We start from the raw sequence: 57,671 nt of genomic DNA on the forward strand, positions 1-57,671 counted from the left end.
TCTTTACTGGTATGTGCAATTTCAGCAAAACTTAATAACTGCTCATTAAATAAGTATTGATCGTTATTAACTTTTGTTCCTGCAACAGAACCCGCGATATTTTTAATTGTGAAAGTTTCTTCACCTTCTTTAGTCACAACAACTTGGTCACCTTTAACTTTGGTTGTGAAGTTTGTTGCATCTTTATCTGATGAGAATTCAACCGTTAGAGGCGTCGTTTTAACGGTGTCACCATTTTCAGTAAAATCGATAGGATTTAGTTTCGCTTCACCTGAAACTCCACCATCGAATGCTAAAGAAGTATGGATATCAAAAATAGATTTCTCTTTAGTCAGTTTGAATAATTCTTTCGTTGTATCATTGTTGACTAACGTATTATTCATTGCTGCTAATTTGGGTGCTAAATTAAACTTAGCCAGATCAGAAAGAGGGAATGGACCATGATCAATATCGGTAGTGAAGATAACTTCTTCTACTTTTTTCTCTTGGTCTGCATCACTAGCATCTTTTGAAATCACGACAGCAAAGTCTGCATTAGAGGTAAAAACCCCTTTCTTATAGTCACGAATTTCAAGTTTAACATCAGCGCCAAATTGTGCATTTTTAGCAAGTTGCGCTAATTGGACATTAGCTAGTTTCGTTTCTTCCTGTAAGCGACTTTCAATTTTGCTGCCCATGTACCACGACGCACCAGTCCAAACAACACCCAGTGCGACGATAACACCAACAGCGACAAGCGATTTCTTCATAATTCTAGTCCATCCTCTGTGTACATCCGGCGATGTACGTTATAAAGGCTGTTTTGTAACCCTTAAACAACCCGATAAATTGGTGATAAATTTTACTAAATTTAAATATAGATAATCCACATATGTACATCGCCATCTATATTAACCGTAAATATAGATTTAGTGGAATAAAATCGCAATCAGAACTTACTTAGTTACTCGCTAACATAATGAGTTTAAAGCAAAATGAATATGATTTATAAGGTAAATAAAATAAGCATTAAAAACATCTTTTTTTACTCTTTTTTCAATTTAGACAATATTTAATTGTGATGTAATTCTATTTATGATGAATAATAAAGGCTCATAATAAGTATGGATATAAATATGAAAGCTTAAATAATAATGTTGGCAATGAAATAAGGTCGCCAACCGTATTTTTCTAAAAAAATCAACAGATTTCATTCTGTTATAAATTTCATAAGCTCGCTTTAGCTCTCATATTTATTATTCTGTTTATGGCATGATACTGGTATCCGAGTTATTTACTAGAAAGTGATTCGGAATTAATCAATTATTCTGTGTACTTAAGGAGATTGAAATGGCAGCCACTCGCATTGAAAAAGACTCAATGGGGCAAATCGAAGTACCTGCTGACCAGTTATGGGGAGCTCAAACGCAGCGTTCTCTTGAACACTTCCGTATTTCAGTTGAAAAAATGCCTGTTGCACTTATCCATGCGCTTGCTATCACGAAGAAAGCAGCCGCTGGTGTTAACATGGATTTAGGTTTATTACCAAAAGAGCGCGCTGATGCAATTATCGCCGCAGCAGATGAAGTGCTTGCAGGTAAACACCCAACTGAATTCCCATTAGCAATCTGGCAGACCGGTTCTGGCACTCAATCAAACATGAATATGAATGAAGTGTTAGCTAACCGTGGTAGTGAGATACTTGGTGGTATCCGTGGCATGGAACGCAAAATCCATCCGAATGATGATGTTAACAAAAGTCAAAGTTCAAATGATGTGTTCCCAACTGCCATGCATGTCGCTGCTGTTATTGCATTACGTCAGGATTTACTGCCAGAATTAAAATCACTGCTGAAAGTATTCAAAGAGAAAGCAGAAGCTTTCCATGATATCGTTAAAATTGGTCGTACTCACCTGCAAGATGCGACACCACTGACATTAGGTCAAGAGATCTCTGGTTGGGCTGCTATGCTTGAGCACAGCATCAAACATATCAATGATTCCGTTCCTCATGTTTGTGAATTAGCGCTCGGTGGTACAGCAGTGGGTACGGGGTTAAATACCCATCCAGAATATGCTGTTCGCGTTGCTAAGCGTATCGCTGAATTATCTGGCCAGCCTTTTGTAACGGCTCCTAATAAATTTGAAGCATTAGCAACTTGTGATGCATTAGTTCATTCACACGGTGCATTGAAAGGTTTAGCTGCATCATTAATGAAGATTGCTAACGACGTGCGTTGGTTAGCTTCTGGCCCTCGTTGTGGTATTGGCGAAATCGCTATCCCTGAAAACGAACCAGGTAGTTCAATCATGCCAGGTAAAGTTAACCCAACACAATGTGAAGCATTAACAATGTTATGTGCTCAAGTTATGGGTAATGACGTTGCTATTAATATTGGTGGCGCATCAGGTAACTTTGAACTGAACGTTTATCGCCCAATGATCATTGATAACTTCTTACAATCAGTCCGTTTATTGGCTGATGGTATGCGTAGTTTCAATGAGCACTGTGCAATTGGTATTGAGCCAAACCGTGAACGTATTAATAAACTACTGCATGAATCATTGATGCTAGTTACTGCGTTAAATACTCATATCGGTTACGATAAAGCCGCTGAAATTGCTAAGAAAGCGCATAAAGAAGGCTTAACGCTAAAAGAATCTGCATTGAAACTGAACTATCTGACATCGGAAGAATTCGATAGCTGGGTACGTCCAGAAGATATGGTTGGTAGCATGAAAAAATAAGTGTTAGATACACTTATTTAACCGATATTAAATCCCGCTATAATGGCGGGATTTTTACATCTTATAGGAAAAATAATGACTGAAGAAATTACGTTTACTGCGACAGAAGTTAATTGCTATGTCGAAGATGATGTCACCATTATCGGAATAGGGGATGATGCTGTTTCTCCTGATCATTTCATTATTCTTTCAAGATTTGATGAAGAAGATGAAGATATAGATAACTCAATTGGTTTAATGACCCATTTATCTGATATTGAAGCCATTAATACGCTCGAAAAAATTACCCTTGATCGAAAAAATATTATCCTTGCATTAAAAAACAATGTGGTGATAACAATCCATTTAGATATTGAAGACAATCATTTTGTTCAGCTTAATGATTATCTTCAGCAAATCCTTCAAGGAAGCTCAATTAAACTTATTGAAAAATAAGATATTCTCTATTTTTCAATATACAAATGCATTCTTGGAATAATTAATTGCAGCTTTTTAGCTTTAGGGCGATGGCGAATTTGAATGTTATCGGCATCATAATCAGGAAGTTCGCCTATAACGGGTTTAAAGTTGCTCTCTTTATCAATATAGAAAGCTAATAAAGGCAAAGGACACGCATATTGCACTTGTTTTTGAAGTTCTGAATACCAAACCCGCGCAATAGGTTGCACTTTGACAGGACGCTTTATTTTTAATTTTGTATTTTCAGGTAATTGAGAAAGAGTGATGATCTCTTTATCCAGACGTTCAGCCCATTGTTCACTGGTATAAGGGGGGACTGCACGATTGGCTTCGCGACTTTTCTCTAATTGAGTCAAAACATCGTTACGCGTTAAATTCTTAATAATATTCTTATTCGCCCAACCAAAACGCACTGTATCTGGATCAGACAATAGGGTGAGGGTACGATAAGCATTGAGCGTAATTAAGCCTTTTAGTTGATTATGGACGAAATCAAAACGCTCTTCCTTCGATATACCAGACTCTTTAGTAACAATATCGGAAAGCTGTTTTTTTAATAAATTAATTTGCTCAACTTGTTTTTTTACAGACTTAAATGTTTGATTATCTGTACTAAAGCAAAGCACTCCGGGTAAACGAATAGCGCGCTTACTACTAATGTGCGGTGCATTGTCATAAATAAAAAGATTCGCCATTAGCTTTAAAGTGAGATCTCTAGCTTCCTCATTATAGCAAGGTGACACCGTAACGCGAACAACCTCATCATGTTCCTCTTCTTTACTCACTTCAGGTAATTCAAATACTGCTGATGGTAATAAAGTTAAATTTTTCAACACATCAGTTAGTTTTTTAATTTCAATTTCTAATTGCTGAAAACAGAGATTGAATTGCTCAATTAAATCATATCGATTCATCTTAACATCCTTATTTAGTTACAACATACAACTAGCCTTTGTTTAAAACAATACATTAGCTTCAGTGAAAAGTACATCGCCTAACAGCGATAAATTCCAAAAACACGATACACTGTTTATTTATACAGTATATCGTGAAAAGGGCATATTTGGATGATATTTTTCCTAAAAAGGGATTATTTGATGGTTTTTAAATCAAAGTTAGTTTGTTTTTCATTCGACTGTATTAACGTTCCATCAATAACATTGCAATCTGGTTTTGTTGGTGGGCACCGTTCTGTAAATGCATTTGTAATAGATGTAAAAAAGAGAAATAGCAGGGTAATAGATAGTTTTATAATAGCCATAATCGTAATCCCTTCTTAAAGAATAAGTTTATACCTTAAGAAGGGAGTGCAAAATCGACAACATTAAACCGCGTTAACCTGCTTTTGCACTTTGTTAATTATCAATAAATTACTGGGCAACTTTGTTTAAGTGTAATGCTATTAATAAGGCTGTTAACATTAAAAGGGCAATAAATAACCCTACACCAAGCCAGCCAAAACTCACCCAGAATAATCCGCCCACTGTGCCTGCAAGGCTAGATCCCGCATAGTAAGTAAAAAGATAAAGTGAAGAGGCTTGGGCTCTTCCTCGTTTAGCGCGACGACCAACCCAACTACTTGCGACTGCATGTGCAGCAAAGAAACCTGTCGTTAAGATAAGCATCCCAATAAAGATAACGGGCAGTGATTCAATCAAAGTAATCAATATGCCAATTAACATCATTGAAATTCCAGCAATAAAGACTTTACCTAAACCGTATTTAGTGGTTAATAAGCCAGCTTTGGATGCGCTATAAGTACCACTTAAATAGACGATAGAAATCAGACCCACAGTAGTTTGACTTAATGAATAGGGTGCGTCTAATAAACGATAGCCGATATAGTTAAATAAAGTAACAAAACCACCCATTAATAAACCACCTTCAATAAATAACAAAGGCAGCCCTTTATCTCTAAAATGCAATTTAGTCGCTATAAGAAGATTGCGAGGTTTTAATACTGTCGGCCTAAAGTGCTGTGAAGCTGGTAATATCTTCCAGAAAGTAATTGCAGCAAAAAGGGCAAAAATACCGAGAATAACAACGGATAAACGCCAAGAATAATAATCACTTAGTACCCCTGTAATAACGCGCCCGCTCATTCCTCCAATAGAGTTTCCGCTAATATATAAACCCATTGATAATGCGAGATAAGCAGGGTGAATTTCTTCACTTAAATACGTCATTGCTACTGCTGCAACGCCACTTAATGAAAGTCCAACTAAAGCTCGCGTAATTAAAATACCTGTCCAGCTATTCATTGTCGCACTTAATAATGTAAAAAATGCGGCGCAAAACAGTGCGATAACCATGACATTCTTACGACCAAAGGCGTCTGAAAGTGGGCCAGTGATTAATAATCCACATGCCATTAAAGCGGTTGAAAGTGAGAGAGCTAAACTACTGGTTGCTGGGCTGACGGAAAATTCGTTAGATAACACCGGTAATATGGGTTGCACAAAATAGAGTAAGGCGAATGTCGCTAAACCGACCATAAAAAATGACACTGTCACTTTTATATACAGTGCATCATCACGTTGAATATAGTGTTTAGGGTTAGATTGGTGTTGAGCAGGCTTTTCTATACTTGGTGTATTGTCTGAAATATCAGTGCCTAAGCTCATACTTTTACTGTCTATTTCGTGAGTATCCATATTGATTAAACTTCCATTACTTAAATTTGATTTATGTCAATGTTAGAAATATTTGATTTTTTTGTCTAATATATTAATCATTAGAAATAAGACTTTTAAAGTATCAATGGCGACATGAGAGAAATATGAATATTGAACTTAGACATTTACGTTACTTTATTGCTGTTGCAGAAGAGCTTCACTTTGGTAAAGCAGCAGAAAGATTGAATATTTCTCAACCTCCTTTAAGCCAACAAATACAAGCACTTGAAGGTGAAATAGGCGCTAGACTTTTAGAGCGAACAAACCGTTCTGTTTCGTTAACACCCGCAGGACAAATGTTTTTAAAAGAGTCGTATCAAATTATGGCGCAGGTCAACGCAGCCGCAACGCGCGCCGCTAGAATGGAAAAAGGTGAATTAGGTGAAATTTCAATTGGTTTTACCTCAACAACGCCTTTTATGCATTTAGTCACCTTGAGTTTGCGACAGTTTAGAGAAAACTATCCAGAAGTCGGTATTCATATGCATCAAATGAATACAAAACAACAGATATCGCCGTTACTAACGGGGCGTATTGATCTAGGGATCATGCGAAACACAACATTACCCGAAAATTTGCACCACCAGCTATTGTTTCGTGAGCCTTTTATATTAGCGGTTTATGAAGGGCATCCACTGCTTGCTTACAAAGAAACGGGGGTCAATATTCAAGATATTGGGCAATATCCTTTTGTTTTCTTTGAGAGAGATGTTGGTACGGCACTTTATGATGAGATTATTCAGTTACTTAGTCTGTCAGGAATTACGCCAACTATTGCACAAGAAGCGGGTGAAGCCATGACAATTTTAGGGCTAGTTGCAGCAGGACTTGGTATTTCTATTGTGACAAAATCATTTACGCGAATGAAAGTTGATGGAGTGCACTATCTACACTTTGCAAATTCTCAAGCGTTCTCTGAAGTTTGGTTAGTTTCACATAATAAACGAACTATTCCTGCTGCGGCGAATCGATTAACGCAATTGCTGTTAAAAAATATCTTAGATCACCAAAAATCTTGATTTATCTGTGTTTTTGATCACGCTTTTTATGTAAGTATTGTACAATTATTACAAATTGACGACATAATCGGTAATGAATTATTTGGAGCCTCGAATTAATTATGGCTCTTTAATTAAGGATGCATTCAATGGGGAACCAACCTAGCCACATCGATCACGTAAAACAATTTAATCTTGGCACAGTCTTTCGCTTGATTGATGAACATGGTCCCATTTCTCGTATTTCATTGTCGAAAAAGGCAGAGCTTGCGCCAGCAAGTATTACTAAGATCACGCGAGAATTAGTTGAAGCGCATCTTATTCATGAAACGGAATTCCCAGATGTGGGATTTCGAGGCAGGCCTGCTGTCGGATTAAAATTAGAAAGCCAAGGCTGGCAATTTCTCTGTATTCGCGTCAATAAAGGCAGTTTACTTTTTAGTTTAAGAGAATTAGATAGCAAACTGGTTACTGAAGATACATTCGATTTCCCCAAAGAATACAGCGATGATTTTCTTAATCATTTTTTAGCTGCAATTGATAAATTCTTCGAGCGTTATCAATCTCATGTTGAAAGATTGACGGCAATTAGCATTACAATGAATGCTATTGTTGATCCTATTAGTGGTGTTATTTATAGCTCACCTTATTATGATATTAAAGACATTCCACTTGCCGATAAAATCCATGAAAAAACAGGTGTTTCTGTATTTTTACAACATAGCGTAACTGCATGGACAATGGCCGAATCTTTATATGGTGCGGCAAAAAACAATTCAGACGTTCTGCAAATTGTTATCGATGACATTGTTGGTGCTGGCGTAATAAACAATGGAAAAACATTACATTCTAACAGCCATAGCGCCGTCGAAATTGGACATACTAAAGTTATCGATTCTCAAAATAGCTGTTATTGCGGGGCAAAAGGGTGTTTAGAAACAGAAATTGCTATTCCTCAATTAATTAAGAAAGCCCAATTATTAGCTCAAGAAGATCCCACTTCGTTGCTAAACAAATATCCTATAACTGTGGAGACATTGTGTGATGCGATATTAGTTGGCGATAAACCCGCGCTTGAAATTGTAAATTTAGTCGCTCAGCGATTAGGTTTTATTTTGGCTGTTATGATCAATATCTTTAATCCGCAAAAAATATTAATTGGTTCGCCGCTATGTCGCGCTAAATCAGTGCTCTTTCCTTTGATGCTGAATCATATTCAAGATCACGTCATGCCTCGTTATGCAAAGTCACTCATTATTGAAGAAACAGAGTTAAGAAATAAAGGCACATTGCCAGCTGCATCTTTAGTGAAAGAAGCGCTGTACAACGGTTCTTTGTTAATTGAATTGATGCAAGGCTAAATTAAGCTAAATAAAACGTAACAAAACTGTTTTGTATGCGTAAATGCGTCAATTGATCATTAACGAATTCTCTATTTTTGAGCAATTAACTAAAAAATTGAGCTACCTCAAGCCACCAGAAACAGTGTTACCCTAAACTCTAATCTCTGTCATTTTTTATGAACCTGATTTATCTGTCATAACGGAAGTAAATTATATGTTAACACGCTTTTTTGTTACGGGGACAGATACCAACGTGGGTAAAACTGTTGTAACCCGAGCACTTCTTCAGTCATTAAATCGTGGCGGGTCAACGGCAGTAGGTTATAAGCCTATTGCAACAGAATTACATGAAACGGCTGATGGTGAACGTAATCGTGACGCTATGATTATTCATAATTCATCACCAGTTGAAGTTCGCTACGACGAAATTAATCCTATTTTGCTTGATAATTGTTATGTTAGCGAAAATGAAATCGATTTTAATAAAATTTCAAATGAGCTCGACAATTTAAGTAAAAAAGCAGAGTGTGTTGTTATCGAAGGTAATGGTGGTTGGCGTTATCTGCTTGATGATAATACTTTTTATTCTGATTGGGTGGTGAAAGAACAAATCCCAGTTGTTTTGGTTGTTGGTATTCAACCAGGCTGTGTCAATCACTCAATATTAACAGCGCAATCTATTATCAATGATGGTTTGAAATTAGTAGGTTGGGTTGCGAACAGAATAAATCCAGGATTACCTTATTACGCGAAAATTGTGGAAAGGCTGTCTCAGCATATTCCTGCACCGCTGATTGGTGAAATCCCGTATTTGTTACGTCCTGAAGAACGTGATCTCTCTTGTTACCTCGATTTAAGTCAGTTGGAAATCGCTGTACCTGCTTAAGAGAGAATATAAATAAGTAACGAAGTGGATTGCTATCTGTTTTTAAACGATACCAAACTTGTTACTTTTAAATGCCTGATGAGTAAATTCATTGGGTGTTTTTGTTTTTTCTGATTTAGTCGCAAACATACTAATGATAAAAATAGCACATAAAATTAAGACTAAATAAGATAGAGCGGATCAGATAAATCAGAAGAGTAGTCATTGATTAACAGTGGAAAGGAAAAGGGCGCTAACATTGCGCCCTTTTTTAACACAAGATTTTATCAACTTATAGATTAATGACGAGTATAGATGATTTTCTTGCTGTCATTTTCGCAAGTTCCAACAACTTTACCTTCTGTTTGTGCAACTTGGTCGTTTTCAACGACAGTTAAAGTAAAGTTAGCGGCTGGCACACCATTATTAACGATTTTTTGTTGAATAGACTCAACGACTTCATCACAACCCGCATTTGCGGCTAAAGGTGCAAATGCAACCAGTGTGGCCATTACTGCAAATACATATTTTTTCATTTCAATCACTCCTTGTTTTACAAAGCAAAACATCACTGTTTTACACGATTTTCTTATGGGTTAACAGGGCGACCCGTATTACTGTCTAAACAACGACGAGTTTCAGGCTCCCAATAAGCGTAGACGTTTGCACTTTTCAGACAAGCATCCCGCTCATCAATGGCTTTATCTACTTTATTAAATTCAATTTTTTCTCGCTGATTGACTTGGGTACGTAGCTCACGCTTTTGATCCCAATCCTCTTTCATTTGTCGAGCTTGTTCTTTATCTAAGACATTATCATAGCCATCACCATTAATGGTTACATTAGTGGAAGCGGCAACAGAAGAAAAAGAAGACACTGATAAACCAAGAAATAAGGAGAACACCATTGTTCTGATAACTTGTTTCTTAGTGAGTGTGTTGATCATGGTTGCTATCCTCTAAAGTTATGTCGCTATTACTGTCAATGACTATTATATCTTAATAATTATAGCTGATGCTTTAATAAAATATGAGTTTTCAGTGCGTTTAGCTCTGACGATGAACACTTAAGCCAGCAAATGATTGGCTAACAGGCATCATTTCTAGGGTATTGATATTCACATGAGCAGGTAATGTTGCTGTCCAATATACCGCTTCTGCCACATCTTCAGGTGTTAACGCATTTGCATTAGCATAAGTTTGCTCAACTTTATTACTATCACCTTTAAAACGAACTAATGAGAACTCTGTACCACCAACAAGTCCTGGTTCAATATCGGTCACACGAACTTTTTTACCTTGGAGATCAGCACGTAATCCTAAACTAAATTGTTTAACAAATGCTTTAGTGGCGCCATAAACATTACCGCCCATATAAGGCCAAGAAGCTGCTGTTGAGCTGATATTAATAACATGACCTTTGTTTCTTTCTACCATAAAAGGAAGAATAGCGCGGGTGACATGAACCAGACCTTTATTATTTGTCTCGATCATCGTATCCCAGTCATCAAGGTTGGCTTTATCGGCGGTATTTAAACCTAGGGCTAATCCTGCATTATTGACTAACACATCAATTTCGCGCCATTTTTCAGGTAATTGAGTGTAAATCTCACTGACTGCTTTTTTATCTGTCACATCTAACTGTAATGGATAAAATTGTTCACCTAGCTCTTTATGCAAGTTATTCAGTTTATCCAAACGACGGGCTGTACCAATAACTTTGTGTCCGTGGCTGATAAAATGACGAGCAATGGCTTCACCAAAACCAGCAGAAGCACCCGTGATAAAAATAATCATTTAATTACCCTCGATAGTTATAATAATTGAAAGTAAAAGGCTATCACTAGAAAGAGTCAAGTTTAAAAGTAGGGTTTGTGATAAATCAGGCTAAAAACAAGATCCTTTTCTTATATGAAAGATTTTTATCTTTAATAATAAGTAAGATTTTTGTTTTCAACTGTAAGATAAGAGGGATTAGATATAGCAATTAACAATGCTGAGACTGGGCTTATTGAGCAACAAACCCAGCCTAGCTGAATAAGACAATATCAGTTATTTTTTACCAACTTGATGACCAATAACGCCACCTAAGACGCCACCACCAATAGTACCCAATGCGCTACCATCAGTTAAAATAGCACCACCGATAGCACCTGCACCGGCTCCAATTGCTGTATTACGGTCGCGTTTTGTCATGCTAGAACAACCCGCAAGTGAAAAAAGCAGAACAGAAGCGACACACAGTGTTCCAACCTTTTTTAACGTGATATTCATTTTTATAAACTCCGAAATAAAGGGCAATATAAAGATATCGTTATCGTATTTATACGAGCATCAGAATATTCGGGAACATAAGGGGAGAAAACTCTTAAAGTGAGTCATAATTCATAACTTATATTTTAAATGCGCTTTATCAAAATAATTTTTATTATCTATATTATTATTCTATGTTCAGAAGAAAAGCATCAATGCACTATGTCATTTATATGAGTTAAGATAACAGCATGATATTAATGAATAAATTTAAGATACTGTCTTCACAATTTGCATCGGGCTATTTTGGTGTAGTACTGGGGATGATAGGTACGGGTATGGCATGGCGCTATGCGGCTAAAGAGCATAACTATCCAGCTTATATTGGTGAAATATTTATTAGTGTGGGTTGTTTAGTTTGGCTAACACTGACGTTATTTCTATTGGGCAAATGGTTATTTCATCGACACGCTATTCTTGATGAAGTTAAACATCCCGTTGCCAGTGGATTTACCAGTTTATTTCCCGCAACAACAGTTTTAGTATCGATAGGTTTAAGTCCTTATTCACCGTTATTTTCTCTTGTATTATTTAGCCTCGGTGCGATTGCTCAGTTAGCGTATTCCAGTTGGCTGATTGGTTATCAATGGAAGGGTGAATATCCTAAAATGGCAACCACACCTGCATTATATTTACCGACAGTGGCGAATAACTTTATCTGTGCTATGGCATGTGGTGCATTTGGATTTAATGATTTGGGTATTCTATTTTTTGGCGCTGGCGTATTTTCTTGGTTAAGTTTAGAACCTGCTATTTTAAACAGAATACGTAGTGAAGGGTTAATGGATGAGAAGTCACGGCTCTCATTTGGTATTCAATTAGCTCCTGCTTTAGTTGCCTGTAGTGCATATTTGGCTATCAATGATAATCATATCGACTTCTTCGCTAAAATGTTATTAGGCTATGGCCTATTACAACTTTTATTTATGGTGAGATTAATCCCTTGGTTTGTTAAACAGTCATTTTCATTACCATTTTGGAGTTTTTCCTTTGGTGTCTCTGCGTTAGCAAAAGCATCATTAAATATGAGTATGGCATCTAATAGCCGTTTTATGCAGTTATTATCAACGGCACTATTTATCTTTGCTAATTTAATTATCTTACTACTGATTTGGCATTCATTATTATGGGTTTTTAGAGGGCTAAAAAAATTATGTTGTCCATCTAAAGTATTTTAATAACCATAGAAAAAGAGAGCCTAAACAAGATCCTTTAGGCTCTTTTTATTTTAAGTCGAAAGATAGTTCAATAAAATATTAAAATACTTTAATAGGTAGAATTAAATTCTAATTGGTTTTCTACTTAAAATAGCCACGGTATTACCGATAAACATGGCTGAGTAATATAAAGGAACATAAATCAAACCTAAAGCAACCATCATAATACCAATCGATAACATTAATGCGACAGTGCTATCTGGTGATGTTAACTCTAAAAATCCTTTATCTAATCCAGTTAGAAATACCTTTTCTTGTAACCTTGCATATAACCATGATGCACCAACAAGAACGGCACCGAACCAAAAACTTAGCCAACATAATGCCGAAGTAAAAGACATCATATTATTTTTCATGATTTATTTTCCTTGTCAAATATAAAGCACACAATGAGTTATGATATTTTTTATAAAGATAAGCTCTTAGATTATATCGATAAATAAAAATAGATAAATACATATATGGGTAAGATGGCTAAATTAATATATAAAGAGTGCAAAGTTATTAATTGATTATTTGCTTATGATTTTTTATTACATACATCCACACATAAAGAAATATCGCGAATAATAATCACCTTTTAGGATAATTAGAGATGATTATTAAATAAGGCATCTAAACGTTGATCATCCTGTTTTGAAAAGCGAAGAAGTTCCCAATTATTCACTAACAGCGATGAAAAGAAAACTCATTAACTTTGTTTTCTATGCTTTTTAATTTGATAGACAAAATATCCTATTGCTAACGGTATGACTAATGGAATTAACACCATTATATATAATACACCGCCGCCTTTGGCTCCTCCGCCATTAATATACTCATCGAAAATGTGCTTTGAAAAATAATGAAGAAATATGTCGTCGCTGCATTTTTTAGCGAATGGAAGTAAGGGGATACAGATACAGCTATATGCCGTCTTTAAGTGCCATTTCAGCCATATAAGGAAAAATTAAAGTATTAGTGCATTCTCACCCCATTGGTTATTAAGTCAAGAGAAGTATCTCATCAATAAGGTGAATCGATTCGCTTAACTTTGTTTCATTTGATATAAGTCAACAGGGTATGCTTCCTGTGTGGAAAGGTGATTGCAAAAGTAATCATTAAAACACATATGATTTGACAGATATATTTTGCAAGTGTAATTTAGCTAATCTAAAGAGAGGAGCAAATATGGAACCATTGCAATTATTTAAGGTATTAAGTGATCAAACAAGGCTAGATATTGTGTTGCTACTTAAAGCATCTGGCGAGTTGTGTGTTTGTGACATCTATACAGCCCTAAACTTATCCCAGCCGAAGACTTCTCGCCACTTAGCTATGTTGCGGGAAAGTGGGATATTGCTTGATTCTAAACATGGAAAATGGGTTCATTATCGTTTATCTCCCACATTATTACCGTGGGTGAAAAATATTATTGAAATCACCTACGCGACAGAGAAAAATAAAATAGCAGATTTGCTTAGAACTATTGAAAAGAAAGGAGCGGTTAGTTGCTGCTCTGAATAAAATTTTTTAATTTTATATATATGAAAAAACAGATATGAAAAACTAGAAGATAAGTCTTCTGAAAGAGGTTTTTATGTTTATTGCAGTATTAATATTTGTCCTAACAATCACTTTTGTTATTTGGCAACCTAAAGGTTTAGGTATCGGCTGGAGTGCAACCGCGGGTGCACTAGTTGCACTACTGTTAGGTGTCATTCATCTTCAAGATATTCCTGTAGTTTGGAATATCGTCTGGAATGCAACTGCCACATTTGTTGCTGTTATTATTATCAGTCTGATTTTGGATGAAAGTGGCTTTTTTGAATGGGCAGCACTTCATGTTGCAAAATGGGGCGGTGGTAAGGGTCGTCTTTTATTTAGCTATATTATCCTGCTAGGTGCATCCGTTGCTGCACTGTTTGCCAACGATGGCGCTGCACTTATTTTAACACCCATTGTGATTGCAATGTTGCTCGCTCTTGGATTTAGTAAAGGCACAACATTGGCTTTTGTTATGGCGGCAGGATTTATTGCAGATACCGCAAGTTTGCCTTTAATTGTTTCAAATTTAGTCAATATCGTCTCTGCTGATTTCTTTAATATCGGATTTACGGAATATGCCTCAGTGATGGTTCCGGTTGATATTGCCGCTATTATCGCGACATTAATTATGTTGCATTGGTTTTTCCGCAAAGATATTCCTCAGCAATATGACACCTCTAAATTAGCGATGCCTGCGACAGCGATTAAAGATGTGAAAACATTTAGAGCAGGTTGGTTGGTATTGCTTCTTTTATTGCTTGGTTTTTTCATACTGGAACCGTTGGGTATTCCGATTAGTGCCATTGCAGCTGTTGGTGCCGTAATTTTGTGGTTTGTCGCGGCACAAGGAAAGGCGATTAATACTCGAAAAGTTTTACGAGAAGCACCTTGGCAAATCGTGATTTTCTCCCTTGGTATGTACCTTGTTGTTTATGGATTACGCAATGAGGGTTTGACTCATTATCTATCAGAAGTACTCAACACATTGGCAGAAAAAGGAATATGGGAAGCGACATTAGGAACAGGGTTTATTACCGCATTTTTATCTTCAATTATGAACAATATGCCAACTGTTCTTGTAGGTGCTTTATCTATTGAAGGTAGCAATGCGACGGGTTTAATTAAAGAAGCGATGATTTATGCCAATGTCATTGGTGCAGATCTCGGTCCAAAAATTACACCAATAGGAAGTTTAGCAACTTTATTGTGGCTACATGTATTATCACAAAAAAATATGACCATTACATGGGGCTATTATTTCAAAACGGGCATTATTATGACTATCCCAGTGCTGACAGTAACATTAATTGCTTTAGTACTTAGACTTACGTTAATAAATTGATGGTGACATTATGAGCAATATTACAATCTATCATAATCCAAATTGTGGTACTTCTCGCAATACGCTTGAAATGATCCGAAATAGTGGAATAGAGCCTGAAATTATCCATTATCTAGACACACCACCATCTAAACAGATTTTAGAAAAAATCATTGCTGATATGAATATTTCAGTTCGAGCATTATTACGAAAGAATGTTGAACCTTATGATAAATTAGGTCTTGGTCATATTGATGCTACTGATGAGCAACTTATTGATTATATGCTGCAATATCCAATATTAATCAATAGACCTATTGTTGTGACACCATTAGGAACTCGGTTATGCCGCCCTTCAGAAGTCGTTTTGGATATTCTTCCAAAAGCACAGAAAGGTGCCTTTTCAAAAGAAGATGGACAAAATGTTGTCGATGAAAAAGGGAATAGGCTGATATAAAAGAGTCTATTAACTATTTTTACGGTATTTTACAGTAATAGAAGCCTCGTTAAGACGAGGTTTTCTTATGGCAATTAAGAAGCCAACACCATCTGATTTGAGAAAGAAGGAGGGCGGAAATGACAAAATAAAACACCCGCAAGCAGGTGTTTTATCATATTCAGCAAATATCGCTTATTCTTCGAAGTACCAATATCCTTGATTGATAAATTCGGTTAATTCCGCAACAAAGGCTGGGTTCTTCAATGCTTCACCAAGTCGATCTGCTCCAACTTCTGTAAACTGGCATAATGCATCTGCTCCCTTCGTTTCTTTGGTGGCCCAAGCTTCTGTATTCACAAAGAAATTTTCTCCGATGCGTAGAACGCGCAGTCCGCTTAATCGGATCAGTTTTTCACCGTCATTCAACGCATTCAGTACTTCTTCTGGCTGATAAGGTGGTTCTGAAGGTGCAATATCTAGTTCATGACGCGGTGTAGTTGCAAAACGGCCTAACCACTGTTCAAAATCACCGGGCTTGTTGATCATCTCAATCATCATGGCGCGCAGGCGTTCAACTTCATGAGCTTCCATTATTCCTGCATTGTCGCGTACTGTCAGGTTTGGATCGCCATAATTGATCCCACCCAGATCTTGTTCTAGTGCATAGTCTGCAAAGCTACTCAGCAAATCACGGCCATTTGGTCCACGAAAGCCGACAGAATAATTCATGGTATCTTCAAAGGTGAAGCCATCGTGAGGGAATCCAGGCGGGATATATAAAATATCTCCTGGTGCCATTTCCACATCAATAATTGGCTCAAACGGATCAACATGCAGTAATGCGGGATGAGGGCAGAACTGGCGCATTGGCAGGGCATCACCCACACGCCAGCGACGACGTCCCATCCCTTGAATGATAAAAACATGATAGTTATCAATATGTGGTCCGACACCACCTCCCGGCACTGAATAGGAGATCATCAGGTCGTCAAGACGCCATTCAGGCAACACTCGAAATGGTTTCACCAGTTCAGCTGCTGGCATATGCCAATGGTTGACAGCTTGAACTAGCAGTGACCATCCTTCTTCGCCTAATTCGCTGAAGTCTTCAAACGGACCGTGACTTGCTTCCCATTTGTTGCCAGTGAGGCTAACAAGGCGGCTGTCGATTTCTGGTTCCATTGCAAGACCAGCCAGTTCATCTGGTGTGATAGGATCAACAAAATCAGGAAATGCGTTTTTCAGTACAACAGGTTTTTTTTGCCAGTATTTTTCTAAAAATTCAGGCCAGTTAAGATTCAGTTTGTTAACCATGTGACCACATCTGTATCAATGAGTAAGTTGGTAATTATAGAAGTAATGCATTGTGATATTTTTGTTTGGCGTCAAATGGTAGTTAATAACTGTCAGGGGAATGTTTGTAGCTTTGAAGAAAAAACAAAACTATATTCAAGCTTTAGAAAAAGCATTGGTAAATAAGTGTTAAGTTAAGAATCAACCAACATCATCAACCAGCCAAAAACAGAGATTTCAATGCCTATCCGTATTTGGACACCAAAGTTCGCATAATGTATATTATGTTAAATTGAATTCAATGTATAAACTCAGACTTTGTGAACCTTATTAATACCCCCACATAATGGCCAATTTCGTATCAAACCTTCTCCTTACCTTTTTACATTAAAATACTGAGCAAATATTTTATAGCCTTTTTCGCTGATGGTGACTTCCCTGTATCCTTGATGTTTTATTAACCACCCTTGTAATAGAAAGAACACCTTAAAAATAAAAGTGTTCTTTCTTATGATTATGATGCGTGAATTGCTATTTTGCGTAAAAGCCGTTTAGCTTATCCATTAGTTTTTCACGAACGTTATTGGAAATAAAACTGGCATTAAGAGCATCGATATTACATTGCTGAAAGTCTTTTTCGCTCCAACCAAAAACATCATGCAATAACTGATACTCTTTATTTAATGAAGTATTGGCAACCGTTCGCGCATCGGTATTAATATTTAATTTAACACCCTGCTTTTTTAGCTGATTAACTGGGTGTTGGTCTATTTGCTCATATATATTGCAGATAATATTACAAGCTTGGACAAACTTCTAATAATATATTCTGAGATCTAAGCCTGTTAATTACTTCACTATCTTCAATACTTCTTACACCATGACCAATTCGAGTAACTTGCAATTTATCCAATGTTTCAGTAACGCTTTCAGCGCCTTTCGCTTCCCCTGCATGAGCAATTAAATTACCTCCTGCTTTTTTAACATAATCAAAAGCAGCAATATGATTATCTAAAGGGAAACGTGCTTCGTCAGCGGCTAAATCAAGGGCAACCACGCCTTTATGAAGGTATTCCACAACCAATTTAGCGGTTTCCTGACTCTCTAATACACCAAAATGACGTAGTGTGCATAAAATTAATCCAGCTTTAATATCATATTTTTGAGATGCTTCATTCATTGCAGAAATAACAACTTCAACGACTTCTTTATCTGTTAAGCCTTGTTTTGTGTGTAATAACGGGGCAAAACGTATCTCAGCGTAAATAACATTGTCTGCTTTCAACTGATAAAACAGATCGTCAACAGCCAGTGTAATTGCAGATTTTGTCTGCAAAATATCAATTTGTGGTGTGACTTTACTTAAAAAATCGCCCAAATCAAAACAAGGTTTATGAGCAACAAATTGCTGATTAAACTCGTCAATGCTTATTGTTGGATCTAGCTGTTTAATATAAAAATAGCTTAAACAGGTATCTAAATGCACATGAAGCTCAACTTTAGGTAATAAACTAGGATTAAATGTCATCAATATAGGCTCTAAATATTAGGAATATCATGATAGTAATAAGCTCTACCAGCCTAAAAAAGGACATATGTCATTTTTTGAAAAGTATGCTATTTTCGATAATAAATTGGATCTTCATTACGAAAGGAAAATAAAAGTGAAAATAGTTAATGATGAACAAAAACGTAACGCTTTTATTTTAATGCATCAACTCGATACTTATTTATCTAATGCGTTGTTATCTTCTATGCGATTAATGGAAGTGAAAAAAGGAGAATACTTAATAACGCAAAATAGCCAAGCAACACATTTATACTGCTTAGTGGAAGGAAAATTACAGATTGAACGCTACGAAATAAATGGTGAGCATGTGGTTTTTTCTTTTGAACAAGCTTTCTGTGTTATTGGCGATTTAGAGCTTTTCTCAGCCAAAGATGAAATGGTGTTTAGTACTGTACAAGCCTTAGTACCTTCTTATTTATTAGCGTTACCACTTTCTATTGTCAGACAAAAAGCATTACAAGATGCAAATTTTTTGACCTTTATTTGCCAACAATTAAGCCAAAAACTTTATCAATCATCGTTAAAACACTCTCAATCCCCCTATTCTTCAGAATTTAAATTACGCCGATATTTATTTTTTAAAACTCAGCAAGAAGGACTCTCTTTTCAATTAGAAAAAAGAGATCCATTAGCGGCAATGCTTGGGATCTCAACCAGACAATTAAACCGCGCTTTAGCACATTTAGTGAGTATTAAAGCGATTACATTAAAGAACAAATCGATAACGGTATTAAATTGTGAATGCTTATCCTACATTGATAATTCAAATGAATAGGTTTTAAATAATAGATATTCAATTAAATATCAACTAATTACCTCATCTCTATCTTGTTCATTTTTTTTGATCCCTTAAAGCAAATGTTTTAAATGGTAATGAAATAAACTTGAGCTACAATTTAATAAACCTGCTGGAATAAACATAAAAAAACTTACTTTCATATCTTTAATTCATTTTAAAAAGAAATAGTTATCTGTATTGCTAATAAAGCGCGGTACGCTCACACCTTTTATTTAATAAAGGGTTAATTCCTTTTAAATAGGAAATCAAAAATCATGAATAAAACTTTCGCGACTGAAATATTTATCAATGGTGAGATCCATACTCTTGATAGAGAAAATCCTATCGCTCAAGCGATAGCCGTCTATCAAGGTAAATTTCTTTTTATTGGCTCAAATGATGAAGCGATGCAGTTTCAAAATGCAGAAACAAAAATCATTGATCTAAAAAAACACATTATTATTCCTGGGCTTAATGACTCGCATCTTCACCTTATTCGCGGTGGATTAAATTATAACCTTGAATTACGGTGGGAAGGCGTACCTTCGCTTTCTATTGCTCTTGAGATGTTAAAGGCACAAGCACAAGTGACACCGTCACCGCAATGGGTGCGTGTTGTTGGTGGTTGGAGCGAATTTCAATTTGCAGAGCGCCGTATGCCAACGCTAGATGAAATAAATGCGGTTTCTCCTGATACGCCAGTTTTTGTATTACACCTCTATGACAGTGCATTGCTAAACAAAGCCGCTTTACGTGCGATTGGTTATACCAAAGAGACACCCAATCCACCGGGAGGCGAAATTCAGCGTGATGAACATGGCAACCCTACTGGATTGTTGATAGCAAAACCCAACGCTATGTTGCTCTATTCTGCATTAGCAAAAGGCCCTAAATTACCCCTTGAATATCAAGTGAATTCAACTCGTCAATTTATGAGAGAACTCAACCGCCTTGGTGTAACTAGCGCTATTGATGCGGGTGGTGGTTTTCAAAATTATCCTGAAGATTATCAAGTCGTTGATGAGCTTGCCAAGAATAATCAATTAACTATTCGTATTGCTTATAATTTATTTACCCAAAGACCAAAACAAGAATTTGAAGATTTCCAACAATGGACATCAATGGTATCACCTGGTGATGGCAGTGATTTTTATCGTCATAACGGTGCGGGTGAAATGTTAGTTTTTTCTGCGGCTGATTTTGAGGACTTCTTACAGCCAAGACCTGATCTTCCTGAAAATATGGAAGCTGAATTAGAAAAAGTGATCCGTCATTTAGTCGAACATCGCTGGCCATTTCGTTTACATGCCACTTATAACGAATCTATTAGTCGTATGTTAGATGTCTTTGAAAAAGTAAATAAAGACATTCCTTTCGATGGATTACATTGGTTTTTTGATCATGCTGAAACCATCAGTGAGAAAAATATTGAACGCGTTAAAGCGCTTGGCGGTGGATTAGCAATTCAACATCGTATGGCATTCCAAGGCGAATATTTTGCACAACGTTATGGTACAAAAGCACTGAAACAAACACCGCCTATCGCCAAAATGCTAAATGCAGAAGTGCCTGTGGGATTAGGTACAGATGCAACCCGTGTAGCTAGTTACAATCCGTGGACAGCGCTTTATTGGTTAGTTTCTGGGCGTACTGTGGGTGGTCTGCAAATGTATGACGGCGATAATCGTTTAGAAAGAGATACAGCGCTTATGTTATGGACGATGGGGAGTTCATGGTTCTCCAATGAACAAGGTAAAAAAGGTCAAATTAAAGCAGGTCAACTTGCCGATTTTATCGCCCTTTCTGCTGATTATTTTCGAGTGCCAGAAAACGAGATCAAAGCAATTGAATCACTTTTAACGGTAGTGGATGGAAAAATTGTATATGCAAATGGTGATTTTTCATCATTAACACCACCGTCTATTCCCGTATTACCAGATTGGTCGCCTGTGATCAAAGTGCCAGGTCATTATTCTTATTTACAACAAGAGACAAAAACAGCGGTATTAAATCAGTTACATCAATGCTGTGGTGCCTGCCATGTTCATGGGCATCAACATGATATCGCTCGCCAATCATCCATTCCTATTTCAGATGATAATACATTTTGGGGCGCTTTAGGCTGTTCTTGTTTTGCATTCTAATTTTTATGATAACGATGGTCGGTAATTTATTTACCGGCCATTTCAAACAAAGAGAGATAAGACGATGGCAACGCAACGCGCCTCTGCATGGTCGCCCTTACGTAATCGCATTTTTTTCGTATTATGGATGGCAACGCTATTTTCTAATATTGGTACTTGGATGAATGATGTGGGTGCTGGTTGGTTGATGACAAACCTAAGCCCTGATCCCGTTATGATTGCTGCTATTCAAGCCATGACGACATTACCTGTTTTCTTATTAGCACTTCCAGCTGGAGCCATTGCTGATATTTTCGATAAACGAAAACTGCTTATTTTCGTCAATATCTTAATGCTCTGTGCTGCCACTCTATTGGCTGTTTTGGTTTATTTCAATGTTATCAGTATTGGCTGGTTATTATTAATTACCTTTGTTTTGGGTTCTGGTGCGGCGTTTTTAGGCCCTGCATGGCAAGCTATTGTGCCAAGTATTGTCGAGCCTCATGAATTAAAATCAGGTATTGCCTTAAACAGTATGGGAATTAATATCAGCCGTGCAATAGGCCCCGCACTTGCAGGTATTTTGATTTCTCAAGTCGGTCTTTATCTTCCATTTTTACTTAATGCCTTGAGCTTTATCGCCATTATCCTTGCTGTCTGGTGGTGGGAAGGTGAGAAAAAAGAAGAAGAGAAACTCCCTGCTGAATCTGTTGTGGCAGCAATGATCTCTGGTTTACGTTATGCGCGTTATAGCCCCGCGTTGATAAAAACGATTATAAGAGCCACCAGCTTTTTTATTTTTGCAAGTGCCTATTGGGCAATGTTACCGCTAGTGGCTCGTGTCTCATTGCAAGGTGATGCGACATTATACGGTTTATTAACGACTAGCATTGGTATTGGTGCTGTCGTTGGCGCATTTAGCTTATCAACATTACGTGAAAAATTTAGCACCAGCACACTCATTGCTTTTGGCACCATAGGTACAGCTTTGGTGTTATTTATTTTTGCCAGTGCAACTTCAAAATATCTCGCTATTTTCGCCAGTATGCTTGCAGGATTTAGTTGGATAATCACCCTTTCCACATTAATGGTCTCCGCACAAACAGCATTACCTAATTGGGTTCGTGCGAGAGGTCTTGCACTCTATTTAACTGTGTTTTCAGGCTCTATGGCGTTAGGATCTCTCGTTTGGGGACAAATCGCTTCACATACTTCAGTGACGATCGCGTTACTGTGTGCAATGGTTGGGATTATTTTAGTTTGGTTATGTGTTTTGCGTGTCAAATTAGAACACGACAACATCAACTTACAGCATTCAGAACACTTTATTCTTGATGATGGACTTATTGAGATCACAACAGATAAAGGCCCTGTGTTAATTACCGTCAATTATCAAATTGAAGCAATTCACCGTGAGCAATTTCTCAGTTTAATGAATCGACTAAAAACGGTTCGTTTAAGAGATGGCGGTTATTCATGGGGATTGTTTGTTTCATCTGATGCGATTACGGAAAATAACGCTCAAACTTATATGGAAACTTTTATGGTGGCTTCTTGGGCTGAGCATCTTCGTCAACATGATCGCGCGACAATGGATGATAAACAGTTGCAACAACAATTAGATAAAATAATTAGCGCTAAAAAAGTGACACACTCTTTTTCTGCTTTTTCACGTAAGAAGTAATTAATTAGCCAAGCCATTAAAACTTACTGAATTAACTTAATGGCTTGGCTTAATAAACGTTTTATTGATAAACAATCTCAAGATCTAACGTGGCATTTGCTGTTCCAGGAAAAACGTCCTTCTCCATTTGTTTGTAATAACCTCTAAAATTCAATGTTACTTCACCCTCATTTTTTGCAGCACTAATCACGGTATTACGTTTATTTAATTCTAATGTAGTCCAATTACTGCCATTAACGCTGTACTGTGTTTCAACGCCCACACCTTTGGCATTATCAGATGATGTATTTAATGCAAGTACGGTGCTATTTCCTGAAAATGCAGTGCCTTTAGGCGTTAAAATAACGGGTAAACCTTCAGGACAGTCTAAGGTTAAATTCCAATTAATAATAAATAGAAATGGTATTAGTCATTATGGTTAAGGATTTAATGGGTGTGTTGTAATCAACACGTTATGCTGGATCTGGATAACAATGCATCACCTTTATTTTATTCAGCCTAGTTTATTGCCACTCTCTCCGCTTTCTTGTACTCTGCACCGCTTCTTACCTTTGAAATAACTAAAACGTATTTGAGAAAATCATGACAGGACATATTTCTAAAGATCCGCTACATGGCATCACTCTTGAAATGCAAGTAAATGCACTAGTAGCAAAATATGGTTGGGCTAAATTAGGGCAACTCATCAAAATTAACTGCTTTAGAAGTGATCCTAGCGTGAAATCGAGTTTAAAATTTTTGCGCAGAACACCTTGGGCACGAGCAGAAGTGGAAGCGCTATATCTTGATTCTCTTGAAGCAGATATTGATGATGTGATTGAAGTTATCGATCACCTAGACTGTGATCCGTGGGCGAATAGTAGGAAGAGATAGGTGTTTTTATTTCCCTTTTGCCATGATTATCTCACTCATCCCTAAACTCTTTTGGCGTCATACCAAATTCTTTTTTAAAGATAGAGTAAAAATATTGCAGTGATGGATAGCCACACATCACAGATATTTCTTGTATCGCAAGTGTTGTGGTGGCTAATAAATTTTGAGCCCGTTTGAGCTTTTCTTCATAAATAACCGTGTGAATTGTCTTGCCAATTTCCTTTTTAAAGCGTTGTTCTAAATTAGAACGCGACATATTAACCGCATCTAAAACTTGCTCCGTTTTTATCCCCTTGCAAGCATTGTAATAAATATAATGCATAGCCTGTACAACGGTAGGATCGTTAAATGAATGGAAATCTGTTGAACGACGCTCAACAATTTTAACAGGGGGGACTAATATTCTTTGCTGTTTATCTGTTGAGTGCCCTTCTAATGTTTGATGTAAAAGCTTTGCTGCTAAATATCCCATTTGCCGTGAGCCTTGTACAACAGATGAAAGTGCAATGCGCGATAAATAACGAGTCATATCTTCGTCATCAATACCGATAATGCTTATTTCTTCAGGCACATTAATATTTAAATTATCGCAGACTTGCAGTAAATGACGCGCTCTTGCATCGGTGACTGCAATAATCCCTGTTTGTGGGGGTAATGTTTGTATCCAATCGGATAAACGGTTTTGCGCATGTTGCCAATTTTCTTGGGTAATATCCATGCCGTTATAAACAATGCCCGGATATTTTTCACTGGTGACTAATTGACGAAATGCATGCTCTCGTTCATTAGACCAATGAGGGTGATCTTTGGCTGGTAAACCATAAAAAGCAAAGTGTTTAAGCCCTTTTTGCTTTAAATGTAAAAAGGCTTGCTGGACTAATTCATAATTATCTGTGGCGATATAAGGTACAGATGGATAATTTTCTTCTTGATGATAAGAACCACCCACACCAATAACCGCTAATGGTAATTGGCTTAAATGTTTTGTAATAATGGGATCATCAAAATCAGCAATAATACCATCACAAACCCAACGGTTTATATTATCAAGCCGAGTACGAAAATCCTCTTCAATAAATACATCCCAATGACACTGTGATGCTTGAAGATATTCTCCAACACCCTCAACCACTTGTCGGTCATACACTTTATTAGCGTTGAATAACAGCACAATACGAAAGTATTTATCTTTTTTCATTTTACTCTACCTAATTACCCAGCCAGGCATTAAACCACAGCTTTAATTTTGCTAGAACTTGCTTTCATCGCTATGTGACTACTATCACACAAGCCAAATTTCGTAATAGCAAAGTAAAAAATAGGAATAACCAATGTTAATAACAACGAGTATTTTGTTTTTAAACCCGATTGCCGAGGAGATTTCTCATGTATCAGAATAACTTTAATAAATTAATTTCTAGGCAAAATACCTATAGTGCAAAATGGTGTAATAGTAACACCAATGTTATCCCGTTATCTGTTGCAGATATGGATATTCCTGCGCCTGATTTTATTATTAATGAACTCACTCAATTTAATCTTAAAGGCATTTATGGCTATACCGACCTGAGCCATGATTGGAATAATGTTGCTGCCAATTGGTTTAAAACGCAATATCAGTGGGTTGTTGCCCCTGAGACGATTGTGTTTTGTCCTCGTATTATTCAAGCGGTTTCGCTTTATATTCAAAACTTCACACAAATTGGCGATAAAGTCACAACGCTGTCACCCGCTTATCATCCTATTAGCAATGCCGTTTGTGTCAATCAACGTGAACTATTAGAAAGTCCGTTGATTTATCGTGACGGCTATTATGAAATTGATTTTGATGACTTGGAAAGTAAGTTTAAACAGTCTGTCTGCTTTATTTTGCTATCGCCACATAACCCAACAGGAACGGTATGGCAAAAAAGTGACTTATTAAAAATAGCGGAACTTGCGCAAAAATATCAGGTTTTTATTATTTCTGACGATGTGCATGCAGATTTTATTTTTGATGACGCAACTTATCACCCTATTTCATCAGTAAATACATATGTAGAACAACACTCCTTTATTTGTACTTCTCCCGCTAAAACATTCAATTTAGCTGGCCTTGAAATTGCCAATATTGTTATTGCCAATCCTGAATATCGTGAAAAATTCAAGCAATGCTTAATTGCTGCGGGTATTCATAATCCTGGCTATTTTTCAGTGCCCGCTTTTTTACAAGCCTATACCTTACAAGGCCAACAGTGGGTTGGTGAATTAAAAATGTACCTTGCTGATAACCGTCGTTGGGTAAAAGAACAATGTGAACGTTACTTTCCTAATTGGGTTATCACACAAAGTCATGGCACCTACATGCTATGGATCAACTACCAAAAGATGCAGTTATCTGAAGAACAACTAAAACATTGGTTTGTTTCATTAGCTGAAGTGGAAATGAGTTGGGGGCGTGGTTTTGGTGCGGTTGGGGATGGTTTTTTCCGCATTAATATCGCGACACCTCGTTCAATATTAGAAACCGTTTTCACTCGGCTTATTCGTACCTTATCTCATGCCAGTTCGGAATAAATTACAATGAAAACGCAAACGATAAACAGCCCGAGAACACCTACATTACTCGAATCACTCTTTCCTATATTCACCATGGTGGTGCTATTAGGCGGAGGCTACGCCGCTTTTGATTTACCACCAGAGCCTTTAATGGTGCTATCTACCGTTGTAGCTGCGCTATTAGTAAAACGATTAGGATATCGCTATGACGAGATCTTAACGGCAATCTCACAAAAAATTGCTAAAACCATGCCAGCATTGCTGATTTTAATCAGTGTGGGCTTATTAATAGGCACATGGATGATTGGTGGCACCATTCCACTGATGATCTATTACGGATTAAAAATGATCAGCCCAGAAATGCTGTACGTTACGGCATTATTGGTCACATCATTAGTATCAGTCTGTACGGGAACTTCATGGGGCTCTGCGGGAACCATCGGCGTTGCTTTTATGGGCGTAGCTGTAGGTATGGATGCTAACCTTGCCGCAACCGCAGGTGCGGTAGTTGCCGGCGCCTATTTTGGTGACAAACTTTCACCATTATCAGGTGATACTAACCTTGCAGCTATGGCAGCTAGAATCGACCTTTATCAGCATATCTGGCACTTACTTTACACCACACTGCCTTCTCTGATTTTAACGGCGATTGTGATGACTGTTTATGGCATGAATGGTGATTTAGCTGGTCAAGGTGTGCCAGAAAAAGTGACATTAATTACAAATGGTCTTGAGAATGTTTATAACTTCAATCTAATCCTTCTCATTCCAGTCTTAGTGATTTTATATGGTTCAGTAACGAAAAAACCGACTATCCCAGTGATGTTAGCTTCTGCCGCTATTGCGATGTTTAACGCTTATCTTATTCAAGGTTTTGGTTTACATGACATCGTAAAAAGTGCCGTTGATGGCTTTAATGTCTCGATGATCCAAGGTAAAGAAGTCCCTGAATTATTAGGTAATTTATTAAATCGTGGTGGCATGAACTCAATGATGAGCACCTTGCTTATCTGTTTCTGCGCCCTCTCTTTTGCCGGTACTTTATCGTTAAGTGGCGCATTAGAAGTGATTGTCCATGCATTGTTAAAAATGGTTCACTCAACAGGTTCAATGATCTTAGCCACAATTGCTTGTGGGCTAACCATGATTGGCGTGACCTGTAATGGACAAATCTCAATCCTTATTCCTATCGAAATGTTACGCGGTGCCTATATCGAACGAGGATTACACCCTAAAAACCTCGCTCGTACTGTCGAAGACTCCGCCACTATCTTTGAACCTATTTTACCGTGGACAGCCGCAGGGGCTTATATGGCAGGTACGTTAGGTGTTGCAACCTTAAGTTACTTACCTTGGGCCGTATTGTGCTGGAGTGGCATCTTCTTTGCCATGCTGTGGGGTTTCACGGGCTTTGGCATTACCAAATTAACACCAGAAGAGCAGGAAGAAATGACTGCTGAGCTTGAATCACATTCAGAATTACAACTTGATACTAAATAAGGACGGTTCCATGTCTTACTTTGATAAAATTGAACAAATTCAATATGAAGGCACAACAAGCGATAACCCATTAGCGTTTCGTTACTATAATCCTGATGAGATTATTTTAGGTAAGCGAATGGAAGATCACCTAAGATTTGCGGCTTGTTATTGGCATAACTTCTGCTGGAATGGTTCTGATATGTTCGGTATCGGTACTTTTGATAGACCGTGGCAAACACCGGGTGAAGCCTTAGAGCAAGCAAAACGCAAAGCTGATGTTGCCTTTGAATTCTTTCATAAACTCAATGTTCCTTTCTACTGTTTTCATGACGTCGATGTTATTTCTGAAGGTAATAATATCAATGAATATATCTCTAATATGGCGGCAATCACCGATGTATTAGCGAGAAAACAAGAAGAAACCAACGTTAAGTTATTATGGGGAACGGCAAACTGCTTCACTAATCCTCGTTATGGTGCAGGTGCGGCAACTAACCCAGATCCTGACGTTTTTGCATGGGCAGCGACACAAGTCTGTGAAGCGATGAAAGCGACAAAAACACTGGGTGGCGAAAACTATGTATTATGGGGCGGACGCGAAGGCTACGAAACGCTATTAAACACGGATTTACGCCAAGAAAGAGAGCAAATTGGCCGTTTTATGCAGATGGTCGTTGAACACAAACATAAAATTGGTTTCCAAGGCACATTATTGATTGAACCCAAACCACAAGAGCCGACAAAACATCAGTATGATTACGATACTGCGACTGTTTATGGTTTCTTAAAACAGTTTGGCCTTGAAAAAGAAGTCAAAGTAAATATTGAAGCAAACCACGCTACATTGGCGGGACATAGCTTCCACCATGAAATTGCCACTGCCATTGCGCTAGGGATTTTAGGCTCAGTTGATGCTAACCGTGGCGATCCACAATTAGGTTGGGATACAGACCAATTCCCAAATAGCGTAGAAGAAAATGCACTCGTGATGTATGAAATTCTTAAATCAGGTGGCTTCACAACGGGTGGTTTAAACTTTGATGCTAAAGTTCGTCGTCAAAGTAATGATAAATATGACCTTTTCTATGGGCATATTTCAGGAATGGACACGATGGCAATGGCGTTACGCATTGCGGCAAGAATGATCCAAGATGGTGGACTTGATAAATTCACTGCACAGCGCTATTCAGGTTGGAGTGCTGAATTTGGTCAAAATATCTTACAAGGTCAATTAAGCCTTGAAGATGTGGCGAAATATGCACAAAGCAATACCTTAGCACCACAGTTACAAAGTGGACGCCAAGAAATGCTCGAAAGCTTAGTGAATCGCTATATTTTTGGTTAATAGCATCAATGTAATAACACAGCGGGTTTTCCGCTGTGTTTATTAATTAGATACAGGTCATGAGGTAACTTCATGTATTTAGGGCTAGATTTAGGCACATCAAGCGTTAAAGCGATTATAATGAATGAACAAGGTGACGTTGTCACTAGCCATTCAGTTCCTTTAACAATTTCACGCCCTCACCCTCAATGGTCAGAACAAGATCCACTACAATGGTGGCAAGCAACAGAAGAAGCCATTCTTCAGCTTGGATGTCATTTTCCAATGGATCAAATTGAGGCGATTGGATTAAGCGGACAGATGCATGGCGCCGTTTTGCTTGATGATCAGCAAGCGGTTTTACGTCCTGCAATATTATGGAATGATGGACGCAGTTTTAAACAGTGCCAAATGCTTGAGGCGCAATATCCTCAGTTTAAAAAAATTACGGGTAACTTAGTTATGCCCGGCTTTACTGCGCCAAAACTACAATGGGTTGCTGAATATGAACCTGAAATCTTTCAACGCATTGCACATGTTTTATTACCTAAAGATTTTTTACGTTGGAAGATGAGCGGTAATTTCGCCAGTGATATGTCAGATTCAGCTGGTACGCTTTGGTTAGATATGCAAAAGCGAGATTGGAGTGATGAGCTTTTAAAGGCAACAGGATTAACGCGTCGTCAAATGCCCACGTTGTTTGAAGGTAATCAAATAACGGGCTATCTATTGGCTGATATCGCTAAAAAATGGCAGATGAAACAAGTACCTATTATTGCTGGTGGCGGCGATAATGCAGCAGGTGCAATTGGCGTGGGTGTTTATCAACCAGGTCAGGCAATGCTTTCTTTAGGTACGTCGGGTGTTTATTTTGTGGTGAGTGAACAGTTTCTCCAAAATAGTGATAATGCCGTACACAGTTTTTGTCATGCATTACCTAATACTTGGCATTTAATGTCGGTGATGCTGAGTGCTGCATCATGTCTTGATTGGGTGTGTCAACTAACAGGTATTGAGAGTGTGAGTGCGATGTTTGAAGAAATTGAACACGCTACTTTTGCTGATAGCCCTCTACTTTTTTTACCTTATCTTTCAGGTGAACGGACACCTTATAACAACCCTAATGCGAAAGGTATCTTTTGGGGATTAACCCATGAGCATCAACGAGCTGATTTATGCCAAGCGGTTCTAGAAGGAGTGAGTTTTGCGTTACGGCAAGGTATTGAAGTTGCTGAAAATGCAGGTCAATCAGCTGATAATATTACATTAATTGGTGGTGGAGCCAGAAGTGGATATTGGCGGCAACTGCTTGCTGATATTACAGGAAAAACACTTGATTATCGCCAAGGCGGTGATGTTGGCCCTGCTCTTGGTGCAGCAAGATTGGCTCAATTAGCGGTAAATCCAGCACATTCATCACAAGTTATTCTTTCTCAACCTAAGCTTAAAAAACGTCATACACCAAATTTAGAAAAACATAAAATATACGATAAAAAATATCATGCATTTAAAAAGTTATATTCATTAATAGAGACGATGGAAATATAACAATATTGCGTCAATATCAGGGTATTTAGAGCAATTAATTGAAAGTAAAACCTTTAAGGTAACTCCTTGCTAGTAATCGAATTTACTAGCAAGGCAAAAAATTAACGATATCCCCGACTGTGGTTTTTGGCTGACCAACTGTAGGTTTCATCACTCGGGGCTAGTTTTTGTTTTTTCTTGAGGGCTTGTGCTTTTTTGGTGGCTTTTTCAACTTCGAGGGAGATTTCGGTAATAATGGAGTCTTTGACTTTGTTCATTTCAGCATTCGTTAATTCACGCCCTAATTTCTTTCTCTCTTGACCTATTCGGGTTCTTACTCGCATTTGTTGGGCATCTGTCATTTCTTGGAGTGTCAGTTTCTTCATTCTATTACCCTACTTATGTTGAGTGAGGAGTCTTTAATATAGCATTATCCCGTTATTGCATCATCACTATATTCTTAAATTTAGATCGCTATTTTATTGAAGATCCATTACGCCTTAAAAAAGCGCGTAATGGATGAAGTTTAATAACCAATAACTTAAATAATTAAATTAATTTCAAAAAGGTCACTTTGAATTCATCAATATCTTGTTGTGTTGTTGCCCAAGAAGTACAAAGACGTAAACAACTCAAATTAGGGTCTTCAAGTAAAACACGATGAAAAACAAACTGCTGTGTTAATTTTTCTGCAATCGTGTTTGGCAAAATAACAAAAATTTGGTTGGATTCTGGTGGCGCTAAAAATTCAAAACCTTGTGCAGTAAAGAACTCAGTTAATTGTGATGCCATTTCATTAAGGTGTTTACCTAATTTGAAATAGAGATCCTCTTTAAATAAAGCTTCAAATTGCGCGCCTAATAACCAGCCTTTCGCTTGTAATCCACCCTTTTGTTTTAAGCTAAAACGAAAATCAGATTTTAGTGCTGGGTGACAAATCACTAGCGTTTCAGCTGACATTGCACCAATTTTAGTGCCACCAATATAAAAAGCATCGGTTAAGCTAGCGATATCTTCGATAGTCAGATCGCTTTGTGCAGACATTAATCCTGCTGCCAAACGAGCACCATCAAGATATAACCATAAGTTATGCTCGTTACAGAAATCACGCAGTGCTTGCAACTCCGCTTTGCGATAAACCGTACCAATTTCGGTGGCATTCGTAATATAAACAAGCTTAGGTTGAACCCAGTGTTCATCGTTATGTTCAGCGAGAATAGGTTTTAACAATGCGGGCGTTAATTTACCATCTGCCGAAAAAGTGGTGATAACTTTGTGCCCCGTTGCTTCAATAGCACCTGTTTCATGTGTAGCGATATGCCCAGTACTAACAGAAATAACAGCTTGGTGTGGACGTAAAAAATGAGAGATAGCGGTTAAATTAGTAATGGTGCCACCATTAAAAAAGTGAATATCTGCACCAGGTTGTTGAATACGCTGTTTTATTGATTGAGCAGCTTGATGACAAAGCTTATCCATACCATATCCATCATAGCGTTGCCCTATTGTATCAGTGATTGCTTTCATGACCGCAGGATGTGCAATTTCATTATAATCATTTTGGAAGCGGTACATGTGTTCTCCTGTCGAATGTTGTGTTTTTATCGTGTTTTATAAAGAAAAAAGAAAAACGCCTTACATCTAATCAATACAAAGATTGAATGTAAAGCGCTTTAATATATTGAAAAAGTCAGTTATTTAAAACCGATTATTTGATATTAATTATTTAAAGCAAACCTCGCCCCAACGTGCTAATCCTGCGGTGACAGAGCCAAAATCATTACCTTTAACAATAGGAACATTGGGTAACTGTTGTTCTATTGCTTGGCATAAAATAGGCGAACGAGCCGAACCTCCAGTCATAAAGATAGCGTCCGGTTTTATTCCCCCTTGTTTTACCGCATCATTAACCAATTCAATCATTTTACTTTTTGGTGATTCAATAGATTCAACCATTTGATCACGTTCAATCGTTAATTCTAAGGTTTCACTTAATAACGCGATATTAGCAATATATTCAGGAGAATCTGATAAGGCAATTTTGGCTTCTTCAGCACGTCGAACAATGCTGTAACCCAATGTTTCATTATAGACTTCAATAAGGCGTGTTATTTTTTCAGGCTCTTTTGCGTCCCGTCTTAACTGATTTAATACAGCAAGGTTTTGACGAGAATAAAAATCTTTTTGAGCTTCTACATTATTAATCGCAATAGGATCCCAGAACTGTTTCAGAGGTAATTTAATACCTGAAGACGTTAACCCTGTCATACCAAATAATGGCATAATTTGTTTAAAAGCAAGGTAAATATCAAGATCATTACCACCAACACGTTGTCCACTATGCGCAAGTAATGTGTTTGAACGGTCGGTTTTACCTTGATAACTTGGCCCCATTTGAATTAATGAGCAGTCAGTTGTACCACCACCAATATCAACGACTAATACAGTTTGGTCTTTAGTTAACGTCGACTCATATTCAAGTCCGGCAGCAACAGGTTCAAATTCAAACATAATATTCTTAAAGCCAGCTCTTTTAGCTGCACGGATAAGAATGCTTTCAGCTTGCCTATTTGAAGCATCGCCACCTAACCCATTAAAGTTAATAGGTTTGCCAATAACGGTATCTGTGATCGCTTCTTGTGTGCTTTTTTCTGCTTGGTGCTTAATATTTGCCATCATGGCGCAAACTAAATCTTCAAAGAAGCTAATTTGTATCTCATGTAGGCCTGAAGCACCTAAAAAGGATTTAGGTGATTTAACGTAATAGACATCACGAGGATCACGTAGGTATAAACTTAATGCAGATTGTCCGAAAAGAATATCTTCAGGAACTAATTCAATATCTTCTTCTCGATTAAACGCGATCGATTTTCTTAGTAATTGTTCGCCAACTTCACTGGACGGTTTAATATTTAAATGGCGAAATAAGTGCTCAGAAACGGATTCACGGGTTGGCGCACAAAGGGTTGATGGAATATACACATCATTACCTTCTAAAGGCAAAAGAGTGGGTTTTCCCTCTTTCATCATTGCAACAGAACAATTCGATGTTCCGTAGTCAAAGCCAATAAACATTTAGCCTCCCCAATAGACTTCATTAAAAAAGACTGAGCACTCTACATCAAGCTTTTTGTAATTGCCATCATATTATGTGGCTTGAAAGAGAGAAAATAAGTGAAATCATTCAGCATATTAGAGGCTTAGAGAATAGAGTTGCTATTTAGAACAGATATAAAGTAATTTTTATCACAACTCATCGTTATTGTTAAATTGGGTTTTAATCCACCTAAATAACAGTCAACCGAGTCGGTAAATAAATGAAATAAACACCCTACCGCAATGGCTTTTAATTTCCATGAGGGTAAAAACCATATGCCTAAGTAAATTAAAGCAGCCCAACTGGTATGTAATGGGTGAAAACCCACGCTACAACGGTTGGGATCAAAAATAGGTGTTGCTAACAAATGGTCAATATCAATAGCCATTGTTCCTATCATAAGAAGTGAGGCTATCTTCCAATTCTTACGCCAGAAAAGATAGCCTAATAAAATAGGAGCTAAAAAGTGCAAACTGTAATGTAAAAGCGTTCTAACAATCTCAAATATCACATAAACCTCGTAACAGTATCTACTTTTAACGGTTCATTTTAAATAAATAACACCCTGCTTTATTGGGTTTTATTCAAGAATTTCTTCACCATTAGCTTTTAAAATAGCCTTCATCATCCAATGTTTTTTAGACCAACCATAAAAAATAAGATGTGATGCTTTATCATCATAATTATAGTCATGTGGCGTATTTATTACGGTTATTAGCCCATTCCAAATGGGTATAAATAACGTTTTAAAATATTGAGATTGGGTATCAATATAGTTCTCTGCCCATAAGATAAATTGTTGAAGCTCTTCTTGTGATGAATAAGAGAGGTAAAAAATACATTGTCGCCATGCATATTTCTAGAAAAAATTATTCTGTCAGAAATAACACTTTATAATTTAATAAAAACATACGATCAAAGCGTGTCATCACATGCTCTTAAGAGTATAGTAGTCAATCTTTCAGCCAGACTAGATATAACAATTTTTATTATGGAATCAGCGTTTTCTGCTCAAAATATTCGACATATTCTTGCTAATAACACACCTATTATTGATGTGCGTGCGCCTATTGAATTTAATCAAGGTTCGATCCCTAATGCTATCAATTTGCCTTTAATGAATGATGAGGAACGCGCTGCTGTGGGGACTTGTTATAAACAGCAAGGTTCACAAAAAGCGGTTGATTTAGGGCATCAATTGGTGAGTGGTGAAATTCGTGACAACCGTATTGCAGCTTGGCGTGAAGCTTGTGAGCAATTTCCCAATGGTTATATTTGCTGTGCTCGAGGAGGAATGCGTTCTCATATAGTTCAGCAATGGCTTAAAGAAATAGGTATAGATTATCCATTAATTGAAGGTGGATATAAGGCGTTAAGACAGACTGTTATTGAAATGACCAATGAATTGGTTCAACGGCCTATTATCTTAATTGGTGGATGTACCGGTAATGGAAAAACGACTTTAGTGCGTTCATTACCTGAGGGTATTGACCTTGAAGGTATTGCACACCATCGAGGTTCATCTTTTGGCCGCACTGTAGAAGAACAATTTCCTCAAGCCACATTTGAAAACCATCTTGGTGTTGAAATGTTGCAGAAAGCACCGAAATATACACGATGGGTACTTGAGGATGAAGGTCGTGCTATTGGCGCCAATGGATTACCTGAATGTTTACGAGCAAAAATGGTTGAGGCTTCAATAGTTGTTGTTGATGATCCCTTTGAACGACGCATAGAACGTTTGAAAGCAGAATATTTTGATCGTATGACACACGATTTTTTAGATGTTTATGGCGAAAATGAAGGCTGGCAAGCTTATAGTGATTATTTACATCATGGGCTATTTGCAATACGTCGTCGATTAGGCTCTCAAAGAGCCTCTGAATTAACTCAATTACTTGATAAAGCATTAGAAACACAAAAAATGAGTGGTAATACAGAAGCGCATTTTTCTTGGTTAACCCCTTTACTTAAAGAGTATTACGATCCTATGTATCGTTATCAATTAAGTAAAAAGGAAGATAAAATTATTTACCAAGGAAGTTATGAAGAAGTCATGCAGTGGTTTAAAAATTAGTAGATAGCTAAGATTTCTTGTATTAAATGCGTATACCAAAGAAAAGCCCCGTAAATTTATGTTACGGGGCTTTAATGCTGTAATGATCCTAAACTTTGATAATGAGATAAATATATTATTTCCAAAATGGAAATTAGAGATTGCTTTTTTGTCATTAGGTTTCAGTTTCTTTGACGACTAGAATGCCTCTTCATCAGAATAATTGAGGTGGCTGGATGACAAAATATATCCTTTTTAGCTTTTGTTTAGTGCTGATTTACCCTCTTGGTGTGGATTTACATTTAACAGGTTTAACGGCAATAGCGAATGATTTAGACGCATCAGAAGCGACATTACATCAAGCTTTTTCAATTTATTTAATGGGCATGGTTTCATCCATGTTAGTTGCAGGATGGTGTAGTGATAATTTAGGGCGTAAGCCCATTGTATTGCTTGGAACAGCTATTTTCTTATTGGCATCATTTAATGCGGGAATTTCTGTAACGGAAAATAATTTTTTGATTGCACGTTTTTTCCAAGGTATTGGGGCTGGGTTTTGTTACGTTGTTACCTTTGCGATATTACGAGATACATTAGCTGAAAAACAACGCGCTAAAGTCCTTTCTATGATAAATGGTATTACTTGTATTATTCCAGTATTAGCGCCTGTTTTAGGTTTTCTGATCTTATTAAAATTTAAATGGCCAGTGATGTTTTATGCTATGGCAATCTATGCGCTATTAATTTTTATTTATTGTTTCTTTGGAATAAAAGAAACTAAACCAAAACAGTGGACTAAAAATAAAAATAACACAATCACTGGTGAGTCTTTCTTAAATAGTTTCTTTTTAAGTCGTTTGCTTATTTCATGCTTGGGAATGAGCGTGATCCTGACTTATGTTAATATCTCTCCAATCGTGATTATGCAACAAATGCATTACACTACTGGGCAGTATTCAACAGCAATTACATTGCTTTCAATGGTCAGTATGGCAACGTCGTTTATGATGCCTAAAATTTTAACAAAACTTCGTTATGAAACCATTTTATATACTGGCTTATCGAGCTTTTTAGGTGCAGTTATTTTTCTTTTTATTGGAAAAAACAGTGATCCTCGTTGGTTCTTTGCTTCATTTTCATTATGTGGTCCGGGGTTTGCGTTGTTATTTGGTATTATAATGAGCCAAGCGCTCTCTCCATTTAGTCAGCGTACAGGGCTTGCCAGTTCGATTTTAGGGATTTCGCAATTGAGTTTTGCATCTCTCTATATCTGGACTATGGGATGGTTGGGAATATCTGCACTTAATATGCTGATGGTTATATTGTCTGCTAGTTGCCTTATTGGTTTTACCTTTTTGCATCTCTTTCGTTCTTCTGGACAACAACAAAAGGTGAATTGTGATGCATAAGCCATTACATCGAATAGACTTGAATTTATTAGTTATTTTTCAAATTCTTTTACAAGAGCGCAGTGTTACATTAACTGCAAAATGGTTGTCTATTTCGCCTTCAGCAGTCAGTAAAGCATTGGCTAAATTACGGATTTGGTTTGATGATCCCCTTTTCGTTCGTAGCCCTCAAGGATTAATTCCAACACCTTTGACATTAAGTATTGAAGAGTCTCTTTCTGATTTTATTAATATTGGTAACCATATCGCGAGCAAGCAAAATAGCGAAACGCCTAAAGGTGTTCATTTCAGTTTAATATTAGAATCTCCTTTACATCAGGTACTACTCAATCAATTTCCTTTGGAAATATTGAATTATTATCCTCAATCAATGGTGCAAATACGAAATTGGGAATATAACTCGTTATCAAGCATTATCGATGGTGATGCTGATATTGCTTTTTTAGGTCGTGAATATTATTCAGGTTCTAAAGAGGCGTTACATTTATTACCTGAAGTCATCGATTGTGAAGAGCTTTTTCGTGATACACCATTGGTTTATGTTCGAAAAGATCATCCTTTATTAAAGGAACCTTGGAATTTAGAGACATTTTTGCACTATTCTCACATTTCAACAGAATATGATAAACGTGCTCATTGGGCACTAGATGATATATTGGCAGAGCATGGGCGTTTACGTAATATCGCGATAACTTACACGTCATTTGAGCAAACTTTATTTACGATTTCTCAACCTAATCATGAACTCATTACTTGTTTGCCTGGATATTGTGTCCATTATACCTCACGAGTTTTACCTAATTTAGTAACATTGCCTATCCCTCTACCACATAGTGTTTCTGAACAACTTGATATTTCATTTATTTTACTATGGCATAAACGCCATGCGTATAATTCTAAAGTGCTGTGGTTAAGAGAAACTATCAAAAATAGTGTTAATCAGTTTATGCAGAAAAATACTTATTAAAAGTTTTACTGCTATTTTTACTGCTATTTAAAATAGAAAAAGGTGCAAATGCCCCCTCTTCTATTTCGTCTATTTCTTCTATTTTACTTTTTAAATTTAGATGAGAAAAATCATAATCCCACAATTTGCCTATTTTTAGGATAAGAAAGGGTGTAATTTAGAGGTAATGATTTTTCCTCTTTTGCACCTAATGTGATATTCCATTTAATTTCGCCAGTATCTTTATCAAGTACGCCATCTTTATAAACCGCATCTGCTACATTGATATTGTTTTCCTGACTCAGTGGTAGCTGATCGTAAATAGTTACTTTTACAGGAGAATTGTAAGTGTTTCTTACTTTAATGGTATAACTCTCTTTTTGTTCAATCGTTGTACCAATAAAGATAGGCTCTTTTCTTATCTTCTCATTGTTAATACGGCTAATTTGAATGTTTTTATCTATTCCAAATGGAATGCTAAGTAACTCTGTTAATTCGTTAGTATTAATATAACTATTGCCAACAAAGCTATTCATATAATAGATATTCGCACGACCATTGAGTAAATTTAAATTTTCCCAATCTTTCACTTCAGCTTGTAAATAAACTTCTTCAACTAATTTTGGCGTTGTTAAATAGCGATAATCTGCAACAACTTCTTTTTGATTAATCACTAATGTATTAGGCTCTGTGCTATTTTTTAAGGTGTAAGGTAACGCGATAGCATGGCTTAAATTAATACCATTATTATTGGTTGTTACGTAACGAGTTACGCCTTTACTTAATTGCTCTCTTGGTGCTTCATTCATTGCCTCTGACACGGGAGCTGGCATTGCCATCTTCATATCCATATTCGAATTTCTGAATTTCGCAGTGTTATTATAAAGGGATAAATACCAAGGTGATAATGTTGGCGCAGTAATATTAAGTGATGGGTTTGTTGATGTTAAAACCAGTTTGACTTTATCCCAATTTAGGCCTGTATTTTGAATAACATCCGCCTTGTAGGTAAGTAATATCGGCTTATCCATTCCTTGGCTTCGAATATCATAAGCGGGTGACCATCCCGCATCTGGTGTTATATAAGAAATACGCATTTTACTGGTTAGGTTTTTTGATGTGCCTAAAGATAAAACAATTTGTGTTTTCTCTTTTGCAATAATTGGCATATCAATTTCTAATTGTCGGTTTAATTCTTCTAATTTCTCAGTGAGTTCAGCTATCTCTTCTTGAGCAGCTTTTTGTTGATTAAGTATAGATGTCATTTTTTGGCTAATAAAATCAAACTTTTGAGATGAGTGTTCTAATGACTGCGTTTCGCCATAGCCAAAAAATGATTGATCTTTAAGTAATGCAATTTGCTCATCACCCACATTAATATTGATGTTTAGCACTTCAATTTGTTTATTAATTTCTTTTTGTTTATCTATTAATACAGTGATTGCTGTAGGATAAATTGGTGCAATAGGAATTTTTTTAACGTTAATGGTGTTAATAATCACATCGTCATTATCAATGCTAATTGACAAGCTTTTAGGATCAATATTGTTTGCAATATTAGATAAAACAACTTCACTCTGCCCAGCAGGTAAATTGAGAGTTACGTTATTATCGAGTTCAGCACCCCGTAGAAAAATAGTTGCTTGATTGAGTTTTATATCATAATTAAGCGGTTTTGTGGGATCTACCGAGTTGATTTCATTAGCAAAAGCACTGGTTGAACTAATAATAGATAACGTAATAAGCGATAGTGTTAGTTTGTTGGGTTTAATCATCATTTTCATTCTATCCATAGTTGATGAGCAGTATTAGTAAGAACGGCAAAATAGAGATGTACTGTTGTACAAGTATATTTAGATAGTATTGCATCTCTAATAAATTAGATAACAGAATAAACTTAAAGATCTAATAGCGTGAAGGTGAAAAGAATAGATAAAACAGTATATTAGTATTTTTAATTAAATGAATATTTAAATAATAAGGATTATCTTAATGATGGGGAAATATTTAGCTTTTATTAGCTTTATATCGTCTTGTTTAGATAAGAATAAGAGAAAAATTTCAGTAATAAACAATGAAAAAGGCAGTTTAAAAACAAACTGCCTAGGATAAAAATATTGCTATCGATTTTTATTTAACAACTTCACCGCTGTCGATAACAGTTTTACGCACTTTATCAGAGAAATCTTGCGCTTCTTTAATAATGGCTTTTTCATCAACTGTTAATAATTGGCGATCTTCCATTAAGATTTTTCCATCAACAATGGTATGACGAACATTACTTCCATTTGCACCATAAACTAATGCTGCATAAGGGCTATACATTGGCACCATGTTAGGTGATTTAGTATCAACAACGATAATATCAGCAAGTTTACCTGATTCTAAAGATCCCAATTTATCTTCCATATGTAATACTTTCGCCGACCCCATTGTTGCCAGCTCTACAACGGTTAATGGTGGCATAGCAGCACGATCTTTATTCTCTAACTTATGGATTTTACCCACAAGATTTAGCTCATTCATCGTCGTTAGTGTGTTACTTGACATTGGGCCATCAGTCCCTAAACCTACACGAACACCTTTTTCTAGCATCGCGACGACAGGCGCCACACCTTTCGCTGATTTAGTATTTGCACTAATATTATGAGCGACACCAACATCATATTTTTTCAGTAAATCAATATCGTTATCATCGACCATAATTGCGTGAGCCGCGATAACTTTATTATTTAACGCTCCGATATCTGCCATATATTGAACTGGGCTTTTACCGCCAGTACGTTTAGCGATTTCTTCTTGTTCACGATCAGTTTCAGCTAAATGGATCATAACAGGAACATCAAGTTCTATTGATAACTTAGCAATTTTCTGAAGGTTTTCTGTGGTATTTGTGTAAGGAGCATGTGGTGCAAATGCTGGGATAATACGAGGGTGATCTTTATATTCTTTAATAAAGTTTACTGCGTATTGGATACCCTCTTCTGGTGTTTTTGCATCGGCAACAGGGAAATTAATAACAGACTCTCCTAATACTGCACGATTACCCATTTTATCAACAGTCTTGGCTACTTCATCTTCGAAATAATACATATCAACGTAAGTTGTTACGCCACCTTTTACCATTTCTATATTTGCAAGATCAGCACCTACTCTGACCATTTCGCGAGAAACCATTTTGCTTTCAAGTGGGAAAATATAACGGTGAAGTCTGTCTGGCACATCATCGGCTAATGAACGAAATACCGTCATCGAACCATGAGTATGGGTATTAATTAAACCCGGCATCACAATATCACCATCAACATCTAATACTTTATTAGCTTGATACTCTTTAGAAAGCTCAGGGCCACCAACGGCAATAATTTTATTTTCTTTTACGACAACAGTACCCTGTTCAATGATTTTATTTTGCTGATCCATAGTCAGAACAGTGCCGTCAACTATCATCAAATCAGCCTGTTTTGCCGCGTAACTAGAAAAGGAGACAGCCATTACAGCTAAAGCAAGCATAGATTTAGAAAATGACATCATTACCTCTCGTCTTGATGGGAAAATTTCCTTAAGATTATAAATAAATTCATTGGTTTTTGATATCAATTGAAAGTGAATGAGATCACCGAATAAATAATTAATTGAAGTTATTATCGCATTTGTTTACTGACTTAAATTAAGCGCGCTTTTTTTGTTGTAAAAGCCACTTATCTAATTCATTCGCAAAAAGTTGGCGGTCACGCTGACTTAAACTTGCGGGTCCTCCAGTTTGAATACCGCTTGCTCTCATCGTATCCATAAAATCACGTATATTTAAACGTTCACGAATAGTTGCTTCAGTATAACGTTCACCTCTTGGATTCAGTGCTACTGCGCCCTTTTCTATGACTTCGGCAGCTAATGGAATATCAGCGGTAATAACCAAATCATCTTTATTGGTGCGGCGAACAATTTCGTTATCAGCAACATCAAACCCAGCCGAAACTTGTAATGTACGTAAGAAAGGCGATGCAGGTACAATTAATCGTTGATTAGCAACAAACGTAATAATCACTTTTTCTCTATCTGCTGCACGATATAACACTTCTTTGATTACTTTTGGACATGCATCAGCATCAACCCATATAGGCATAACAACACTCTCTTTGTTATCTTCGGTATTAAATGGTCTATATTTATGGTGTTTAAAATAACACATTAATACTAACTAAGTGATTGAAGCTTTACTCTTTCTCGTCTCCTTTTCTTTATTTGCTTAAAAACCCTTCTTTTTATGCCTTTTTTGTTTATTTAAGCATCCATTGTGCATGAGATCACAATTTTACCTTGATCAAAATCAAAGATGTATTCTATTTGCCATTTTTATGTTGATGAATACCAAAACTTAAATTATAAAGCGAATGATAATAATTACCGATCTCATTAAGGTCTGCGACTATGTGCATTCAATTTAAATCTTGCTTCGTGTTGTCCGCTTTAACACTCTCACTCTCTCAATATGCTATTGCTGATAATGCTCCACCTAAAGAAGAAACACTTGTTGTGACAACAACACGTAGCGCAACTTCTTTATGGAACAGCCCTGCTACTATCCAAGTTATTGATAAAGAAACATTAAGCCAATCAAATTCATCTTCTATTGCTGACCAATTACGTGATATTCCTGGTGTTGAAGTTACAGACAATAGCCTTGCTGGCCGTAAACAGATCCGTATTCGTGGAGAAGCATCATCACGTGTACTTTTATTGGTTGATGGACAAGAAGTAACCTATCAACGAGGCGGTCAAAATTATGGTGCCGGTATTTTAATTGATGAATCTGCACTAGAGCGTATTGAAGTGGTTAAAGGCCCCTATTCTGTGCTTTATGGCTCACAAGCTATTGGCGGTGTGGTGAATTTAATTACTCAAAAAGGTGGCGATAAGCCTTTTGGGGGAAATGTCAAAGTCGTTTATGACTCAGCAACGATGGGATGGCGAGAGTCTGCATTAATTTCAGGTACTGTCGGTGATTTTGAATATCGCCTTAATGGAAGTTATGCCGATCATGGTGATAGATATACTCCTGATGGGCGTTTACCTAATACGCATTTTAGAAATAACGGTCAAGGTGCATGGTTAGGTTATAAAGTGGATAAACATAAGTTTGGTCTTTCGCTCGATCGTTATAATTTATCAACACAATCTTATTATGCTGATGAAGGAAAATATCAAGAGTTTAGCGTTAAAGTACCTAAACTTGAGCGTGAAAAAGTCGGTTTATTTTATGACTATGATGCTGATACAGATTATTTCAAAAAACTTCATATTGATGCCTATACACAACGTATAGAGCGAAAATTTGAAAACCGTGTTGGTGTTGTTACCCCAACGGGTAGCCCAATGATTGGTAATTTAACCGTTAAAAACCGAACTCAGTCTGAAGACACTCAAAATACTTATGGAATGACTATGCAGGCTAATTTTACTTTACCTGCAAATAATGAGTTAATTTTAGGCGCTCAATATCAACAAGATAAAGTAAAACAAACGTCCGCTGGGCAGACTTCTTCAAATAGTACAACGGGTTTTCCACCTGCTGTTAATTATGAAAAACAATCTCTTTTGCATAACCGCAGTAAACAAACCAATATCTCTGTTTTTGCCCAAAATGATTGGAAAATAACAGATGATTGGTCATGGACTATGGGCGCCAGACAATATTGGTTGGAATCAGAATTACAAGATGGTGATGAAACTATTCACCATAATAAAACAGGAACAAGTTATAAGACATTAGCTTACGATTCTGTGAAAGATAACGCTTTTATTGTGTCATCTCATTTGCGTTATTCTGGATTTAAAGATACAGAATTACGTCTCGCGTTTGCACAAGGTTATGTTTTCCCGACACTTGTTCAGCAATTCATGAACACAACTGCTGGCGGTGCGGTGACTTACGGTAATCGCGATCTTGAAGCAGAACATTCTAATAATGTGGAATTTGGTGCGCGTTATAAAGGGAATAATTGGTACATCGATAGCGCGATTTATTATTCTGAAGCTAAAGATTACATCACATCTATCGCTTGTGCGGGAGAACGTATTTGCGAAGGAAATAGTAAAACTGGCCGAGCAGATTATTTCTATTACGACAATATCGATCGCGCGAAAACTTATGGTATGGAAGTGATGGCTCAATACCAAGGTTGGTCAATTACTCCTTATGTTTCTGCCAATGTGATACGTCGTCAATTTATTGGTTCAACATTGAAAACATGGGATACCGGTGAACCAACATTAACTTCTCGTATTGGTGCTAAGCATTTATTACTGCTCAATAATATGAATCTAATGTCGGACTTATATTTAAGAGCAGCAACAAAAGCGAAAGATCATAGTAACCCCGAAAATAAACAGCACTATGCAGGTTGGACGACGATTAATCTTTCATTGAGTACAGAATTTGGTCATAACGATCAATACCGTATTAACTTCGATTTAAATAATATTTTAAATAAGCGTTATCAAACGTCTCATGAATCTATTCCTGCCGCGGGAATTAATGCAGCAGTTGGTCTGACATGGGCATTTTAATTATGAAAAAAATAGTAATCGCACTTAGTTTGTTATTGTTGCCTTTTAACTTAATGGCAAAAGAAAACAAAAATAATGAACGCTGGGTTATTGCTGGAGGCTCTATAACGGAATTGGTTTATGCCATAGGTGCTGGCAATAAGGTTGTCGGTGTTGATGAAACAACGTCTTATCCTGAACAAACACAAGCATTGCCTCATATCGGATATTGGAAACAGTTAAGTACAGAAGGCATTCTGTCATTACGCCCTTCTACTTTTGTGACTTGGGATGATGCTGAACCTAGAATGGTATTACGCCAACTCGCACAACATAATGTAAAGGTTATTTCTTTACCAAGAACACCCGCTACGTTTGAATTAATGCTTAAAAATATTCGTACCTTAGCGGTTTCATTAGATAAACAGACAGAAGCAGAAACTTTGATTAGTTCACTGCAATCTCGTTTAGCGACGATCACAGCTAAAAATAATCACATTAAGCGTAAAGTAAAAGTGTTGTTCTTTCTTTCACCAGGAGGGGGAATTCCTCAAGTTGCAGGAAAAAACAGTGTTGCAGATGCCATTTTGGCATTAGCGGGTGGAGATAATATCGCCACTCACGAAAATTATCGTATCTATAGCGCAGAAGCCATTATCGCGGCTGATCCAGAAGTTATCGTGATAACCACACAAAGCCAACAAAACCATACTGGCGGTATAAGAGCCTCTGAAGGATTAGCGTCCGTTCCCGGTGTCTCAATGACACAAGCATGGAAAAATCAACGCATTATTGAAATTGATCAATCCCTTATTTTGGGAATGGGACCTCGTATTGTGGATGCCGTGGAGTTATTGCATCAACAATTTTATCCCGCTGATCCTGTTAATGATAATAAGTAGGAATGATTTAATAATGAAAGAGTTAGTCGCAACACATAGCACGCAATTTTCGACTGAAATCGATCTTACTCCCCATTTTGCACTTGAGGGTGATAGCCCTTTTCGTGATAGACATGCCACAATGCCGTGGCGAGGCTCTGTACCTATTGCGAAAGGAGATCAACAATCTACATGGCAAACACTGTTAAACAGTAAAACGCCTGCGTGTAAACGTTTGTTGTATATTCATATCCCTTTTTGTGCAACGCATTGTACATTTTGTGGTTTCTATCAAAATAACTATCACGAAGCAGCCTGTAAGCGTTATACCGAGGCATTACTGCGTGAGATATCGGCTGAATCAGATAGCTTACTTTATCAGTCAGCACCAATTCATGCAGTTTACTTTGGCGGTGGAACCCCTTCTGCATTATCAGCAAAAGATCTCTATCGTGTGATCACACATTTACGCCAATCACTCCCCTTAGCACCAGATTGCGAAATCACGATTGAAGGTCGCGTTTTAAATTTTGATGATAATCGAATTGATGCTTGTTTAGATGCAGGTGCAAATCGATTTTCTATTGGTATTCAAACCTTTAACAGCAAAATACGTAAACGAATGGCAAGGACATCAACCGGTGAAGAAGCCGCTAAGTTTATGAAAGGACTCTGTTTACGAGATAGAGCTGCTGTGGTGTGTGATCTGTTATTTGGATTACCGGGACAAAATGCGCTGAATTGGCAAGAGGATCTGACTATTGCCCATGATATTGGCTTAGATGGTGTCGATTTATATGCCTTGAATTTATTGCCAAATACACCATTAGGTAAAGCTGTCGAAAATCAACGTGTGACAGTACCAACACCGATAGAAAGGCGAGCGCTTTATCTTCAAGGTTGTGATTTTATGGATAACGTGGGTTGGCGTCAGATCAGTAATAGTCATTGGGCTAGAACAACTCGTGAACGCAATCTCTATAATTTATTAATTAAACAAGGCGCGGATTGTCTTGCCTTTGGCTCTGGTGCTGGTGGTTCAGTTAATGGTTATTCTTGGATGATTGAACGCTCACTCGATAATTATTATCAAAAAATCACGGATAACCAAAAACCGTTGATGATGATGAGCCGTACAACAGACAGCGGTTTTCGTTGGCGTCATGAACTACAAGCGGGCATTGAATGTGGTCGTGTTGATTTAGCCAAATTAAGTCCGCAAGCGACTCAGCTCTCCCCTTTATTAAATCAATGGTATCAAGCAGGTCTTGTTGAAGATGATTTTCTTTGCATGAAACTGACCAATGAAGGTCGGTTTTGGGCAAGTAATTTACTGACTTCCTTACAGCAATTAATTTTGCAGTTAAATACTCCTCGTTAATCTCATCACCCTTACTATTAATGAAAAGATGGAAACAACATCATGAATACAGAGTTACAACAATTTTTAATGACAGAGCCTGATGGCACATTGGAAACTATTGCGACGCAATTTAATACAACGTTATTAGACGTTGTAAGACATTTACCATCACGTTCATTAATGGGTGGTGAGCAATTCGATATAGTGTGGGATAACGTCATGAAATGGGGTAATGTCACCACGCTTGTGCATACTCAAGATGTTATTTTAGAGTTTAGCGGTGAATTACCAAGTGGTTTTCATCGTCATGGCTATTTTAACTTACGTGGTAAAAAAGGAATGACAGGCCATATTAAAGCCGAAAATTGCCAATATATTGCGATGATCGAGCGTAAATTTATGGGTATGGATACCGCCTCTATCTTATTTTTCAATCATGAAGGCGTTGCAATGTTTAAGATTTTCCTTGGTAGAGACGAACATCGTCAATTGTTACCAGAGCAATTATCAGCCTTCCGTCAATTAGCACAACAATTAAATAAGGAATAATTGCGCGTGAAAACATGGGTTATTTTTGGCGCTGGCGGTAAAGGTGTTGGCGCACATATTGCAGATATTGGCGTTACACAACGACGCCCTATTGTGGCTTTAGTTCGTTCCGAAGAGGCAGCTAATCGGTTAGAAGAAAAAGGGATCAAAACAGTTATCGGCGATGCGATTGATGCTAAGGCTGTTGAAGCTGTTTTAACATTGGCAGGAAAAGAAGCAGACATCATTTCCACAATGGGCGGTGAAAATGATTATTTAGCTCATCGAACCGTAATTGATACTGCGGAGAAAATGGGTTTTCAGCGTATGTTAATGGTTTCTTCGTTAGGGTGTGGCGATAGTTGGGTCGCGTTATCTGACAGAGCAAAAGCCGCGTTTGGTCAAGCTGTGAGAGAAAAATCATTGGCTGAAGTGTGGTTGCAAACCAGTCGTTTTGATTATGCGATTGTCAGACCCGGTGGATTACTGAATGGTGAAGAAACGGGTAAGGCTCAGCTTTATCAATACGAAGAAACTCATGGTTTAGTTAATCGCCGAGATGTTGCACGTTTAGTGGCACAACTTCTAGACGCTGACCTTTTAGACGATCAAGTCTATGCCGTAGTTGAACCTGGTTTAGTGCCTTCTAAATAAGCACGTTATGTATTAATATCTACTCTATTATTCTTGGAGATAGCACTTTTGTGTTATCTCTTTTTTCTTATTTTTCTCGTGGGCAATAACTCACATTACGATGTGTTTTTCTCTCACAACAAAAATTCCTTTATAGTCATTCGTCACTTTACTGTCTTAATAGGGGTAACTTGTGGCATAATGCCGCCCCATTACCTTTTGTCATTCACTAATAATGAGTATTCGTCTTGTTAATCAGCAATAATATCACTATGCAGTTTGGCTCAAAGCCTCTGTTTGAAAACATTTCTGTCAAATTCGGTGGCGGAAATCGCTATGGTTTAATCGGTGCCAACGGTAGCGGTAAATCAACCTTTATGAAAATTTTAGGTGGCGATTTAGTGCCAAGTAGCGGCAACGTATTTCTCGATCCTAATGAACGCCTTGGTAAACTAAAACAAGACCAGTTTGCTTATGAAGAGTTTACTGTGCTTGATACGGTAATTATGGGTCACACAGAACTTTGGGAAGTGAAGCAAGAACGCGAACGCATCTATAGCTTACCTGAAATGAGCGAAGAAGACGGTTTACGTGTTGCTGATCTTGAAGTGAAATTTGGTGAAATGGACGGTTATACCGTTGAATCTCGTGCTGGCGAATTATTGCTAAACGTAGGTATTCCATTAGAACAACATAATGGCCCTATGAGTGAAGTGGCTCCCGGTTGGAAATTACGTGTGTTACTTGCGCAAGCCCTGTTCGCTGATCCAGATATTCTATTATTGGATGAACCGACGAATAACTTGGATATTGATACCATTCGTTGGCTTGAGCAAACGCTAAATGAACGTAACAGTACCATGATCATTATTTCCCATGACCGTCACTTCCTAAATATGGTCTGTACGCACATGGCAGACTTAGACTATGGTGCGCTTGCTGTTCATCCCGGTAACTACGATGAATATATGTTTGCAGCGACTCAAGCTCGCGAACGTTTATTAGCGGATAATGCGAAGAAAAAAGCACAGATTAGTGAATTACAATCTTTCGTGAGTCGCTTTAGTGCTAATGCATCTAAATCACGCCAAGCAACCTCTCGTGCAAAACAAATTGAGAAAATTCAATTAGCAGAAGTGAAAGCGTCTAGCCGTCAAAACCCATTCATTCGTTTTGAACAAGAGAAAAAATTATTCCGTAATGCGCTTGAAGTGGAAAATATCTCTAAAGGCTATGATGATAATGCCCCGCTGTTTAAAGACGTCAATATGATGCTTGAAGTGGGCGAAAAAGTGGCTATTTTAGGTAATAACGGTGTGGGTAAATCGACAATGATCAAAACATTAGTCGGTGAATTAACACCTGATACAGGTCGTTTAAAATGGTCTGAAAACTCAAACATTGGCTATTATGCACAAGATCACGCAACTGATTTTGAAGTGGATATGACAGTATTTGATTGGATGAGCTTATGGATGAAACCAGAAGACGATGAGCAATCTGTACGCAGCGTATTAGGTCGTTTACTGTTCTCTCAAGATGATTTGAAGAAATCAGTCCAAGTTTTATCTGGTGGTGAAAAAGGTAGAATGTTATTTGGTAAGCTAATGATGCAAAAACCAAACATTTTAATTATGGATGAGCCGACCAACCACTTAGATATGGAATCTATCGAATCATTGAATATGGCATTAGAGCTTTATCAAGGTACGTTGATTTTCGTTTCTCATGACCGAGAATTCGTTAGCTCATTAGCAAACCGTATTATTGAAATTACACCTGAAAAAGTGACTAATTTCCAAGGAACTTATGATGAGTTCTTAGCGAAAAAAGGTGTTGAGGCTTAATCGCCGCCCTATTTATTAAATAGTAGATAAGATAAATGAAAAAGGCTTAGTGAATTGACTAAGCCTTTTAAAATTTAGATAAATGGGTTTTTACATTCTTATTTTATTATAGTTTCCTGAAATTTCCACATCAGGCTTATTTTTTATTTTTCTATTTATTTTTATCATTATTTCCAAGCCACTGTATAATAAAGGAGTTTCAAATAATAAATCTTCACTGATTTGTTTTTCTTCGATAAGCTTAAATTTCTCTTCTTTATCCTTTTTATATTTTAAATCCATATGTTTATCTGATAATAAAATACCCAACATATCTATATTGTTTAATAATGCTACATTTAACGCACTATCATTGATTATAGACCCAGTAGTATCTTTTTCTTTCTTTGCTAATTTATTTATATTTGCGTTTTTACTAATCATTTCACTGTTATTTTCATACCTCAACAATGAATTTTTAATATCATTTAAATCATTTTCATTTTGTTTTTCTGTAATAATTTTCATTAAATATTTTATTTCATCATTAATTTCGATCAATAAAGAGTGATCTATAACTTCTAAATTTAATATTGAATTTAATTTTTTCATTGAATTGCTAAGCTTATTTGCTAGAAAATTTGCAGGGGATTCAACATATTCTTTAATTTTATTAATTAAATAACTTTGAGTTCTTTTTTCTGATACTCTAATTTTAATTATATCTTCATCCTTTTCACTTTTTTTATCTACTTTTATTTCCAGTAAATCAGTTATATTTGGAAGCTTTCCATCTTTATGGTTTGTTTCTATAATTTTATTAAAATTTCCAGAAAATAAGATGTCGAGATATTTTTCTTTGTTAAGATTTTCTGTGTCAAATTTATTGGAAGATAAAATGTTTATTTTATTTTTTTGAGACTCTATTTCTATTTTTTTTAATTTTTCGATGATATTTTCTACAACTATTTTATTTAGCTCGGCGGAAAACTCTTCGCTAATAGTTTCTTTCTTGTTATTGCCATTTAAAATTAAGTTGTCGATTTTTGAATTTATTAAATATTTATTTTTGTTATTAATATCTTGTAAGTCTAATCTTTTTATAAATAATATGTCATTATAATATTTAAATACTTCATTTATTTCTTTTACACTATAAATATCGGTGTTTTTAGGTAATATGGAAAAAATCTTTTATCTTATCCCAGATAGTCATGACTTTATTGACTTTTTCTCCAGATAAAACCCTATCAACTTGAGCTGATGTTAGTTTACTATTTCCTATGGTTATGCTATTCATATTTCACTTAGTTTGAAAATATTTAAAGTAAAATAATAATAAATAATAATAAAATTACTTAATATAAATAAATATATTGATTATTTTAATAAAAAATACTTTTATTTTTTATAATGTAGAGCATATGCCAATATATCAATAATACTATTTTTATGTTTAAGCCACCATGCACAACATCGCAGCACTTCTGTCGGTGGACGCCTTGCTTGGATTGACATAAGCAGTTAATTAACCCGAAAAATTATCATTTATAGACATTTTTGCATAAATTAATTTACCTTAGTATCGATTACATGAATAATAGTGGTAATAGTAATGATTATTATTCGGTGACTTATTGTGATTAATTTTTATGCATTTAAATTGAAACCTGTGGCATTACTTTGTTCTGCCACCCTTCCTTTTATTTTGACTACACAGGCTTTTGCTGAAGAAACAGCAAAAACAGAACACGTTGAGAAGCTTGTTGTGAGCGCTCAAGCACTAAAAGTAAATACACGTTTGCAAGAAACACCTAAATCGGTTTCTGTTATTTCTCAACAAGATCTAGAAACACATGCTCCACAAAAATTAGATGAAGCATTGCGTTATACATCTGGTGTTGTCTCTCAACCTTATGGTGCGGATAACGACACAGATTGGCTTCGTGTTCGTGGCTTTGAAGCAGCAACCTATTTAGATGGTAGCCGTCTTTTCCGTGATGGTTATTATACATGGTTATTAGAGCCTTATGGTTTTGAACAAATTGAAGTGGTAAAAGGCGCATCGGCGGTATTATTTGGTGAATCGACACCAGGTGGTGCGGTTAACGTCGTACAAAAGAAACCCAGCTTTAAGCCTCAAAATGAAGTATTTCTTGAGGTCGGAAATAATGACCAACGTGGTTTAGGTTTTGATGTTTCAAGTGCTACCGATGATAAACGTGTGCGCTATCGTCTTGTTGGATTAATGAAAAAGTCAGATGGAGAATTATCTCACACTGATAATGAGCGTATTTACCTTGCGCCAAGTGTTGCGATCAACCTGACTGATGATACATCATTAACCTTTATGGCAACCTATTTGCATGATGATGGTACGCCAACTAATCCTTTCTTCCCTGCTGCCGGTACATTAATTTCATCTCCTTTTGGTAAAATAAAGCCTACTACCAACTTAGGTGAACCAGGATACGATAAATATAAACGAACCCAAATTTCAGCTGGTTATTTATTAGAGAGTAACATCAATGATGTTTGGCGTTTTTCTCAACGTTTAAATTATGGTTATAACGATCTGCTCTTACGTAGTGTTTATGCATTTCCTAATTCAGATATAACAGCAACAGAATTGAATCGCGGTGTTGTTTTCCGTGATGGTAAAAATCAAAGTATTACCTTTGATAATAATGTGGTCGGTGAATGGGATACGGATAACTTTGAGCACACATTATTAGCAGGCGCAGAGTTGCAATATCACCAAACTAAAGGTGATGAACAAGATAATTATAGTTTTGGCACCATTAATCCTTGGAACCCTATTTACGGAAACTATACCCCACTCAATCCAGCAGATAACGTTAATCGGACTATTGATAAAACCCAATATAGCCTTTATTCACAATATCAAACCAAATTTGATAGTCGCTGGATTGCCGTTGCTGGTGTACGCCAAGATTGGGTAAAAACAGAGAATACAGCAAAAGTAAAAAATGAGGATAAATCTCGTACTGATAGCGAATTTAGCCTGAATGCAGGATTAATGTATTTAGCGGATAATGGATTATCGCCTTATGTCAGTTATTCCGAGTCCTTTGAGGTAATGAGCACTATCGATCCAGCAACAAAGGATCTGTATAAACCGTTAAAAGGTGAGCAAATTGAAGCAGGTGTGAAATATACACCTGATTTTATGGATGGCTACTTTAATATTGCTTGGTTTGATATCACTCAGAAAAATGCGCTTGTTGCAAACCCAACGACATTTGTTTCAACACAAACAGGTAAAGTGACTTCAAAAGGTATTGAGGTAACAAGTGAAATGCAATTAACGGAACGTTTAGCGTTAAAAGCCAATTACACCTATACCGATATGCAAACCGATGACACGGGTAATAGAGGTAAACAACAAGCAGGTTTAATTCCTAAACATACTGCTTCTGCTTGGGGTAGTTACACTATTCCAATAACAGGAACCCAAGATTTAACTTTAGGAACGGGTGTTCGTTATTTAGGTAAATCTAAAGATAATCCTAAGAGCAGTGATTTAACAGTACCAAGTGCAACATTATGGGATATGGCAGCAACCTATAATTTCAATAAACAGTGGCAATTACAGCTAAATATCAACAATATTCTTGATAAAGAATATCTCTCTGGCTGTGATTATTACTGCTATTACGGGCAATCTCGTTCTGTTTTATTAAACGCTAAATATCGCTGGTAATTTTCTTTTTTATTCCGCTTTTTATTGTTAACCATGCAATAAAAGGCGGAATATGATTTTATAAATGAGTGACCATGTTTGAACTCTCAAATATTCAAATGGATCGCGGTGGACGCACTATTTTATCAATACCCTCACTGCGTATTTCAGATTCAGGATTAACCATTGTGCTTGGCCATAATGGCTCAGGTAAATCGACACTCGTCAGTTTGTTATCGGGTCAGCAAATTCCTGATAGCGGATGTCTCACACTAAATAACCGTAATATCTCACAATATAAGCCTCGTGATTTGGCTAAACAAATCGCGTTTCTTCCCCAAAAACTTCCCGCTTCTGCTGGATTAACTGTCAGAGAATTAGTGCGTTTAGGACGCTTTCCTTGGCGTGGAACATTAGGCCGTTGGAATAAAAAAGATGATGAAATTATCACAATGGCGATGGAAAAAGCGGGAGTACTTCCTTTCGCTAACACGCTTGCAGATGATTTATCAGGTGGTGAGCGTCAACGGGCTTGGGTTGCAATGTTACTCGCTCAACAATCACCGATCTTGATCTTAGATGAACCAACCTCGGCATTAGACATACATCATCAATACCAATTAATGGAATTGTTGAGTTAGTTAAATCAAACTCAGCACGTTGGTATTATTGTTATTTTGCATGATCTTAACCTTGCCTTGCGTTATGCCACTCATATCATCGCCCTTAAAAAAGGGAAAATTGCGTTTGAAGGTGAAGCCTCATTACTTTTTGATGATGAGCGACTCTCCTCGCTTTATGAAACACCCATTAAGCTGATTGAACACCCTGATAATAAAGGCTCACAACAACATAAAGTGGCGGTGGTATGCGTGTAATATTACAAAAAATAGTTAATTTACTGTCCTTTTGTTTAGTAATTTTATTAATTACCCCCACAGTAAATGCGGCGCAACATAATAATGAAAAGACTTCTAACACACCGCAACGTATTATTGTTTTAGACTGGGATTTACTTGAACAAATATTAACACTTGAAGTTATCCCCGTAGGGGCAACTGAAATTGCAGGTTATAACCAATGGGTTGCTCACCCTATTGCACCGAATTCTATTGAAGAAGTTGGTATGCGAGCAGAGCCTAATTTAGAAAAAATAGCGACGTTAAAACCTGACCTTATTTTAGCATCAAGCTCACAACAAGATTTATTACCTGTATTAGAAACCATTGCTCCTGTGGTTTATTTACCTAATTTTTCTCGCCAAGATAATGCGGCACAAGTCGCTCTAGCGCATTTTAATACCCTTGCTTCGCTTTTGGGAAAAGAAGCTCTCGCACAACAAAAGTTAGCTGAAATGGACGCTACTTTTGCGCAATTTAAAGCAAAGTTACAGCAGGCATTTATCACATTACCTGAAGTAGAAGTGATCCGTTTTTCTACGCTCACCTCCATCTTTTTATATACTGAAAATTCAACAACCGAATATGTGATAAATAAGCTGGGGCTGAAATCGGCAATATCATTACCGCCACAACCTTGGGGTATTGATCAACGAAGAATGAATGTATTGCAACAGATTAAACATGGTTATGTCCTTTATATGTTGCCTTTTCCTGATGAAAGTAAACTGCAAAAATCAGTATTATGGAAAGCCATGCCATTTGTACAAAATGGGCATTTTCATTCAGTCAAACCTGTCTGGAATTATGGAGGAATGACATCATTGACATTAATGGCGCAAGCCATTACTGAAAGCTTATTAGATATGGCACCTAGTAATGAAAATTAAGCAACTTACTTTCTATTTTTTGGTAATTATCTTATTAAGCATTACCAACTTACAAATTGATAATTCTCTTTCTTTATCTCATCAATTGTATTTATTGGCTAATTCAGCCACAACAATGCCTTTTGCTGATGTTTTTTTCTTGCACGCACAATTACCACGTTTAGCTATGACCGTTGTTATTGGCGGGTTATTTGGTGTTGTTGGCAGTTTAATGCAGCAATTAACGCAAAATAATTTAACTTCCCCTTTAACCTTAGGAACTTCATCAGGTGCTTGGCTAGCCTTAGTGATCGTTAATATTTGGTTCACTGGCTGGGTTACAGATTACAGTGCAGTAGCTGCAACAATTGGCGCTTTATTAGCCTTTTCTCTGGTGATTATTATTGCAGGTATTCGCAATATGACCGGCTTACCTTTAGTTGTTTCAGGTATGGTGGTCAATATTTTATTAGGCGCTATTGCAACGGCATTAGTGACATTAAACTCACAATTTGCTCAAAATATATTCATGTGGGGAGCTGGTGATTTAGCACAAGATGGCTGGGATAAAGTTTATTGGTTATTACCACGAATAACACCTGTTTTACTTATTTTTATCTTTGCACCTCGTATTCTCACTTTATTACGTTTAGGGCATGAAGGTGCGGCGGCTCGTGGGCTTTCTGTTTTACCTGCATTTGCCTTTTTCATTATATTAAGTACTTGGTTAGTTTCTGTTTCTATTACGGCTGTTGGTGTAATTAGTTTTATCGGATTACTTGCACCTAATATAGTTAGAACATTAGGAGCTAGAACGGCTAGCCAAGAACTCATTGCAAGTGGATTAATGGGAATATGTTTGCTGTTAATTACCGATAGTCTTGCGATATGGGTTGGTCAGTGGCTCAATACAGTTATTCCTAGTGGTGTTACGGCAGCGGCTATTGGGGCGCCAGCATTAATTTGGTTTAGTCGTAAGAAAATGCGAGCTCAAGATCAGCTTTCTATTTCAATTATTTCTCAAACTAAAAAAATATCGAATTATACGGTCATAGGAATAACGGCATTATTAATACTTGGATTAGCGCTTACCCTGTTTATTCATATTAATGAGCGCCAATGGTTATGGGAAATACCTTCCGTTTATCAATGGGCTTTGCGTTTCCCTCGTCTATTAACAGCACTCTTTGCTGGTGTTGCACTGGCTATTGCTGGCGTTATTTTACAACGTTTAATTTATAACCCGTTAGCCAGCCCAGATATTTTAGGTGTTTCATCAGGTGCAACCTTCGCTTTGGTATTTTCTAGCTTAATTCTGGGAAGTACTTTACAAACATCACAATGGGGAACTGCGTTATTAGGAAGCGGCGTTGTTATGATTATCTTATTAGTGTTGGGTAAAAGGCACCAATATGCCCCTGCCAGTTTAATCTTAACGGGTATTGCATTAACCGCGAGTTTAGAGGCTTTTATTCAGTTTTTCTTAGCGAAAGGTTCGTTAAGTAGCTATAAAATATTATTGTGGTTATCAGGCTCGACTTATCGTGTAACAGGGCAACAAGCTATTTATTTTGCATTAGCTATCATCTTTATTGTGGGCGTTGTTTTATTACTCACTCGATGGTTGGCATTAATATCAATTGGTCGAAACTTTGCTTTAGCGCGAGGATTACATACAGCGCGAGCAAGTATTATTTTACTGATTATTGTTTCTCTGTTATGTGCATTAGTTACGTCAACTGTTGGCCCTATCGCCTTTATTGGCTTAGTCGCTCCTCATATGGCGGTATTAATTGGCGCTCAAAAAATAAAATCACAATTAATTCTTTCGGGATTA

At 36.9% G+C, this 57,671-nt stretch carries 53 protein-coding genes (2 of these 53 running past the window's edge); 31 read left to right on the forward strand and 22 right to left on the reverse strand.

Features of this window, described 5'->3' with window-relative positions:
* Positions 1-749, reverse strand: the start of a protein-coding gene (locus tag ACNART_RS01150) for a YdgA family protein (RefSeq protein ID WP_198619546.1). 937 nt of this gene lie to the left of the window's left edge; 749 of the gene's 1,686 nt are visible here — the first part of the coding sequence; it begins with the start codon at positions 747-749; its stop codon lies beyond the left edge, outside the window.
* Positions 750-1,329: 580 nt separating this feature from the next.
* Here ACNART_RS01150 and fumC point away from each other — a divergent pair.
* Positions 1,330-2,727 carry a class II fumarate hydratase gene (fumC, locus tag ACNART_RS01155; RefSeq protein WP_198619545.1) on the forward strand — a complete coding sequence of 466 codons (1,398 nt, stop codon included), beginning with the start codon at positions 1,330-1,332 and terminating at the stop codon, positions 2,725-2,727.
* 75 nt (positions 2,728-2,802) lie between these two features.
* Positions 2,803-3,162: a hypothetical protein gene (locus tag ACNART_RS01160; protein WP_109374004.1), complete on the forward strand. Its 360-nt coding sequence runs from the start codon at positions 2,803-2,805 to the stop codon at positions 3,160-3,162.
* Positions 3,163-3,170: 8 nt separating this feature from the next.
* Here ACNART_RS01160 and tus read toward each other — a convergent pair whose 3' ends face one another.
* The 3 genes from tus to ACNART_RS01175 all read right to left on the reverse strand — a co-directional run bounded on the left by tus (position 3,171) and on the right by ACNART_RS01175 (position 5,840).
* Entirely contained in the window at positions 3,171-4,100 is a 930-nt protein-coding gene (gene tus, locus ACNART_RS01165) for a DNA replication terminus site-binding protein (RefSeq protein WP_368926779.1), read from the reverse strand.
* A gap of 176 nt (positions 4,101-4,276) precedes the next feature.
* A complete protein-coding gene (locus ACNART_RS01170; protein ID WP_198619543.1) occupies positions 4,277-4,447 on the reverse strand; it encodes a hypothetical protein in 171 nt (56 codons plus the stop codon).
* 109 nt (positions 4,448-4,556) lie between these two features.
* A complete protein-coding gene (locus ACNART_RS01175) occupies positions 4,557-5,840 on the reverse strand; it encodes an MFS transporter (RefSeq protein WP_416303409.1) in 1,284 nt (427 codons plus the stop codon).
* Between the two features lie 125 nt (positions 5,841-5,965).
* Here ACNART_RS01175 and ACNART_RS01180 point away from each other — a divergent pair, with 125 nt between their 5' ends.
* The 3 genes from ACNART_RS01180 (at position 5,966) to bioD (ending at position 9,088) form a co-directional block, all read left to right on the forward strand.
* Positions 5,966-6,880 carry a LysR family transcriptional regulator gene (locus ACNART_RS01180; RefSeq protein ID WP_198619541.1) on the forward strand — a complete coding sequence of 305 codons (915 nt, stop codon included), beginning with the start codon at positions 5,966-5,968 and terminating at the stop codon, positions 6,878-6,880.
* A gap of 128 nt (positions 6,881-7,008) precedes the next feature.
* Positions 7,009-8,220 (forward strand): ROK family protein, encoded by a 1,212-nt coding sequence (locus ACNART_RS01185; protein WP_409281703.1) that lies wholly within the window; start codon positions 7,009-7,011, stop codon positions 8,218-8,220.
* Between the two features lie 196 nt (positions 8,221-8,416).
* Positions 8,417-9,088, forward strand: coding sequence for a dethiobiotin synthase (bioD, locus tag ACNART_RS01190; RefSeq protein ID WP_072068031.1), 672 nt, complete (start codon positions 8,417-8,419; stop codon positions 9,086-9,088).
* Between the two features lie 278 nt (positions 9,089-9,366).
* On the opposite strand, the gene ACNART_RS01195 is transcribed toward bioD, so the two are convergent.
* The 4 genes from ACNART_RS01195 to osmB form a co-directional block, all read right to left on the reverse strand.
* Complete coding sequence (locus ACNART_RS01195) at positions 9,367-9,603, reverse strand: DUF1161 domain-containing protein (RefSeq protein ID WP_099075341.1); 237 nt, start codon at positions 9,601-9,603, stop codon at positions 9,367-9,369.
* Between the two features lie 53 nt (positions 9,604-9,656).
* Complete coding sequence (locus ACNART_RS01200) at positions 9,657-10,013, reverse strand: DUF1283 family protein (RefSeq protein ID WP_088495660.1); 357 nt, start codon at positions 10,011-10,013, stop codon at positions 9,657-9,659.
* 100 nt (positions 10,014-10,113) lie between these two features.
* Positions 10,114-10,863: a bifunctional NADP-dependent 3-hydroxy acid dehydrogenase/3-hydroxypropionate dehydrogenase YdfG gene (gene ydfG, locus ACNART_RS01205; RefSeq protein ID WP_109374010.1), complete on the reverse strand. Its 750-nt coding sequence runs from the start codon at positions 10,861-10,863 to the stop codon at positions 10,114-10,116.
* Between the two features lie 255 nt (positions 10,864-11,118).
* Positions 11,119-11,340 carry an osmotically-inducible lipoprotein OsmB gene (gene osmB, locus ACNART_RS01210; protein WP_109374011.1) on the reverse strand — a complete coding sequence of 74 codons (222 nt, stop codon included), beginning with the start codon at positions 11,338-11,340 and terminating at the stop codon, positions 11,119-11,121.
* 239 nt (positions 11,341-11,579) lie between these two features.
* Between osmB and tehA the strand changes: the two genes are divergently transcribed.
* Positions 11,580-12,557 (forward strand): dicarboxylate transporter/tellurite-resistance protein TehA, encoded by a 978-nt coding sequence (tehA, locus tag ACNART_RS01215; protein WP_232797445.1) that lies wholly within the window; start codon positions 11,580-11,582, stop codon positions 12,555-12,557.
* A gap of 101 nt (positions 12,558-12,658) precedes the next feature.
* Here the strand turns inward: tehA and ACNART_RS01220 are convergent, their stop codons facing one another.
* The gene (locus ACNART_RS01220) at positions 12,659-12,952 is read right to left on the reverse strand and encodes a hypothetical protein (protein ID WP_109374013.1); all 294 of its coding nucleotides are present in this window, start codon (positions 12,950-12,952) and stop codon (positions 12,659-12,661) included.
* A gap of 814 nt (positions 12,953-13,766) precedes the next feature.
* On the opposite strand from ACNART_RS01220, the gene ACNART_RS01225 reads away from it, so the two are divergent.
* The 3 genes from ACNART_RS01225 (at position 13,767) to arsC (ending at position 15,901) form a co-directional block, all read left to right on the forward strand.
* Positions 13,767-14,102, forward strand: a complete 336-nt coding sequence (locus tag ACNART_RS01225; protein WP_109374015.1) for a metalloregulator ArsR/SmtB family transcription factor — start codon at positions 13,767-13,769, stop codon at positions 14,100-14,102.
* Positions 14,103-14,175: 73 nt separating this feature from the next.
* A complete protein-coding gene (locus ACNART_RS01230) occupies positions 14,176-15,465 on the forward strand; it encodes an arsenic transporter (protein ID WP_198619537.1) in 1,290 nt (429 codons plus the stop codon).
* Positions 15,466-15,475: 10 nt separating this feature from the next.
* A complete protein-coding gene (gene arsC / locus ACNART_RS01235) occupies positions 15,476-15,901 on the forward strand; it encodes a glutaredoxin-dependent arsenate reductase (protein ID WP_198619536.1) in 426 nt (141 codons plus the stop codon).
* Positions 15,902-16,075: 174 nt separating this feature from the next.
* Here arsC and ACNART_RS01240 read toward each other — a convergent pair whose 3' ends face one another.
* From ACNART_RS01240 to ACNART_RS01250, 3 genes are all read right to left on the reverse strand, one after another.
* Positions 16,076-17,197 carry a JmjC domain-containing protein gene (locus tag ACNART_RS01240; RefSeq protein WP_416303410.1) on the reverse strand — a complete coding sequence of 374 codons (1,122 nt, stop codon included), beginning with the start codon at positions 17,195-17,197 and terminating at the stop codon, positions 16,076-16,078.
* A 510-nt stretch (positions 17,198-17,707) separates the two neighbouring features.
* The gene (locus ACNART_RS01245) at positions 17,708-17,971 is read right to left on the reverse strand and encodes a hypothetical protein (RefSeq protein ID WP_416303435.1); all 264 of its coding nucleotides are present in this window, start codon (positions 17,969-17,971) and stop codon (positions 17,708-17,710) included.
* Between the two features lies 1 nt (position 17,972).
* Positions 17,973-18,704, reverse strand: a complete 732-nt coding sequence (locus ACNART_RS01250) for an adenosine deaminase (protein ID WP_368926775.1) — start codon at positions 18,702-18,704, stop codon at positions 17,973-17,975.
* Positions 18,705-18,840: 136 nt separating this feature from the next.
* Here ACNART_RS01250 and ACNART_RS01255 point away from each other — a divergent pair, with 136 nt between their 5' ends.
* From ACNART_RS01255 to ACNART_RS01265, 3 genes are all read left to right on the forward strand, one after another.
* The gene (locus ACNART_RS01255) at positions 18,841-19,521 is read left to right on the forward strand and encodes a Crp/Fnr family transcriptional regulator (RefSeq protein WP_368926774.1); all 681 of its coding nucleotides are present in this window, start codon (positions 18,841-18,843) and stop codon (positions 19,519-19,521) included.
* 278 nt (positions 19,522-19,799) lie between these two features.
* A complete protein-coding gene (locus ACNART_RS01260) occupies positions 19,800-21,668 on the forward strand; it encodes an amidohydrolase (protein ID WP_368926772.1) in 1,869 nt (622 codons plus the stop codon).
* Positions 21,669-21,732: 64 nt separating this feature from the next.
* On the forward strand, positions 21,733-23,331 hold the full coding sequence (locus ACNART_RS01265; protein ID WP_040133174.1) for an MFS transporter: 1,599 nt from the start codon (positions 21,733-21,735) through the stop codon (positions 23,329-23,331).
* A 61-nt stretch (positions 23,332-23,392) separates the two neighbouring features.
* Here the strand turns inward: ACNART_RS01265 and ACNART_RS01270 are convergent, their stop codons facing one another.
* Positions 23,393-23,737, reverse strand: coding sequence for a fimbrial protein (locus tag ACNART_RS01270; RefSeq protein ID WP_198619690.1), 345 nt, complete (start codon positions 23,735-23,737; stop codon positions 23,393-23,395).
* A 176-nt stretch (positions 23,738-23,913) separates the two neighbouring features.
* Between ACNART_RS01270 and ACNART_RS01275 the strand changes: the two genes are divergently transcribed.
* The gene (locus ACNART_RS01275) at positions 23,914-24,204 is read left to right on the forward strand and encodes a VF530 family protein (protein ID WP_349443005.1); all 291 of its coding nucleotides are present in this window, start codon (positions 23,914-23,916) and stop codon (positions 24,202-24,204) included.
* 31 nt (positions 24,205-24,235) lie between these two features.
* Here the strand turns inward: ACNART_RS01275 and ACNART_RS01280 are convergent, their stop codons facing one another.
* Complete coding sequence (locus tag ACNART_RS01280) at positions 24,236-25,402, reverse strand: XylR family transcriptional regulator (protein WP_040133172.1); 1,167 nt, start codon at positions 25,400-25,402, stop codon at positions 24,236-24,238.
* A gap of 188 nt (positions 25,403-25,590) precedes the next feature.
* Between ACNART_RS01280 and ACNART_RS01285 the strand changes: the two genes are divergently transcribed.
* The 4 genes from ACNART_RS01285 (at position 25,591) to xylB (ending at position 31,096) form a co-directional block, all read left to right on the forward strand.
* The gene (locus ACNART_RS01285; RefSeq protein WP_416303411.1) at positions 25,591-26,760 is read left to right on the forward strand and encodes a MalY/PatB family protein; all 1,170 of its coding nucleotides are present in this window, start codon (positions 25,591-25,593) and stop codon (positions 26,758-26,760) included.
* A gap of 6 nt (positions 26,761-26,766) precedes the next feature.
* Positions 26,767-28,242: a Na+/H+ antiporter NhaC gene (gene nhaC, locus ACNART_RS01290; RefSeq protein ID WP_368926766.1), complete on the forward strand. Its 1,476-nt coding sequence runs from the start codon at positions 26,767-26,769 to the stop codon at positions 28,240-28,242.
* A 10-nt stretch (positions 28,243-28,252) separates the two neighbouring features.
* Positions 28,253-29,569, forward strand: coding sequence for a xylose isomerase (gene xylA, locus ACNART_RS01295; RefSeq protein WP_198619531.1), 1,317 nt, complete (start codon positions 28,253-28,255; stop codon positions 29,567-29,569).
* A 72-nt stretch (positions 29,570-29,641) separates the two neighbouring features.
* Positions 29,642-31,096: a xylulokinase gene (gene xylB, locus ACNART_RS01300; RefSeq protein WP_198619530.1), complete on the forward strand. Its 1,455-nt coding sequence runs from the start codon at positions 29,642-29,644 to the stop codon at positions 31,094-31,096.
* Positions 31,097-31,197: 101 nt separating this feature from the next.
* Here the strand turns inward: xylB and ACNART_RS01305 are convergent, their stop codons facing one another.
* From ACNART_RS01305 to ACNART_RS01320, 4 genes are all read right to left on the reverse strand, one after another.
* Complete coding sequence (locus tag ACNART_RS01305; RefSeq protein WP_040133167.1) at positions 31,198-31,461, reverse strand: DUF3811 domain-containing protein; 264 nt, start codon at positions 31,459-31,461, stop codon at positions 31,198-31,200.
* Between the two features lie 163 nt (positions 31,462-31,624).
* Positions 31,625-32,650: a threonine aldolase family protein gene (locus tag ACNART_RS01310; RefSeq protein ID WP_311747393.1), complete on the reverse strand. Its 1,026-nt coding sequence runs from the start codon at positions 32,648-32,650 to the stop codon at positions 31,625-31,627.
* 147 nt (positions 32,651-32,797) lie between these two features.
* On the reverse strand, positions 32,798-34,150 hold the full coding sequence (gene yegD, locus ACNART_RS01315) for a molecular chaperone (protein WP_198619528.1): 1,353 nt from the start codon (positions 34,148-34,150) through the stop codon (positions 32,798-32,800).
* 125 nt (positions 34,151-34,275) lie between these two features.
* Positions 34,276-34,683, reverse strand: coding sequence for a DUF6122 family protein (locus ACNART_RS01320; RefSeq protein ID WP_040133164.1), 408 nt, complete (start codon positions 34,681-34,683; stop codon positions 34,276-34,278).
* Positions 34,684-35,163: 480 nt separating this feature from the next.
* Between ACNART_RS01320 and mnmH the strand changes: the two genes are divergently transcribed.
* The 3 genes from mnmH (at position 35,164) to yidZ (ending at position 38,604) form a co-directional block, all read left to right on the forward strand.
* A complete protein-coding gene (gene mnmH / locus ACNART_RS01325) occupies positions 35,164-36,249 on the forward strand; it encodes a tRNA 2-selenouridine(34) synthase MnmH (RefSeq protein WP_040133163.1) in 1,086 nt (361 codons plus the stop codon).
* Between the two features lie 215 nt (positions 36,250-36,464).
* Positions 36,465-37,637 (forward strand): MFS transporter, encoded by a 1,173-nt coding sequence (locus ACNART_RS01330; protein WP_416303412.1) that lies wholly within the window; start codon positions 36,465-36,467, stop codon positions 37,635-37,637.
* Positions 37,627-38,604 (forward strand): HTH-type transcriptional regulator YidZ, encoded by a 978-nt coding sequence (yidZ, locus tag ACNART_RS01335; protein ID WP_311747729.1) that lies wholly within the window; start codon positions 37,627-37,629, stop codon positions 38,602-38,604. The genes ACNART_RS01330 and yidZ overlap by 11 nt, the downstream gene beginning before the upstream one ends.
* A 110-nt stretch (positions 38,605-38,714) precedes the next feature.
* Here yidZ and ACNART_RS01340 read toward each other — a convergent pair whose 3' ends face one another.
* From ACNART_RS01340 to ACNART_RS01350, 3 genes are all read right to left on the reverse strand, one after another.
* The gene (locus tag ACNART_RS01340; RefSeq protein ID WP_368926763.1) at positions 38,715-40,361 is read right to left on the reverse strand and encodes a DUF4139 domain-containing protein; all 1,647 of its coding nucleotides are present in this window, start codon (positions 40,359-40,361) and stop codon (positions 38,715-38,717) included.
* 352 nt (positions 40,362-40,713) lie between these two features.
* Positions 40,714-42,114 carry an amidohydrolase gene (locus tag ACNART_RS01345; RefSeq protein ID WP_198625620.1) on the reverse strand — a complete coding sequence of 467 codons (1,401 nt, stop codon included), beginning with the start codon at positions 42,112-42,114 and terminating at the stop codon, positions 40,714-40,716.
* A gap of 139 nt (positions 42,115-42,253) precedes the next feature.
* A complete protein-coding gene (locus ACNART_RS01350; protein ID WP_040133470.1) occupies positions 42,254-42,709 on the reverse strand; it encodes a YaiI/YqxD family protein in 456 nt (151 codons plus the stop codon).
* Between the two features lie 305 nt (positions 42,710-43,014).
* Here ACNART_RS01350 and ACNART_RS01355 point away from each other — a divergent pair, with 305 nt between their 5' ends.
* The 6 genes from ACNART_RS01355 (at position 43,015) to ACNART_RS01380 (ending at position 50,384) form a co-directional block, all read left to right on the forward strand.
* A complete protein-coding gene (locus ACNART_RS01355) occupies positions 43,015-45,153 on the forward strand; it encodes a TonB-dependent receptor plug domain-containing protein (protein WP_368926762.1) in 2,139 nt (712 codons plus the stop codon).
* Positions 45,154-45,155: 2 nt separating this feature from the next.
* Positions 45,156-46,034 (forward strand): heme/hemin ABC transporter substrate-binding protein, encoded by an 879-nt coding sequence (locus ACNART_RS01360; protein WP_349443002.1) that lies wholly within the window; start codon positions 45,156-45,158, stop codon positions 46,032-46,034.
* Between the two features lie 13 nt (positions 46,035-46,047).
* Entirely contained in the window at positions 46,048-47,394 is a 1,347-nt protein-coding gene (hutW, locus tag ACNART_RS01365; protein WP_198619522.1) for a heme anaerobic degradation radical SAM methyltransferase ChuW/HutW, read from the forward strand.
* Positions 47,395-47,436: 42 nt separating this feature from the next.
* Positions 47,437-47,925, forward strand: coding sequence for a heme utilization cystosolic carrier protein HutX (gene hutX / locus ACNART_RS01370; protein WP_232797447.1), 489 nt, complete (start codon positions 47,437-47,439; stop codon positions 47,923-47,925).
* 6 nt (positions 47,926-47,931) lie between these two features.
* Entirely contained in the window at positions 47,932-48,558 is a 627-nt protein-coding gene (locus ACNART_RS01375) for an NAD(P)H-binding protein (protein WP_198619521.1), read from the forward strand.
* A gap of 227 nt (positions 48,559-48,785) precedes the next feature.
* Positions 48,786-50,384, forward strand: a complete 1,599-nt coding sequence (locus tag ACNART_RS01380) for an ABC-F family ATPase (RefSeq protein WP_198619520.1) — start codon at positions 48,786-48,788, stop codon at positions 50,382-50,384.
* A 90-nt stretch (positions 50,385-50,474) separates the two neighbouring features.
* On the opposite strand, the gene ACNART_RS01385 is transcribed toward ACNART_RS01380, so the two are convergent.
* On the reverse strand, positions 50,475-50,975 hold the full coding sequence (locus ACNART_RS01385; RefSeq protein ID WP_416303413.1) for a hypothetical protein: 501 nt from the start codon (positions 50,973-50,975) through the stop codon (positions 50,475-50,477).
* Between the two features lie 1,027 nt (positions 50,976-52,002).
* Here ACNART_RS01385 and ACNART_RS01390 point away from each other — a divergent pair.
* The 5 genes from ACNART_RS01390 to fhuB all read left to right on the forward strand — a co-directional run.
* Entirely contained in the window at positions 52,003-54,087 is a 2,085-nt protein-coding gene (locus ACNART_RS01390) for a TonB-dependent siderophore receptor (protein WP_198625625.1), read from the forward strand.
* 74 nt (positions 54,088-54,161) lie between these two features.
* Positions 54,162-54,707 carry an ABC transporter ATP-binding protein gene (locus ACNART_RS01395; protein WP_416303414.1) on the forward strand — a complete coding sequence of 182 codons (546 nt, stop codon included), beginning with the start codon at positions 54,162-54,164 and terminating at the stop codon, positions 54,705-54,707.
* A gap of 36 nt (positions 54,708-54,743) precedes the next feature.
* Entirely contained in the window at positions 54,744-54,944 is a 201-nt protein-coding gene (locus tag ACNART_RS01400) for a hypothetical protein (RefSeq protein WP_416303415.1), read from the forward strand.
* Positions 54,935-55,855 carry an iron-siderophore ABC transporter substrate-binding protein gene (locus ACNART_RS01405; RefSeq protein ID WP_198619515.1) on the forward strand — a complete coding sequence of 307 codons (921 nt, stop codon included), beginning with the start codon at positions 54,935-54,937 and terminating at the stop codon, positions 55,853-55,855. The genes ACNART_RS01400 and ACNART_RS01405 overlap by 10 nt, the downstream gene beginning before the upstream one ends.
* Positions 55,845-57,671: the 5' portion of a Fe(3+)-hydroxamate ABC transporter permease FhuB gene (gene fhuB / locus ACNART_RS01410; protein ID WP_198619514.1), read on the forward strand. The gene runs 141 nt beyond the window's last position; only the first 1,827 of its 1,968 coding nucleotides appear in the window; it begins with the start codon at positions 55,845-55,847; the stop codon falls past the right edge of the window. The genes ACNART_RS01405 and fhuB overlap by 11 nt, the downstream gene beginning before the upstream one ends.

Origin of the sequence: Proteus sp. LHD240705, from assembly GCF_047921555.1 — a bacterium.
Classification (GTDB): Bacteria; Pseudomonadota; Gammaproteobacteria; order Enterobacterales; family Enterobacteriaceae; genus Proteus.

What these genes read in the sequence shown, in the direction of transcription:
- fumC (WP_198619545.1), top strand. Translation starts at nt 1,330, where the DNA reads ATGGCAGCCACTCGCATTGAAAAAGACTCAATGGGGCAAATCGAAGTA.
- ACNART_RS01160 (WP_109374004.1), top strand. Translation starts at nt 2,803, where the DNA reads ATGACTGAAGAAATTACGTTTACTGCGACAGAAGTTAATTGCTATGTC.
- tus (WP_368926779.1), bottom strand. Translation starts at nt 4,100, where the DNA reads ATGAATCGATATGATTTAATTGAGCAATTCAATCTCTGTTTTCAGCAA.
- ACNART_RS01170 (WP_198619543.1), bottom strand. Translation starts at nt 4,447, where the DNA reads ATGGCTATTATAAAACTATCTATTACCCTGCTATTTCTCTTTTTTACA.
- ACNART_RS01175 (WP_416303409.1), bottom strand. Translation starts at nt 5,840, where the DNA reads ATGGATACTCACGAAATAGACAGTAAAAGTATGAGCTTAGGCACTGAT.
- ACNART_RS01180 (WP_198619541.1), top strand. Translation starts at nt 5,966, where the DNA reads ATGAATATTGAACTTAGACATTTACGTTACTTTATTGCTGTTGCAGAA.
- ACNART_RS01185 (WP_409281703.1), top strand. Translation starts at nt 7,009, where the DNA reads ATGGGGAACCAACCTAGCCACATCGATCACGTAAAACAATTTAATCTT.
- bioD (WP_072068031.1), top strand. Translation starts at nt 8,417, where the DNA reads ATGTTAACACGCTTTTTTGTTACGGGGACAGATACCAACGTGGGTAAA.
- ACNART_RS01195 (WP_099075341.1), bottom strand. Translation starts at nt 9,603, where the DNA reads ATGAAAAAATATGTATTTGCAGTAATGGCCACACTGGTTGCATTTGCA.
- ACNART_RS01200 (WP_088495660.1), bottom strand. Translation starts at nt 10,013, where the DNA reads ATGATCAACACACTCACTAAGAAACAAGTTATCAGAACAATGGTGTTC.
- ydfG (WP_109374010.1), bottom strand. Translation starts at nt 10,863, where the DNA reads ATGATTATTTTTATCACGGGTGCTTCTGCTGGTTTTGGTGAAGCCATT.
- osmB (WP_109374011.1), bottom strand. Translation starts at nt 11,340, where the DNA reads ATGAATATCACGTTAAAAAAGGTTGGAACACTGTGTGTCGCTTCTGTT.
- tehA (WP_232797445.1), top strand. Translation starts at nt 11,580, where the DNA reads ATGAATAAATTTAAGATACTGTCTTCACAATTTGCATCGGGCTATTTT.
- ACNART_RS01220 (WP_109374013.1), bottom strand. Translation starts at nt 12,952, where the DNA reads ATGAAAAATAATATGATGTCTTTTACTTCGGCATTATGTTGGCTAAGT.
- ACNART_RS01225 (WP_109374015.1), top strand. Translation starts at nt 13,767, where the DNA reads ATGGAACCATTGCAATTATTTAAGGTATTAAGTGATCAAACAAGGCTA.
- ACNART_RS01230 (WP_198619537.1), top strand. Translation starts at nt 14,176, where the DNA reads ATGTTTATTGCAGTATTAATATTTGTCCTAACAATCACTTTTGTTATT.
- arsC (WP_198619536.1), top strand. Translation starts at nt 15,476, where the DNA reads ATGAGCAATATTACAATCTATCATAATCCAAATTGTGGTACTTCTCGC.
- ACNART_RS01240 (WP_416303410.1), bottom strand. Translation starts at nt 17,197, where the DNA reads ATGGTTAACAAACTGAATCTTAACTGGCCTGAATTTTTAGAAAAATAC.
- ACNART_RS01250 (WP_368926775.1), bottom strand. Translation starts at nt 18,704, where the DNA reads ATGACATTTAATCCTAGTTTATTACCTAAAGTTGAGCTTCATGTGCAT.
- ACNART_RS01260 (WP_368926772.1), top strand. Translation starts at nt 19,800, where the DNA reads ATGAATAAAACTTTCGCGACTGAAATATTTATCAATGGTGAGATCCAT.
- ACNART_RS01265 (WP_040133174.1), top strand. Translation starts at nt 21,733, where the DNA reads ATGGCAACGCAACGCGCCTCTGCATGGTCGCCCTTACGTAATCGCATT.
- ACNART_RS01275 (WP_349443005.1), top strand. Translation starts at nt 23,914, where the DNA reads ATGACAGGACATATTTCTAAAGATCCGCTACATGGCATCACTCTTGAA.
- ACNART_RS01280 (WP_040133172.1), bottom strand. Translation starts at nt 25,402, where the DNA reads ATGAAAAAAGATAAATACTTTCGTATTGTGCTGTTATTCAACGCTAAT.
- ACNART_RS01285 (WP_416303411.1), top strand. Translation starts at nt 25,591, where the DNA reads ATGTATCAGAATAACTTTAATAAATTAATTTCTAGGCAAAATACCTAT.
- nhaC (WP_368926766.1), top strand. Translation starts at nt 26,767, where the DNA reads ATGAAAACGCAAACGATAAACAGCCCGAGAACACCTACATTACTCGAA.
- xylA (WP_198619531.1), top strand. Translation starts at nt 28,253, where the DNA reads ATGTCTTACTTTGATAAAATTGAACAAATTCAATATGAAGGCACAACA.
- xylB (WP_198619530.1), top strand. Translation starts at nt 29,642, where the DNA reads ATGTATTTAGGGCTAGATTTAGGCACATCAAGCGTTAAAGCGATTATA.
- ACNART_RS01305 (WP_040133167.1), bottom strand. Translation starts at nt 31,461, where the DNA reads ATGAAGAAACTGACACTCCAAGAAATGACAGATGCCCAACAAATGCGA.
- ACNART_RS01310 (WP_311747393.1), bottom strand. Translation starts at nt 32,650, where the DNA reads ATGTACCGCTTCCAAAATGATTATAATGAAATTGCACATCCTGCGGTC.
- yegD (WP_198619528.1), bottom strand. Translation starts at nt 34,150, where the DNA reads ATGTTTATTGGCTTTGACTACGGAACATCGAATTGTTCTGTTGCAATG.
- mnmH (WP_040133163.1), top strand. Translation starts at nt 35,164, where the DNA reads ATGGAATCAGCGTTTTCTGCTCAAAATATTCGACATATTCTTGCTAAT.
- ACNART_RS01330 (WP_416303412.1), top strand. Translation starts at nt 36,465, where the DNA reads ATGACAAAATATATCCTTTTTAGCTTTTGTTTAGTGCTGATTTACCCT.
- ACNART_RS01340 (WP_368926763.1), bottom strand. Translation starts at nt 40,361, where the DNA reads ATGATGATTAAACCCAACAAACTAACACTATCGCTTATTACGTTATCT.
- ACNART_RS01345 (WP_198625620.1), bottom strand. Translation starts at nt 42,114, where the DNA reads ATGTCATTTTCTAAATCTATGCTTGCTTTAGCTGTAATGGCTGTCTCC.
- ACNART_RS01350 (WP_040133470.1), bottom strand. Translation starts at nt 42,709, where the DNA reads ATGCCTATATGGGTTGATGCTGATGCATGTCCAAAAGTAATCAAAGAA.
- ACNART_RS01355 (WP_368926762.1), top strand. Translation starts at nt 43,015, where the DNA reads ATGTGCATTCAATTTAAATCTTGCTTCGTGTTGTCCGCTTTAACACTC.
- ACNART_RS01360 (WP_349443002.1), top strand. Translation starts at nt 45,156, where the DNA reads ATGAAAAAAATAGTAATCGCACTTAGTTTGTTATTGTTGCCTTTTAAC.
- hutW (WP_198619522.1), top strand. Translation starts at nt 46,048, where the DNA reads ATGAAAGAGTTAGTCGCAACACATAGCACGCAATTTTCGACTGAAATC.
- hutX (WP_232797447.1), top strand. Translation starts at nt 47,437, where the DNA reads ATGAATACAGAGTTACAACAATTTTTAATGACAGAGCCTGATGGCACA.
- ACNART_RS01385 (WP_416303413.1), bottom strand. Translation starts at nt 50,975, where the DNA reads ATGAAAAAATTAAATTCAATATTAAATTTAGAAGTTATAGATCACTCT.
- ACNART_RS01395 (WP_416303414.1), top strand. Translation starts at nt 54,162, where the DNA reads ATGTTTGAACTCTCAAATATTCAAATGGATCGCGGTGGACGCACTATT.
- ACNART_RS01405 (WP_198619515.1), top strand. Translation starts at nt 54,935, where the DNA reads ATGCGTGTAATATTACAAAAAATAGTTAATTTACTGTCCTTTTGTTTA.